This window comes from bacterium (genome assembly GCA_036504735.1).
Lineage (GTDB): Bacteria > Electryoneota > RPQS01 > RPQS01 > RPQS01 > DASXUQ01.
The window spans coordinates 1-57671 of record DASXUQ010000019.1; the positions used below are offsets into that span (position 1 = coordinate 1).

Below are 57671 nucleotides of genomic sequence, written 5' to 3' on the forward strand. Positions count from 1 at the left end.
CTCCATGAAACGCACAGTTGCTGTCATCGCTGCCCTCGCCGTCATTGGCCTCTTGCTTGGCGGTTGTGCTTCTCCGGAACAACGCGCCCAGAAGCTGTTTGACCAAGGGAAGTACGAAGAAGTGCTGGCAAAGTATCCGACAACTCCCGTTGCCACGCAGGCAAAGGATAAGGTGGCGGAAAGGCTCTTCAATGAAGGCAAGTATGACGACGTCGTGAAGACCTATGGCCAGACATCCTTCGGACCCAAGGCTCAGACCGCAATGGACGATGCTGCGGCCAAGAAGATGCTCGATGCCAAGGATTTCAACGGTGTCCTCACCCGCTACCCGAATTCCCAGGCCGCCGCTCAGGCGCGCAACGCTCTGGCAGACCAGCTCTATGCAGACAAGAAGAACTGGGACGAACTGATCAACAAGTACCCGAATACCCCGGCAGCCATGAAGGCGAAAAACGAGTTGGCGAAGACCCAGTTTGATAAGATCATGAAGATGCACACGAAGAACACTGTCAAAGCTAAGGCGCTTAGCGATTTCGTAGGAAACCCGAAGTTCACTGGTACGCAGTCCGTTGTTGACGCGCAGGCTGAAATCGCGCGGATCAACGCTAAGGCACCCGCTAAGAAGAAGTAAGACAAACTCTTCAGATTGAGGCACGGCGGTCCTGCTGAGCCGCAACCGGGGGTATCTTCTCGCCATGACCGATTGCCCAACGCATTTGTGCCATGCGCACCGGCCTTCTTCCTGACCGTTATCCTCGGCGCGACAGATTCCGTCGCGCCGAGGGCTTTGCTCCCACCGCGATTGGTCTAGCCTTAACTCTGATCCATCTGATCGACATCCCGGTAACGAATGCCTCAGTAAATCCTGCACGCAGCACGGCAACCGCGTTGTTTGTAGGAGACTGGGCACTGAGTCAGTTATGGCTGTTCTGGCTGGCACCAATTGTCGGTGCGATTCTGGCCGGCGCTCTTTATCGTTGGTTTAGCGCAGAGAAATAGGCAAGTCTCAATGGGCAGTTCCACGTCAGCAGTCTCCCCAAAATAGGATCGGTTTTCAGTATGCACCGCAGATCACTCCGTATAGCCCTCATCATCGTGCTCTTAGTAGCGTCATATGCGGTTATCGGCTTCTTCGTGACGCCCGGAATTGTCAAGTCAAAGGCCATAGAGATGTTGTCGCAGTATACAGGGCAGCGGGTGGCGATTCACGAGGTGAAGATTAATCCGTTTGCCTTGTCGGTGACTATTCGAGGTTTCTCTGTTCCTGATTCCAGCGGTGCACGTTGCCTGGGATTCGAAGAAATGTACCTCAACTTCAAGGCATCTTCACTCGTGCGTCGGGCGTATACCTTTGGCGAGTTCCGAGTTACTAAGCCATTTGTCCGCTTTGCCATCCGCAAAGGTGGACAAGCGAATCTGAGTGAGCTGATGCCGCGGACCCAGCCACCCGATACGATCAAGTCAACACCGAAGCGGGAGTTGCCTCGACTGATTCTGGAGAATCTTGCCATTGAGAAGGGACAGGCCGTATTTGAAGACGACAATCGGGCGGTTCCGTTCGTGGCGCAATTTGATTCGCTCGGTTTCTCGCTACGGGATTTTACGACGCTGCCGCGTAAAGAAGGGCTCTATGAATTTGAAGCCAGTACGAATCACGGCGAGGTCATGCACTGGCGCGGCAACGTAGCCGTTTCGCCGCTGCGCTCCGCCGGTCATCTCGCATTGTCCGGGATTGAAGCGCATACCCTCTGGTCTTATGTGCAGGACCGACTTAAGTTTGATGTCCCGAGCGGCAAGATCGGTCTTTCCGCCGACTACGTTGTGGATTACTCTTCGGATTCGCTGGCATACCAGGTCCATAACGGCGAGTTCTCGTTATCGGATCTGACGATTGCCGACAAGGCCTCGCGATCCACGCCGTTTCAAATGGGCAGTTTCGACATAAAGAACGTGGACGTTGATCCACAACACCGGCTTGTGCAAATCGGGCTGATTCATTCCGAGAAATGCGCCGTGCAGACTACGGTAGATTCACTGGGCAATACCAGTCTGGCAGATTTGCTCACGCTCAAAGGAGCGGAGACCACACCGGCCGCTCCGACGGATTCTACCGCTCCGTGGGTCGTGGATATTCAGCGCATCGAAGTCAAGGATTACTCTGCTCACATCACCGACCTTTCCACAGATCCATCGGCAAACTGGGTGATCGAACCTATCGCCCTCACAGTGGACAGCGTGAGTATCGGCCGTCCGTCTCAGGTGGCGCTGTCTCTACAGGCCGGAATCAATCATTCGGGAAATGTCACCCTCGCGGGTACCTTGGGATTGAATCCAATCACAGCGGACTTGACATTGTCCGCGGAGACCATTCCGCTTGCCGATTGTCAGCCATATTTGAGTCGCTATGCGAAACTGGATCTGAAGAGTGGCACACTTTCTTCATCCGGTCAGATTCACTATTTGCGTCGTGATACCGTCAACGTGATAGACTTCACGGGCGATGTCTCATCGGCGTCATTGCGAACGATAGATCGTGTGGCACAGCAGGATTTCCTGAGGTGGTCGAAACTCGAACTGAAGCAAGTGGATTATCACAGCGAGCCGCCGTCGCTGCATATCCGTGAGATTGCGTTGCAAAGCCCCTATGTCCGCTATGCGATCGCGGCCGACCGCTCTACGAATCTTCAGAGTATTATGACAGCCCCCGCCGATAGCGACACAGTTCAGACGCAGCCCAGTACAAGCGTAACCGTAGGATCGGTACAAGTTTCGAACGGCTCGCTCAATTTTACCGATCTGACGCTTACGCCGGGATTTACCATCAGCATTGAGAGTTTGAACGGTGCCATCAAGGGACTCTCATCGGAACAATTGGCGCGGGCGGATGTTGCCTTGCAGGGCAAGGTGGACAAGTACGCACCCGTGGAAATCGAGGGACAAGTCAATCCGCTCAGCGGGGAGGCCTTTACCGACATCACGATGAAGTTCCACGGCATCGAGTTGACCACGTTCACACCCTACGCGGGCAAGTATGCCGGTTATCGCATCGACAAGGGAAAGCTGTCCCTTGACTTGCACTACAAGCTGTCCAAGAGTTCTTTGGATGCGACGAACCATGTGGTCATGGATCAACTCACGCTCGGCGAGCGGGTGGACGGACCCGATGTTACCAAGTTGCCGGTCAGGCTGGCTATCGCCCTGCTCAAAGATCGTCATGGCGTGATTGATCTCGACATACCGGTGTCGGGCGATCTGAACGATCCGAAATTCAAGGTTATGCCGCTGATTGTGAAAATCCTTCTCAACCTGGCGACGAAAGCGGTGACGGCGCCGTTTGCATTGATCGGCAGCCTGTTCGGCGGAGGCGAGGACCTCAGTTCGGTCAACTTCTTACCGGGTGTGGACTCCCTCGATGCGACCCAATTGCCGAAGCTTGCGAGTGTTGCCAAAGCGCTGACGGAGCGGCCGCAACTGCTTCTGGATATTCGCGGGACGGCTTCCGATTCCGCCGACCGCCGCGCCATCGCCGTCAGCTCCATTTTGAAACAGGTGCGTGGCGAAGAAACATCTGTGGAAGAGAAACCGCTCTCCGTTTTGGAGCAGTCGAAAGTGAAAGCGCTTTATGTGGATCGTTTCAAGATGTCGCCCGACAGTCTCATTGCGCCCTTGGATTCATCCGGAAAGAAACGCGACAAACAGGAATACAAGTTGGCGGTAACGATTGCGGCTTTGCAGAGAATCATTGCCGAATACGACGTTCCCGAAGATAATCTTCGCGATCTGGCGCGCCGTCGCGCTTCGGCCATCAAGGGGTATTTGATCCACCAGGGGAGCATCGAGGATGCGCGCCTGATGCTTCAGGATGTAGAAATCAAGGCGCAAGCACAGGACGGACGAATTTCTCTGCCGCTGGTGCTGAATGCGCGGTGAGTTGCTGACCGCGAGTCATGCTCTTGACATTGTCAGGTGATTTGTGTAGTTTGAAAACGCACAGTGCGCAGGGTTTCCCTTCGATCTGCATCATAGAAAAGCGAGTCTTGGCCCCGTGATTAGTGCCCTGATTCGCTTTCTCGTTTTGGAGGTCCATTTGCATCGCTGCGCGTTCAAAGTTAATGCAATCAATTAGTTCCAAAGTCCGGCCGGTTCGAATCCCGCATCGGGTGAACCGGGGTCATGGTAAGTTGGTTCACGGGCGCGGGCGAAAAATCCATAGAGGAGCAAACGCATGAAAGCAAGTTTACGTGTTCTGTTCGGTCTGGCGCTGGTGCTGGCCACGGTATTGCCTGCTACTGCTCAGTACAAGGACATGGGATTCATGGGAGGAGTAGAGGGCGGCATAGTGTACGATAACAACAGCGACGCGGACGCAAGACCCGGATTACACGAGCGCGCCAGTATAGCCTGTCCGCTTTCGAATCCGTTTCAACTTGAACTCGGTTGGGGACTCGGAGCGCTGCTCGGCAAGGACATGCGCACGGAGTTGATTCCGATCGACCTGCGGCTGCGCTTCTGTCCGGTTCATTCCGCGCGGATGATCCCTTTCCTCTATGGCGGCTTTGGCGCGCTACACTTTGATAACTCTAAGTCTCCGGCTGTGACGCGCGCCGGGACCAAATATCGCGGTTGGACCGGCGTGGCGCCGGCGGGCTTAGGTTTGGAATACCTGATTGACAAAGACTGGTCTCTCGAAGTGCGTGGGGGCTTCAATCAATCCCTGAGCAAGGATCTTAATACCAATACAAAGACGACGACGCAGGACAGCTACTTCAGCGGTGTACTGGGGCTGCGCATACGATTGGGCGCGCCAAATCCTGATCCTGACGGTGATGGGTTGAACAACAAACTGGAAAAGCAACTGGGAACGAATCCGAAGAACCCCGACACGGACGGCGACGGACTTACGGATGGTGATGAGTACCTGAAATATCACACCGACCCGCTGATCAAGGACACGGACACTGACGGCTTGACAGACGGCGATGAAGTGCTGAAGTACCACACCGATCCCTTGAAGAAGGACACGGACGGAGACGGGCTGACGGATGGCGATGAAGTCCTGCAGTACAAGACAGATCCTCTGAAGGCTGACACCGACGGTGACGGGCTGACCGACGGCGATGAAGTGCTGAAGTATCACACGGACCCGCTGAACAAGGATAGTGACGGCGACAAGTTGACCGACGGGGATGAGGTCTTAAAGTACCATACGGATCCGTTGAAGAAGGACACTGATGGTGGCACTGTAGACGACGGCACCGAAGTGGCGCGTGGGACCGATCCGCTGAATCCCGCCGATGACGTTCCGAAGATCGCGATCACCGAAGTCGGCAAGCCCATCGTGCTGGAAGGCATTGTCTTCAGAACCAACAGTGCGGAGATCCTCCCCGCCTCAGAGAAGATCCTGAACGACGCCTATGAGACGCTGCGTGACAATCCCAAGATCGAAGTGGCGATCAACGGGTATACCGATGCCACGGGCAGCCGGGACAGGAATCTGAAGCTATCCGAGGCTCGCGCCAATTCCGTAAAGCAGTGGCTGGTTAAGAAAGGCATTGACGAAAAACGGATGACCACCAGGGGCTTCGGACCGGAGAATCCCATAGGTGATAACAAGACTACCGAAGGCAAACAGAAGAATCGCCGCATCGAATTCGTGCGCACAAAATGATTCGGGCACATTACAGGTAGCGGTTTCTTGCCATTGTGTCAAGGATAAGCTATAGGGCATTTCGTTAGCAAGCAGGCTCTTCAGTAATGGGGAGCCTGCTACTTAGATAGTCCATCGTTCGGGGCGAGAGTTTGGTTGGATGATCGGTTCACTTCTGCTCGGCCCTATTCAGCGCCGAGCCGCAAGGCCACAGGCATTCGCATTGCCCAGTAATCACGTTGGCTATAGCTTGATGGTGGCAGTACGGCACCTTCCGACGGCGCGAAGGCGTTTTGTCGAAATTGTCGCTAAACCGTCTCTCGCAGTCAGTAACATCTTGTTTTTCAATATGATACAAATTTCTCTTAATCAGCGGGTTGTAGGTTCGAGTCCTACTGGGGGCACCAACCGTAAACGCCTGCAAGTCACAGACTTACAGGCGTTTCTGTTTATGTGCATGGGAATGCACCAGTCGCTAATGAGAATAATCATTATCATGTCACCCAACTAAACACCTGCCTGTTTTAAACGATTTATTTTTATGGAACTTCCGAATTTCACACGGGTATCGTACGCGGATGCCGAACGCCTCCTTTCACTTTGAGCGCAAGCAGTTACGGGCTCCTTCTTGATGCAACTCACAGAAATTCTTCGCATATTGATGGTGAAAATCCCCTGCTTCTTTCTCTGGTTGCCTCTATGCGCATTTTGCTGATCGAAGATGACAAAAAGATTGCTGCCACCGTGTCCAAGAGTCTGCGGGCAGAGAGTTTTGCTGTGGATGTGGCGGAAGATGGACTGCATGGCGAAGAGTTGGCGGCCAGCAGCGACTATGATGTCCTTATTCTGGACGTGATGATGCCACGGCAGGATGGCTGGCAGACATGCCGCAACCTTAGACGGGCGGGTGTGTTGACGCCGATCCTGATGCTCACCGCACTCGATGACGTCAGTGATAAGATCAAGGGACTGGATACGGGCGCCGATGACTATTTGACCAAGCCATTTCACTTCGGAGAATTGGTGGCGAGGCTGCGGTCACTGGTGCGTCGCAACAGCGCCACGAAAACGTCCGTGATCGAACTGTATGGCTTGAGTCTCGATCAGCAAAGACATTGTGCCCGCCGGGAAGGCACTGAGATACGGCTCTCCGCCAAAGAATTTGCCTTGTTGGAGTACTTTATGCTCCATCCGGATACGGTGCTTTCCCGTGAGCAGATCTCCGAGCATATATGGGACATGAACTTTGAGCCGCGCAGCAACGTCATCGAAGCTGCGGTGAAATTCCTCCGGCAGAAGATAGACAAAGGGTTTGACAAGCCGCTGATCCACACCGTGCGCGGCAGCGGCTACATCTTTGCGGAGCGCGAGCCATGAACGTTCATCTGCCAGCCCTTACGATCAAGGCCAAGCTGGTCATCGCCTACACGCTAGTATTCGGCCTGCTGATTTCCATCTTTGCTTTTGCCGTCTACCGCAGCACACGTGACGCCCGTTTGGCAAAACTGGACGCGCTGCTTCAGGCTCATGCCGGTAAACTCCTGACAGAGATTGAAGAAGACGTCAACGATCAGGAAGATCCGAAAGGGGCGTGGCTCAGAAGCCTTACTACGGAAGGTCTTGCGGGCGCACGTTTGCAATTATTACTGCCTTCCGGTCAGTTAGTGATGGCAGATAGTCTGTTGCAGCAGTCGCCGGACGATGCAGGGCCAAGGGCCTTTCACGGAGCGGTACAACGTGCCACGCTGCTGGTAGGCGGGCGGTATTACCGCGCCTTATGGCAGCCGGTGGAGATCGACGAAAAGGTGCCGTATGTGCTGGAACTGGCGGCTCCCATGCATGACCTGCTTGAGGAACTGGAGCATCTGCGGCTGCTTTTTGAGATCGCAATCCCTGTGGTCCTCCTGCTGACCGGACTGGCCGCGTATGGGATAACCCATGCGGCGTTCCGACCCATTACCGAGATGACTGAGGCCGCTCGTCGGATCTCCGCCCAGAATCTGGATGCGAGGCTGGATCTGCCGCGAGCGCAGGATGAAGTTCGCCGGCTGGGCGAAACGCTGAATGACCTCATAGAGCGCCTTGAGTCCGCGTTTCACAGTCAGCGCCAATTTGTGGCGGATGCGTCTCATGAGATCCGCTCTCCACTGGCCGTGATCCGAACCGAACTCGAGCTTGCGCTGCGTGAAACGGAGAGCCCATCCATCCGCGAGAGCATTCGGATATCCTTAGGAGAGATTGACCGTCTGACCCGCATGTCGAGCCAGCTTCTCATGTTAGCGAGGCTGGACGCGAACCCTTCTGATCTACGAACAGAACCGGTGAGACTGGACGAACTGCTGGTGGAGTGCGTACAGCGCACTATCTTCCTTGCAGAGCCGAAAGGTACGAAGATTGAAGTGTATGTTGAAGACGCCATCGAGATACGCGCGGACGGGGAGAAACTGAAGAGCGTCTTTCTGAACCTGCTGGACAACGCCGTGAAATATTCTACCGATCACGGTATGGTGAAGGTCTCGCTCCGGCTGGCTGGAATCCCATCAGGAACCGTTGAGGTCAGTGTGGACGACAACGGTCCGGGGATCGCCCACGCGGATCAGCCACGAATCTTTCAGCGCTTCTACCGCTGTGAGGCCCATCGCGGTCAGGGGGGCGGGTGCGGTCTCGGCCTGGCAATCGCTGCGCAGATCGTTCAGATGCATCGCGGCACGTTGACGGTCAAGAGTGAAGAGGGACGGGGTGCAACTTTCACCGTGACGCTGCCTGTTGATCCGCTGACCTGACTTCTCTTTACCTGACTATGCACGACGCCCGGTACTCTCCAGAGATCCCGGGCGTTTTCACGTTCATTTCATCTTAGAAGGCTATATTGAATCTTCTGGTGTGTTCGGCGGCATGCTCTACGTGAACCCCTCGGAAGGAAGTCTATGAAACTGACTCGAACGCTTTTCATAGGCATGTTACTGTTGATCGTTGTGGAACAGGCGCTTGCAGTGATGCGCAAGGCTCCCTATGTCATTTACGGCGGCACGAATACTGAAATGGAAATTCTCTGGCAGTTGACAACAACCGCGCTGTGTACTTTCGACTGGGGTCGCGACACGACGTATTCACTGGGAACAGAGCAAACCGTGGAATACGGCAGCGATCATCAGCACCGTTACACCATCATCGGTCTGGTACCCGGCAACGAGTATGATTACCGGGGCACATCGGGCACACAGGTCTTCAGCGGATCCTTCCGGGCGGCGCTGGCCGATAGTATTACAAGGCTGAAATTTCTGGCCTACGGCGACACGCGGAGCAACCCGGCGACGCACGATGCGGTTGCCAATGGCATGTTTAGCACGGACGGGAGCGATTCGGACTATCACTCCTTGGTGATTTCTGTCGGCGACCTGGTGGCGGACGGCAATACGGAATCCTATTGGGACAGCGAGTTCTTCAGTTCCGCCTATCCCCATATCCGGTCTTTGCTGGCAAATCTGCCTTACCAATCCTGCATGGGGAATCATGAAGGGACAGGCATCCTGTTTGCCAAGTATTTCCCGTATCCCTATGTTGCTCATCATTACTGGTCCTTTGATTTCGGTCCCGCGCACTTTGCTGTGCTGGACCAGTATACAAGCTACGGTGCGGGTTCGGCGGAGTTGGCCTGGCTTGCCCATGATCTTGCGACGGCATCCAAGCCCTGGAAGTTTATTGTTCTGCATGAACCCGGATGGTCAGCCGGGGGTGACCACGAAAACAATGTGACGGTGCAAACATCTATTCAGCCGTTGTGTGAGCAGTATGGCGTATCTATCGTGTTCGGCGGGCATAATCACTACTATGCCCGGGCGGTGGTAAACGGCGTGCAGCACATCACGACCGGAGGCGGCGGCGCGCCTTTGTATGACCCAAACCCCGGCTATCCTCATATCGTTGTCACCAGCCGGTCTAACCATTTCTGCAAAGTAGAGATTGCCAGCAGCCGGCTGTATTTTGCCGCTATCACTTCAGCGGGAACTGTCATTGACACGTTTTCCGTGGTGCGTGCCGTGTCTGCGAGTCCCGGGCAACCCGCGCCGCGACCTGCCGGATTCGAGTTATGGCCGGTGTATCCCAATCCGTTCAATGCCAGTGCCGTGATTCGCTTCTCTCTGCCGGCGGCCGAACACGCACGGCTGACGGTTTATGATGTCAACGGAAGATTGGTGGAAGTGTTGACGGATGCCATGCTGAGTGCAGGCGACCATCGCGTGACGCTTGATGGTTCAACCTTCTCATCAGGCCTTTACTTCGCGCGGCTGGAAGCCGGGGAAACCATCCAAACCGAGAAAATGCTGCTTCTCAAATAACCTCATTGCCTTGTGAAATCACATCTCCTTGTGCTCATCAGAGTTGCGGCGGCGCTGGCGGCAGTTTTGCCCGCGTATGCCCAGTTTCCGCTGTTCACGCAAGAGGACTTGCGCACGCTGCCGTATGAGGAATTGGGAGACGTCCTGCGCAAATACCCCGGCATGTACCCGCTGGATTACGGCACACCCGGCGCGCCCATGCTGTTTCGGCCGTGGAGTCTGCTGCCGTGGGAATGCCGTGCCGAAATGGACGGCATTCCGCAGAACCGTCTGGGCGATGGGCTCTATGACAGCAATCAACAGCCGGTCTCAGAATTGGGGGCGATGGGGTTTGATTTTCTGAACGGGGGCGCAGCGGGAATGTTCGCGCTGAGCAGCCGGACGTTTCCGGTGGGCAGTCAGTATGCCGAGTTGCATGTGCGGCGTGGCTACTACAATTACACCGATGGTGATTTTACATACAGCCGGAAAATAGTCCGGCGTCTGACGCTGGAAATTGACGGGCGGATGGCGGTTTACAGTACGGTGAACCGTTACGCGCACCCCTGGAAACAGGAAAACGGGAGTTGGTCGCGGCGAATCCGGTCGCAACTCGGCTTTGATGCGGGCCGGACATGGCGGGGAACGTTTACCTATGCCGCTTCATCGTATCAGGCGCGGTCTTCAGTAAGTCCGTTTCATCCCTACTATGAGCGGCGGGACGGGATTCTGAAGCTGGCACAGCAAGACGCTCAGCGCGGCAGCTTTGCGCCGTCGCTCAGTTTCTATCTGCGCCAGGACCGCGAAGAATGGGGGAATCCCTTGGCGCTGCGGGAGATGGATCGCGGTTGGATACTCGAGGGCCATGCGCGGCTGCCGCATCAGCGATTTACATTCGAGCAGTCCGGCGTTGTCGCCACCATGGATTATCCCGGCATCAAGCAAACCTATGAACTGGCGGCCAGTCTTGCTGTGCGCGACTTGATCAGTCTACGATGGGTGAGCGGACGTGCCTTTGCCTCGCTGCGCAAGGAATCCTATTGGCGGCAAGACAGCCCATACGAAGCAAGCCTGCTGCCGGATATTGGTTTCGCGGGCCACTCTCGCTCCTACCACAATCTCTACCTGTTGGGCGGTACGGAGTATGTGGAAGAGATGGTGCCACTGGCCTGGCGGTATGGCTCCTTCCGCATTGGCGGCCGTCCGTTGCTCATCGCGCCGGAGTTTGCCGATCTTCAGGATCGTTATGCCGGAGTGTTGCCCGGCCATCTTCCCGGATTGGACCGGTATCTGAAGTCTGAACTGGGTTTGGGCTGGCAGCGCCAGGCGGCGTCTATCAATGTGGAACTGCTGCGAATAGACCGGCCGGGGCGCTTTGCCAACCACTTCCTGGTGGACAGCGATCGAGTCTATCTCTGGAACAGGCCGCAGCCGGGGGGCGACGTAAAGTGGGGGATAAGTGGTGCCGCTTCGGTGCCGCTAGGCTATGGATTCCGACTGGATTCCTGGTGGTTCGCACAGGCGAAAGGGGTCCGCCAACGGCGTGCGGAGGACAGCCGCGGATATTCGCGGCTCTACTACGAAGAGAGTTTCTTCAAATGTCCGCTCGTGCTTCGCAGCCATGTCAGCTATGAACGGCTGGGGACACGCAACGCCTTTTCGGAACACGAGGCCGTCCATCTGCACGCGGCCAATCTTGTGGGATTGCGGCTCTCGGCGACCGTGCGCGGTTTTTCCTTGATTTGGGGTGTGGACAACATTTTCAAGCAACGCTACTCGATTCTGCCCGGATACCCGATTGTAGCACGGGAAGAGTTTCTTGGGCTGCTGTGGTCGGCGTGGTTATGAAGGCGGCCTGCCCGCCGGCTCATCGTTCTGTTCTGGTCCGTCTTTCCAACTATTCAATTCTTCTTCAGAAAGGAATTTGTCATGATGAACGTACGTCACACGGCGCGCTATGCGCTTGCTGCCATTCTTGCTCTTGGAATCTTCGGTTTCGCAATGGCTGCTGAAGGCAAGAAGGAGGAAGGCCCGGAAAAGAAGATTGCTAAAAAGGACCTCCCCGCCGCGGTCTTTTCGTCATTCCAGAAGGCGTATCCCGCAGCCAAGATTGTGGGGACCAGTCAGGAGACCGAGGACAGCACGACCTATTTTGAAATTGAGAGCCGCGATGGCAAAGTCAAGCGCGATATTCTGTACAAGGCGGATGGCACGGTTAAGGAGATCGAGGAAGGCGTGGCCAAGGCATCGCTGCCTGTGGCGGTGAAGGATGCGATTGCCAAAGAGTATCCCAAGGGGATCATCCAGAAGGGCGAAAAGACCACACGCGACAACGTCGTCAGCTACGAGGTCATCCTCAAGAACGGCAAGGACCGAATGGAAGTGGTGGTGGATGAGACTGGGAAGGTTCTCAAGACCGAGAAGATGACCAGGCAAGAGGAAAAGGAAGAAAAAGCTGAAGGGAAGAAGTAGACATTAAATGCACCTAACAACTCCTACAATGATCCATCGAGCGGGGCTTGCTGTCCTTCTGTGCGCCGCAATGTTCGCGGTCGCCTTCGGCCAGACAACTCTTCCTTCTCTGGTTACTACGCTGCCCATCGGCGGCGAAGCGCGCTGGGACTTGCTGACCGTGGACAGCATTGCGCAGCGGCTGTATGTCTCCCATGGGACACGCACGGAAGTGATCGACCTCAAGACCGACAAAGTGCTCTCGCCGATCCTGAACACGCCGCGCGTGCATGGCATTGCGCTGGTGCCGGAGTTTCAGCGCGGGTTCATCAGTTGCGGCGGGGATTCCTCGGTTGTGGTGTTTGATCTGAAGACCGACAGCGTAATCACCAGAGTGGACGTGCAGGGCAAAAACCCGGACGTCATCATTTATGAGCCGCTAACGAAGAACATCTTTTGCTTCAATGGCCGGAGCAACGATGCTTCGGTGATTGATCCGCAGACCCTGAAGGTCGTCGGCCATGTGCCGCTCAGCGGTAAACCGGAGTTTGCGATTTCCGACGGTGCGGGCCGGGTGTACGTAAACCTTGAGGACAAGAGCAAGGTCATGGTGTTCGATCCGAAGACGTACAAAGCCATTGCCGAGTGGCCGCTTGCGCCCGGAGAAGAGCCGACCGGAATTGCGCTGGACGGAAAGAATCACCGTCTGTTTTCGGCTTGCGGGAATCAACTTATGGCCGTGAGCAACACGGAAAGTGGCAAGGTAATCGCTACGCTGCCTATCGGCAAAGGATCGGACGGAGCCGCCTTCGATCCGGTGACGCACCGCGCCTTTTCGTCGAACCGGGAAGGGACGTTGACCGTGATTCGGGAGGAAAGCCCCAACAAGTTCTCGGTGGAAGGGAATGTCACCACGATGCCGAGTGCGCGGACCGTTGCGCTTGACGAGAGCACGCATCGGCTGTTCCTCCCCACCAAAGCTGCGGGAGACAGTGTGACGGTGGCGAAGGAAGGGCTGAAGCTGCTGATTTGCAAGCAGTGATAAAGATACCGGAATGCGTACGGTGGCATTCTGCGAGCAACCGGGCGGTTCTTCTTTCGGAGCCGCCCTTACTCACATGGGCTTGTCTATGAGGCGGAATGTGATACCTACTCTTGTATGCGGTGTTCTCCTCCTGGGGGCTGGACGGGCTATCGCGCAGGCCACACCGGCGTTGACTCTGGAGCAAGCCGTTGTTTTGGCCAAACAGAACAGCCTGAAGCTGCATGTGTCGGAGAATGAACTGCGCCGCAGCACATTGGCACACTCGGAACTCGGGGCGACTGCGCTGCCACAGGTGAGCGTGAAGGCGGGAGCATCCTACGCGCCGGATTCACGCTCCTTTGGGTATGATCCAGCCATTACCGATGGCGGACAACTGAATGGGCAGCTTGCCGTTGAGCAGAATCTCTATGATGGCGGTGTGCGCCGTTTGAAAAGTGCACAACTGGGCATTGATCTGGAGCGGCTGCAGGCAGAACACCGGCTGACCGAGCGGGATTTGGTTGCGGAGGTCAAGCAACAGTTCATTGCTCTCTTGCAAGCGGATCGCGAGCTGGTGTTGCAGCGCCAAAGCGCCGGGCAATTGCAGGGCTATTTCGATCTGGTGCGCAGTATGAACGCAGGCGGCGTGGTCCCATATACGGATGTGCTGAAGACTCAGGTGGATCTTGCAGGAGCGGAAGTCGCACAGCAAAAAGCACATGCGGCGCGCCTGGGTACGATGCTGACTCTCGAATCGCTCATGGGAGTGCCTGCCGACACGAATCTTACGGTCCGTGGCTCGCTGGATTCGCTGGTCATCAGCTATGGCGATTCCCTGCTGCGTGTCCTGCCGGGCTATCCCGCTTCTACGCTTGAGCTTCACAATGCCACACTCGATGTTCGGCGCAGTGAATTAGATGTGCAGATTGCACGCCGGGAACGCCGCCCCTTGATTGATCTGACGGTGGATGCGGGCTATTTGTCCTCGCAGGACAATCTGGCACTTCCAGCAGGCGAGCGCTACACGGGACTGGGATTTTCTGCGGGCATCACCGCCGCTCTGCCGCTTTACAACGGGGGCGCAACGAGGATACGGATTCAGCAGGCGGAAATCGCCGCCGAGAATCTGCGGCTTCAGCGACAAATCGTGGAGCGCAGCTTGAACAGTCAGGCGCAGACGCTGCGACTACAGATTCAAAGCGGGCTTCAAACGCTTGGCACCCTGCGACAGACTATCCGGACCGCCGAGCAAAATTATCTTCTGGTTCGTTCCACCTATGCCGGTGGGGGCACCACCGCCACCGAAGTGCTGTCAGCACAGCAAATGCTGCGGGATGCGAATCTGGCGGACCTGGAAGCCATCTCTGCCATCGTGCAGCTCCGGATCCAACTGGAACAGACTTTGACTCCCATCGGAGGAACCCAACCATGAAACTGAGGATTGTCGCATTCCTGCTGATGTTGTTAATTGTCAACGCGGGATGCAAGAAGGCTCGCACCGAAGAGCGAGGGGAATCGACCCCGAAGGCTGTGGTCGCGGTGAAAACAGTTCCCGTAATCACCGGCGTGGCAAATATGGAGGTGCATGCGGCCGGGCGAACCGATGCGCTGCGTAAACAGGATCTGCTCGCTGCCGTCGGAGGACGGTTGGCGTCGTTGAAGGTTCAGGATGGAGAAGCAGTGAAGGCCGGGCAGACACTGGCATGGATTGAGCCGCGCGAGTCTCGGGCGGCGGTGGAAGGGGCGCGGGCGCTGTTGTCGCGAGCGCGAACGGAGGCCGAGCGAGCCGAGGCGGAGCGGATGGTGGCCTTGGCAGAATCCACGCAAACACGGGTGGCAGTGAAGGCTCCCTTCAGCGGCGCGGTTGCGGCACGCACGGCGACGGAAGGACAGACCTTGTCCGAAGGCAATGCGCTATTGACGCTGGTGGACTTGAGTACATTGGTCTTTGTAGCAGATATTCCGGCGCGGGAGTTAGCGCGAGTTCGTATCGGACAGAAGGCGCGCGTCCACATTGAGGCTTTGCCGGAAGTGGGATACGATGCCACAGTAGACGCCATAAACCCACAAAGCGACAGCGCCAGCCAATCTATCCGCGTGCGATTGCATTTGACGTCTCAAGGCAGTCCGCTCTTGAAAGCCGGCATGGCCGGCACCGCGGACATTGTGATTGGCATGCATCCTGACGCACTTCTGGTTCCCAAATCGGCGGTGCTGAGAAACGATGAGACCAATCAGCATTCCATTGTAATCGTCGGGCCGGACTCGCTGTCGCACACCCTTCCCATAGATCTGGGCGCGACCTCAGATTCGCTCGATGAAGTGATGAGTGACAGGCTGAAGCCGGGGATGCCTGTTGTGGTCGAGGGGCAATATGCCTTGGCGGATTCCACAAAAGTATCTGCCACGCCGCGAGAGGCCCGATGAGTCCTTTCGAGTATGCGCTGCGGCATCGCAAAGCCGTCCTGTTCCTGCTCATTGCGCTGGTAAGTTGCGGCGCGGCAGTGACGTTGAAAATGCCGGTTTCGCTGTTTCCGGACATTACGTTTCCGCGGATTGTGATTTTGGCAGATAACGGCGAGCAACCCGCCGAGCGGATGATGACCGAAGTCACCAAGCCGCTCGAAGAGGTCGCCAGTTCTCTGCCGGGCGTGAATGTGGTGCGCTCGATCACCAGCCGGGGCTCAAGCGAGATTTCCATCCTGCTCACGTGGAAGGCCAATGTGCAGCAGACGCTGCAACTGCTGCAAGGCCGTATTTCCAATATCCGCAATCAGCTTCCCGCCACGGCGGCGATCCAGGCCGAGCAAATGAGCGTTGCAGTGTTTCCAATTCAGGGCTACAGCTTGACCTCGGACACGCTAAGCCTTGTGGAATTGCGGGATCTGGCGCTCTATCAGATCCGTCCCGCGCTGATGCGCGTTTCTGGCGCGGCAAGAATCGAAGTCACGGGCGGGGACACGCGAGAGTTCACGGTGGTGCTTGCGCCGGATCGCATGGCCGCTTACCATATTAGCGCGCCGCAGGTTACGGATGCCATCAACAAGGCGAATTCGGTTGTCTCTGCTGGCCTGGTGGATAACAACCATCAGCTTTACCTGTCGCTGGTATCCGGGCTTCTGAAGACGACCGATGATGTCGCCAGCGTGGTGGTATCGGCGCAGAACGGTGTGCCGATTCTGGTGCGGGATGTGGCAGACGTACAAATTGCTGTGGCGGACAATTATATCCGCACCACGGCGCATGGCCACAACGCGGTGCTGATCAACATTATCAAGCAGCCTACCGGCAGCACGGTGCAGATCGGCAAAGACGTCACCAACCGGCTGAAGACACTCAATCTGCCCGCCGGGGTGCACTTCGAGAACTTCTATGATCAGAGTGACTTTATCAGCGGTTCCATCACGAGCACACGGGATGCCATCCTGATCGGTATCCTGCTGGCGATGGCGGTGATGTTCCTCTTCCTGCGCAGCAGCCGAATTATGCTGGTGATTGTGCTGTTTGTGCCGTCGGTGATCTCGGTGAGTCTGGTGGTGCTGTATCTTCTGGGTGAGACGATCAACATCATGACGCTGGGCGGAATCGCCGCAGCGGTGGGGCTGATTATTGACGATGCGATTGTTGTCATCGAGCATGCCTTCGCCCGCTATCCGCGAGAAGGCAACGTCAAAGAGGCCCGGCGGACTTTTCGGGAGACATCCGCTTCCGCAACTCGCGAATTGATGCCGGCGATTATCGGCTCGACTCTGTGCACGATTGTGATCTTCATTCCGCTGGGCTTTCTTTCCGGCATCACCGGTGCGTTCTTCAAATCGCTCTCGATCACCATGGTGATTGCGCTGGCGGTTTCTTTCCTCTTCTCTATTTCACTGGCTCCATTGTTCGCGTCGCTGTTTGTGCGGGAGAAAGACATTCGGCATGAGGTGGCCAAAGGCAGCCATGCGAGCCGGATCTCGGGGTGGTATGAGCGCAGTCTCAATCGTCTGCTACGCTTCCGCTGGACGGTATTGGCTGGAGCCGTACTCATCGCCGCGGCAACCTACTTTCTATACAAGGGCATCGGCAGCGATTTCATGCCAGAGATGGATGAAGGCTCCTTTGTGCTGGATTACTCCTCGCCGCCCGGAACATCACTCGATGAAACCAACCGGATGCTGACAAGTGTGGAACATATCTTGATGGCGATTCCGGAGGTCGCGGCGTATTCCCGCCGCACGGGCACGCAACTCGGCTTCTTCATCACGGAGCCTAACACGGGTGACTTTCTGGTTAAGTTGAAGAAGAAGCGCAACCGTGATATCAATACAATTATTGATGAAGCTCGCGAGAAGATCGAGTCGTCGCAGCCGGCGCTGCGGATAGACATCTTTCAGCTTATGGCGGATGTGATCGGCGACCTGACCAACAGCCCCTCGCCCATCGAGATCAAACTCTTCGGGGGCAGTCCGCAGATTATGCAGCAGATGGCCGAGCAAATCACGCAACAGATCGAAACCGTGCCGGGTGTGGTGGATGCGTTCAATGGCATTGTCATCTCCGGACCTTCTATGATCGTGAGAGTAGATCCAATCAAGGCGGCGCGCTACGGTTTCAATGCGACCGATATCGGGGACCAGATCGAAACTATCATGCAAGGCACCACCGAAAGCACGATTCAGAGCGGTGAGAAACTCATCGGCATTCATGTCCGCTATCCGTCTGCCTATCGCACAGACATGGAGAGCATCGAATCGCTTTCTCTGATCAATCCCAACGGTATTGCCGTTCCTTTAAAGAATATCGCCAGTGTGGAACGCACGGCAGGGCAGGCGGAACTGGATCGCGAAGGACTGCGGCAGGTAGTGGCCGTAACCGCACGGGTTTCCGGTCGCGATTTGGGAGGCACGATTCGTGACATTCAGGCGAAACTGCAAAGCAATCTGGTGCTACCGAAAGGCGTGACGCTGGAGTACGGCGGCGTTTACCAGACCCAGCAGGAATCGTTCCGCGGCTTGCTTATCGTGGCCGCTGCGGCGATTCTTCTTGTGTTCATGGTACTGCTGTTTGAATTCGGCGAATTTGCTGTGCCACTTTCCATTTTGCCGATCACCCTGCTGGCTCTATTCGGCTCGTTCGCAGCGCTGCGGCTCACCGGCGTAACCTTCAACATCTCCAGTTTCGTGGGCGTGATCATGATTGTCGGCATCGTCGCGGAAAACGCTGTTTTCGTGATGCACACGATCAAACAACGGCAGGCGCAAGGCGACGATTTGGACACTGCGATTGTTCGGGCCAGCCTTGTCCGTACCCGGCCAATCCTGATGACCACGCTGGCTGCAATTCTGGCATTGCTCCCGCTGGCTCTTGGCCTTGGCAGCGGCTCGCAGATGCAGCAACCCTTGGCCATTGCCGTCATCGGAGGGTTCTCGGTTTCCAGTTTGCTGCTCTTTTTCGGTTTACCCATGCTCTACCGACTGTCCAAGAGGTCGTAGATTCACGCCGCAAAATGCTGAACATAACCGGCGGCCGAGTCGTCGGTCATGGTCACGACGACCAACGAACTCATCCTGCTCCAAGTCGGCACCCCGTCGTGTCGCGCGGCGAGAATTAACTTGCAGCCATCCGTTCCGTGGCTTGTCCCATCAATGCAGCCTGCTGAATAATTGTTAGACTGGAGATCCGCTATTGAATTTCCGGCGGCAAATCAAGAGAGTCCTGGTCACGACGATTGTCCTAATCGGCGTTCTCGGCGTAGGAGGCGGTGGATTCTACGAGTACTTGCACTTATCGGGGAACATTGGAGTCGTCGAAACGGGAGTCTGTTACCGCTCGGGACAATTAACTGCTCGGCAACTCAATGGGGTGGTGATGACTGACGGAATCCGCTCCATTCTGAATTTGCGGGGAGCAAGCCCCGGAACGGAATGGTATGACGATGAGGTCGCCACGGCGGATTCAAGACACGTGGTTCATTATGACTACGGCATTTCGGCCACTCGGTTTGTGACTCCGGCTCAGTCGGCGGAGATTCTTCAAATCCTCCACGATGCCCCCAAACCGATTTTGATTCACTGTCAAGCTGGAGCAGATCGAACGGGACTTGTTTCGGCCCTCTACCTTCTCGCCCATGGTATGCCCACAGAGGACGCGAAGCGAGAATTGTCCCTATCTGTCGTAACGTTGGTGAAAAAGGCAGGGAATACGGCACTCTGTGTACGCAAAATACATGAAAGGCGAGCCTGTCCCTAAACCGTCTTTTACGTTTTGTAAAATATTGTAAAACATTAATTTTCTGCTGACTCGTAATCAGCGGGTTGTAGGGTCGAGTCCTACGGGGTGCACCAGAGAAAAGCCTGTAAGTATTATGCTTACGGGCTTTTGTTGGCTATCGGGGGTATGATATGATTTTAGTGAATCTGCCTGATGTACACGCACCAGCAGCCAGGATATTCCGGCATATTCCTGCAGCATTTCATTAGACGTGCCACACCGGAGAAATCCCGCCAGCAAAAAGAATCCCTGCCAATGGTTATGGCAGGGACCGGGTTGTTCTCGTTGCCGGCGTCAAGCGATCTTGTCGGAATTGCTCTTCGCCACGACAGGCACGACGCATCACGTCTTCGCTAATTCGCTACGGCCCGAACCTGATAGAAGCCGCGGTCGCCCCCGACGTAGGGATCCGTGTAGTGGATAGAATCGGCTGGAAGCGCCACACCGATGGAATCCCACTGGCCGTCCGGCGCGACGCTGCGAAAGATCGTATAACGGTATGGCCAAATCGGCGCACCATCCGTATCCTGCGTGACGGCAGGCCAAGTCAGGCGCACCTGATTTTCCAACGGCTCGATGACCAATTGCTCGGGCGCGCGCGGCACCGGGCACGGGGCATACGTAGAAATGTTGTAGAGGCGAAAGGTCGTGTTGTCGGCCACGTAGGCTGTGCAGCCTGCCGTTACGATGCCGTAGCACGTACCGGGAGTATCACTGTACTCAATGTATGTGGGAGACGCCGGATTGCTGATGTCAAAGATCGAGAATCCGGCATCCTGGTAGGCTACAAAGAGATAGTTGCCACTGACATACACATCATAATCTCCTGAAGCAACAGGATTGATCCAGCGGGAAGCGAGGGTGGGTGCGTCGGGATTATCGAAGTTGTAGATCTCGAAGCCGTAGTTAACGGCTGCGTAGACATAATTGTCGCGAGCCACCATCCCGACCACGCCGGAGTAGGTGTACAACCATCCGCGAAACACGGGGTGGACAGGATCGGTGACGTCAATGCAACAGATCCGAGGGCCGAGTGGGACGTAGCAAAAATGGCCCACCACAGCCACGTCAAAGGCGCCGACATACGGAGTTGCCGAAACGGAGCTGACCTCGAACGGTGCGGCGGGGTCGGTGACATCTATGATACGCAGACTACCTGAGTAGCCGTCCGCGACATATGCATAATTGCCACTAACGGCAACGTTGAGCGCCAAGCTTGGGGTATCGTAGAATCCGACTTCCGTGGGAGCGGCAGGATTGCTGACATTGACAATCCGCAGCCCACTGGTACCGTCCGCCACGTATGCGAGACCATTTTGGACGGCCACACCGGTCGCCGACCCGGGCGAGTCAAAAACGCCAACTTGCACGGGAGCGGCGGAATTGCCAATATCGAAGATCCGTAACCCAGCGTCGGTCGAGGCTACATAGGCGTAATGACCCTGCACACAGAGGTCGTGGGCTCCGGCTGCCGCGACAAACGAACGCAACGGTGCCAGCGCGAACACCGGCCCAACATAGCTTGCCAGCACGGCGACTGCTAAAACCTTTAATAGCGTCATCGTTGGATCTCCAATGTAGATTCCCGAAGAATTCGCATTTGCAATTACTCGAGCAATAATCAATATAGTTCAATGAATCCCGAAAAACAAGGCGAACCGAGCACCTTTTGATAACATCGCCTTGAATGGGATCCGTGAGTGCATTGGAGCCGGCAACTTCCACAGGCATTCTCCCGATCAATTTTTTGACGAGGATTTAAACGAATGGCTAAGATAGAAGAACGCTGGCGACAACAATGGACGAGGATATCGAAATTATGATTACATCTCCTCTCTTGACCAGCAGAATGGGAAAATTTTTCATTGGATTAGGCTTACGAATTGATCCCTAATGAGATAAAGATTATTCAGAGTGTCTGGAAATTATCGGTTCTCGGTTGACCAGAGCGCAGCGGTTCTTTACCTTGTAGTGTTCAGTACTTTGCAAGAGATTTCACCGGAAAGACGCCTTCTGCCGAGCGAGTCCTCCGCGTGGCGCGGCTGGGTTCGCTCCATTTGTATTTGTGCAAGGGATTGCCACCACATCGCGGAACCGGCATCCCCGTAATTCTTTATATCTCACTTCGGCACATGCCGGGAGAGTCGGTATGAACATGCGAACATTTTTAGTGATCGCCACGCTCTGCTGTGTGGCTGCGGCACCTGTCGTCGCGCAGGACAGTATGCGCGTGTCGCGGATCGGACAAGTCATGGAGTGGAACACGGCGATGGATGTAGCCGTGCAGGGTAATTACGCGTATATTTCGGCACGAGTACCCAGCGCTATGTACCCGTCTGCCACTGGCTTACTGATCTACTCGCTCAGCAACCCATCGGCCATGGTGCAAACCGGGGCTTTCGTGACCCAGTTCGTCAATAGCGAAGCCGCCGGGGTCGAGGTTCGCGGGAACTACGCGTATCAGGCCGACGGGGCGTACGGTCTGCGAATTATTGACGTCAGCAATCCGGTTGGGCCGTTTCAGGCCGGGCTTTACGATACTCCGGGCACGGCGTACGGCGTAGCCGTCCGTGGGAATTATGCATACGTGGCGGACGGCAGCAGTGGTCTGCGCATTATCACTATCAGCAATCCCAATGCGCCTGTACAGGCGGGGTTCTATGATACTCCGGGCACCGCGTATGGTGTGGCGGTCAGCGGAAACTACGCGTATGTCGCCGATGACGCGAGCGGGCTGCGAGTGGTGGATATCAGCAATCCGGCAGCGCCGGTATCCGTCGGTGTGTACGATACGCCCGGTAATGCACGGGGCGTGGCCGTACAAGGGAACTACGCGTATGTTGCGGACGGCGGCAGCGGCTTGCGCGTGGTGGACATCAGCAATCCGGCGTCACCAGTCTCGGCCGGGGTGTATGATACGCCGGGCACAGCCACGGAGATCGCGCTGGACTGGCCACGTGCTTATGTGGCAGATGGCAGCGGTGGGGTGCAGATTATTGACGTCAATTATCCTCCCGTGCCCGTGTTGCTGGGAAGCCGTACGGTTACCGGCAACGCACGCAGTGTGGCGGTTGGCGGCGACAAGGTCTGCGTTGCGGCGGAGACCGGCGGCCTGCAAATCGTGAACGCGCATCTTGCTATGACTACCGGCGCGACCTATTCCAACTGGGCGAAGGGGGCGGTCGTGCGCGGCAACTATCTCTACTGTGCGGCCAGCTTCTACACAATGATGGTGCTGAGCCTCACCAATCCCATGGCGCCGACGATGGTCGGGTGGTACACGGCGGGTGGATCTACCAACGGGATTGCGCTAAGCGGCAACTACGCGTACCTGGCCGGAAACACTTCGAGCCTGCGGATCATGAACATCACCAACCCGGCTTCGCCGATCCCTGTCGGCTTTCTGGATACTCCCGGCACGTCATCGTATGGCGTGGTCGTGGTGGGCAATTACGCCTATCTGTGCGCAGACGACGCGGGTCTGATGATCATCAACATCAGCAATCCGGCTGCCCCCACACTGACGGGCACGTTCAATACTCCCGGCAATGCCCATAACGTGGTGGTGAGCGGCACCTATGCCTTTGTCGCGGACTACGGACGCGGACTGCGGGTTATTGACATCAGCAATCCGGCGTCGCCAACGGAAGTCGGCTTTGTGGATACCGGTGGCTGGTCCACAGGCATTACCATGAGGGGCAACTATGTGTACCTCGCAGATGGTTACCTGACGGGATTGCTGGTGTTTGACGTCAGCAATCCGGCAACGCCGGTACAGGTGGGAATCTACGACCCAAACACAGGATCGCCATGCGAGGTGATGCTCAGCGGCACCTATGCATGTGTCGCCAACGACCACAGCGTGCGAATCGTGGACATCAGCACTCCCACAGCGCCGGTAGAAGTTGCGTCCGCCAGTGGCGGGACGATAAGTTGGATTGCAGCCGGCGGCGGTTATATTTACGCCGGAGATATCTACGGCGAGACAAACGTCGTTGCGTATTCCATGGCGGATTGGGCCGCGCTGCCTATGGCTGGGGCTGCACGGCCTATGGGAGTCACAAGACATGTGGCGGCAAATGACAGTCTCGCCTTTGTGAGTCATGATAACAGCGCGATCGAGATTTTCCGCATTACGAATCCGGCAGTGCCGGTTCCGGTTAGCGTCTTCCCTACGCCGGGTTCTGTAGCGGCAGTCACCTTAAGCGGTCATTACGCCTACATCGCCAACGGCTATTCGGGACTGCGAGTGTTTGATTTCGCCAATCCGGCCGCGCCGGCAGAGACGGGATTCTGCGGCGAAGGAGCCTATGCAAGCGGCGTAGCCGTGCGGGAGAATTTCGCCTATGTGGCGAGCGCTGAGACCGGAGTGCAGGTGGTGGATATCAGCAATCCCGCGGCCCCGTCCGTAACCGGGGTTTGGGACACTCCGGACTTTGCCGTCAACGTCGCCGTAAGCGGTAACTATGCATACGTGGCAGACAACTTAGCCGGACTGCGGATACTTGACGTCAGCAATCCGGCGGCACCCACTGAAGTCGGTTTCCTCCAGTCGCCCGGCGGCATCGCTTTCGATGTGGCCGTCAGCGGCAACTATGTTTGCCTGACGGACAATGTCGTGGGTCTGCGGATTATTGACGTCACCAATCCTACTGCGCCGGTGCAACGGAGCGTGTTCGATGTGCCCGGCGGAGGAATGGGTCTCGACGTGCGGGGCCGCTATGCGTACCTCGCGATTTTCGGCGGCGGGATTGTGGTTGCGGATTTTCACGATCCGGCAGCGCCCGTGCAGGCCGGTTACTACCAGACCCTTAGCTTCACATGGGACGTGGCGCTCACGGGCAATATCTTGTGCGCGGCGGCGTTCGATCACTTCGTCCTGTACGATATTTCGGCGCTTGGGCGAGGCGTGCCGCGCGCACCGCAGCAGCTTGTGGTTCAGCCGGCGGGCAACCGCATGCAGCTCAACTGGCTGCCGGTAACGCAGGATACCAGCGGGGCAGCGGTTACCGTAAGCCGTTATACTATCCGGCGCGGCGCAGGCTGGCTGGCGCTGCCGGACTCCATCGGGTCCGTGTCGAGCGGCGATTCGCTGATGTTTTTCGATTCCACTATTTCCGACAGAGCCTACTACGACGTAAAGGCCGTGGTGGAATAGATTGCACCACGCGCTGTGATGCCCTGGCTGAGATTCGGGGATCACCGTCCCCGATCTTGCGCGGTGCACCATACAAAAAGCCTGCGAGTTAATGACTTGCAGGCTTCTTGTATGGCGAAAATTTGAACGACTATTTCATACGATTGTGACCACCGAATTCTCAGGTTCTGCGCCCGATATCGGTCATGATACTCGAGCATGCGTGGGCATCACACGGATTTCGAGCGCCTGTTCAAACGTTTTTTTGAAGGCGTCGAGATGGTGGCGAACACCCCACACTTCCAGTTCGCAATCCTGCGGAGCTTCCATGGTGAGAAGGATCCCGTCCTGAGGAACGCGCTCGAACGAAACGCGGGTTATCTTGCCGGCATGGCTTCTGTCCAGGCTCTCGGCCATGCGCAGGAGCATCGAAAGGGCCGGTACGGCACGCTTGGAGCGGGAATCGAGCGGTTCGAACAGCGGATGTTTCCGGCGGGCGAGGGTGCGGCGATGAAAATAGGCGGTAGCGGCCATGCAGGCCAATTCCTGCTGATCGAATCCGAGCAGATCGGCATTGCGAATCAAGTAATGGCTGTGCGCATGGTGATTTTCATAGGACACGAAGGTGCCGATGTCGTGCAGCAGAGCGGCGTATTCCAGCAACTCGCGCTCCGCCGCACCCAGCCAGTGCAGCCCAAGCTCCTTCGCGCTATCGAAGAGCATGAGAGCCAAATCCGCGACCTGCCGCGCGTGCTTCTCCTCGAAATGGCAGGCGCGTCCCAGTTGCATGACGCTGCGCATCCGCACCGGCATCTGGGTAAGCGCCCGGGTGGGATCGATGCGGGCGAGATAATCCATCAACAGGCCATCCCGCAAACCGCGTTCGCTGATGTGGATTGCGGAGAGGCGGGTTTCCTGGAGAATAGTCTCGATAATCGCCGCGCCCGCGAGGATGATGTCGGCGCGCTCGGGATTGATCCCCGGCACCTCTTTGCGCTTATCCTGAGTCAAGGGGCGGAGGAGCGCGACCACTCCCTGAAGCTGTTCCAGAGTGAGGACGTCGTCACGCTCGCGACGCCGTTTGAGGTAAATTCGAGCGGCGATATCGGCGAGGTTGGCGATGCTGCCGCTGCTGCCGACCGCCATAACGGCGGCGGACAGCCGGACGCGCTGAAACGTGCGCACGGCCACGCTGCGGATGTGTTCACGCATGGCGTCGTAGCGTTCACGGGATAACGGCTTTTCCGGATGCGGAATATACAGCGAGGTCAGGCGGATGGCGCCGAGCTTCAGCGACTCGAGCCATTGGAACTGCTGCTGGTCGCCGACGGATATTTCGGTGCTGCCGCCGCCGATGTCCACAAAGAGGGCGGTTCGTTTGTCAAGGTGAATTCCGCTGGCCACACCGAGATAGATGAGCCGGGCTTCCTCAATGCCGGAAATGACGTGGACGGTCAGCCCGGCCTCCGCTTCGAGTCGCCGGACGAACTCCTGCTGATTGCGCGCCTCCCGTGTCGCGGAGGTGGCGACCGCGACAATTTCCTTGGCGGCATGCGAACGTGCCAGATCGGCGAACTTGCGGCACACGAGAAGGGCGCGCTCCATCGCGTCGGCCTGCAGCATTTGGTTACGGAATTCCCCTTCGCCGAGGCGCACCGCTTCGCGCTGCTGCATGAGCACTTTATAGCTGTGGGCAGGAGTGACGCGCACCAGCAGCAGGCGCACGGCATTGGTGCCGATATCGATAAAGGCTACGACGTGACTGGCGTCTTCGGTCATGGCGCCATGACTTCGATCTTCAACTTGCGATTCAGCGCCTGTTCCAGCAGTTTGCCCTTTTCGAGAGCATACTCGCGCTCAGGCTGGGCATCCCCTTCCGTGCTGAGGCGGAGGTGGACATACTTCCTGGTGGCGCGGCAAATGACGGACAAGACCCTCTTCTGATGCGTTCGATCCAGACCGTCGGCGAGACGCAGAAAGCCGGCGAGCAGCAACACGGCGTCCCGATCCTTGCGCTTAAGGTCGGCGAAATGCTCGTGACTTTTGCTGGGCAGTGCGCGGCGGTGATAGCGCGCAATCGAACCGACGATCAAGCGTTCGCGATCATCCAGCGGCAGCGTTTGATCTTCGAGAATCATCTTGAGCGCGGTTTTGTGGTGCGCCTGACGCCCCTGCACCCACCCGATATCGTGGAGCAGGGCGGCGCACTCCAGCCAGAACCGCTCTTTGCGACCGAGTTCGGTGGCATCTTCCATCTGATCGAACAGGGACAGGGCAAGTTCGGTCACATGGTCCACGTGCTCCTGCTCGTGATTGAAGACACTGGCCGCGGTGGCTACATCCTTGACGCGGGCGGCATACTTTGCCGTCTTGGCCGCATCGTCTTCGGCTTCCTTGCGGCGATGCTTCAGCACCCATTTCAGACTGCGCCCTTCGAGCAGAACTTCCGCGAGGGCCTCCGGCAGGCCTCGCTCGCGCACGGCGTCAGCGGCCTCCTGCACCGGGTACTCCACGCGGTGATGTTTCAGCTTGAACGGCGCCTGCTCGGACGTGCGAATATCGAACACGGCGTAACAGGCGCGGGGATCGCCGTCATCGGGCCGGCCCACACTGCCGGTGTTGATGAACTTGACACCGGCGACATCCTTTACAAACGGCTGATGGGAATGACCGAAGATTACGATCTCGGCATCCGCCATTTGGGCGAGTTCCTCAAACCGCTTGTCCGGAGTGTCCGCATACAAGTGCTCATCCTGAGACGCAGGGCTGCCATGGCAGAGCAGGACCTTCCGGCCGTCGACTTCGAGGCGGCGGGTCGCGGGCAGCGCTGCGAGATATTCGCGGCTCGCGGGCGAGAGATGCTCGTAGGCAAATTTGAAGGCTGCAAGCTCCTCGGGCTCTTGGGCAGCCGCCCATTCTTCCGTCTTCCGGGGAAAATTGAGCGCTTCCACATCAACGTTTCCGGCGATGCTGACCGCCTTTTTGTCAATCAATAGCTGAACGACTTCATCCGGGAACGCACCGATGCCGACGAAGTCTCCCGTGTTCCAAATCATGTCGGCGTGGCGCGCGGCGGCATCCGCCAGGACGCTTTCCAGCGCGTGCACGTTGGCATGCACATCCCCGATCAAAGCAATTCTCATGTTCTTCTTCCTTTCGGTTGACCGTGCGCTTCCATAGCATCCCGAAGCACTTGCCATACCCATTCAGCCTCAAGGTTCTTCCAGTACGCCTCGAAGCGGGTGTGCTGAACTGTACGTGTCCCGGCGCGGTCCTGACGTACTGCTTCCAGTCCGGGAATCAGTTCCGAGAAGGTATCGAGATGACCAAAGTATTCCATCGTCCGAAGCCGCTCGGCAGCCTCGAACTCCCGTATACAATCCACCCAAACGTCGCAATCGTGGATATCCCCAAGTTGCTCCTGCACGTCTTTGGCCGCTGTGAGCGCAGAACGCAGCGCATCCCCGAAGACCGGTTCAAAGACTTCCATCGTATAGCGGAACCGCTTGGCGGCAATGCGCATGGCGTGATGCTCCGCCACAGCGCTCGCATCCACCACGTACGGTTCGTATCGCAAGAGATGATCGAGACACGCGCTGATGCGCGCCGCCGCAAGGCGGCGGATACTCCCTTCCGGCTCAATCGCCGCCGGCACTTTTCCATCCGGCGCCAGATCGGAAAGCGCGTCCTTCATAGCCGCGGCGACATCGCTTTCCTCGAAGCGGTCTATAGCGCGGATGACCTTCGCCTGCAGCATCGAGCGATTTTGCGTCAGGCGAAGCCGCAGCCGTTCGACTCCGGGGCGAAGGAGCGGATCGCGCAGGCCGCTCGCGAACCCGGCAAGAAACGCAAGCTGAACATCGCAGTCCCGGGCTGCGCCAAGCGCCCTGGTCAGTTGGCGAACCGATTTGCGCCATGCGGCGAATTGCTTTTTCGGAAAACAGTCTTCGAAGAGATCGAGGGCCGCGCGCACCCGGCGGGCCGCGACCCGCATGCGATGAATGTGTTCACTGCCCTCCGCCGCTCTGACGCCTTCGCGTTCCTTGAGCAGGGCGCGCAGTTTCCTGCGGAGCACATCCGCCGCGAAACGGCACACGGACGGATCCGAAACGCGTCCGCTCATGAGGATGGGCCCAGCGCGCGGAAATGTTCCAGCATCCATGCCTGCGAGTCCAGCGGAGTATCCTCCGCCGCGGGAGTTACGCGCCGGTAAGATCCGTCGGGCAGGAGGCGGCGCGCCTTCACATTATCGCCAAGATGCGTGCGCAGGATCGTGTTAAGCACAAGACTCTTAAGGGCCGGGTCCTGCACCGGGAAAAGGACTTCAATGCGGCGTTCGAGGTTGCGTGGCATGAGATCGGCGCTGCCGGTCAGGATTTCGTCGCTGCCGCCGTTAGCGAAATAGTAGATGCGGACATGCTCCAGAAAGCGTCCGACGATGGATGTGACGGTGATGGTTTCGCTAACCCCGGGAATGCCGGGCCGGAGGCAGCAGATGCCCCGCACTTGAAGGTCAATGCGGACACCGGCCTGCGATGCGCGATAGAGAGCCTGAATGCAGCGGCGGTCCACCAGCGCATTCATCTTGAAGGCAAGGTATCCTCCGCCCTGCGCCTGATGCACGGCGATTTCGCGTTCGATGCGGGCGATAAGTTCCTTGCGCATTTTCCCGGGGGCCACCAGTAATTTGCCGTAGGTCTCTTTGCGGGAATAGCCGGTGAGGGCGTTGAAGAGGTCCGTCATTTCCTCGCCGAATTCTTCATCGGCGGTGAGAAGCCCCAAGTCGGTATACACGCGGCTGGTCGAGGTGTTGTAATTGCCGGTGCTCATGTGAACATAGCGGCGGATGCCATCGTCCTCGCGCCTGACCACGAGGCACATTTTGGCGTGCGTTTTAAGTCCGATTACGCCATAGACCACATGTACGCCCGCCTGTTCCAGCGCCCGCGCCCAGGCGATATTATTCTCTTCGTCGAAGCGCGCCTTCAGTTCCACCAGCACGGCGACCTGCTTGCCGTTTTCCCGGGCTTCCATCAGGGCGTCCACGATGGGCGATTTAGGTCCGACGCGGTAAAGGGTTAACTTGATGGCAAGAACCTGGGGGTCGCGCGCGGCTTCGCGAACAAAATCCACGACCGGAGTGAAGCTGTTGTACGGATGATAGAACAAAACATCCTGGCTTCGCACCGCATCGAAAATATTTCCGTCATCACTCAGGGGCAGGGGCAGAGACGGCACAAACGGCGTATCCTTCAACTCAGGGCGTTCGAGCTTCATGAGCTGCATGAGGTCGGACATGCCGATCAGGCCTTTCACGGTGTAGACCTGCATCTCTTCGATCTCGAGGTTTTCGACGAGGATTTTGCGGATGCGGTCGGGCGTGGCGATATCCAGTTCGAGCCGCACTTCAGGACCGAAGGTCCGTTGATCCACGCTTTCTTCGATGGTGGTAAGCAGATCCTCCGCGTCATCTTCCACGATTTCGAAATCGGCGTCGCGCGTGATGCGAAAAGAGAACGTGTCGACAACATCCAGGCCCGGGAAGAGACCGTCGAGATTGGCGGCAATCAGGTCCTCGAGCCAAATGAAATCGGCGGTTGCCGTAACATCGGATTCATCATCCTTCGGAATCGGCACGAGACGGGGAAATGTGTCCGGGACCTTCAGGCGGGCGAAGCGCTCTCCCCGTTCGGGATCATTGACCACCACGGCAAGATTCAGACTCAAATTGGAGATGTGCGGAAACGGATGTCCGGGATCGAATGCCAGAGGAGTCAGAACCGGATAGATTTCTTCCTGAAAGTAGTGTTTCAGCCGATGGCGTTGAGCCGGTGAAAGCTCATGGTCATGCAGGACGCGAATTCCTCTGCCGTTCAACTTCGGCAGCAAGTCGTCGTACCAGCAGTTGGCCTGCCGTTCATACATCACTTCAACCGTCTGGCGAATCGCCGCCAGTTGTTCGGCGGGCGTCATACCGTCGGAGGAGAGTTCAACGATCCGCGCGGCAAGTTGCCGTCGTAAGCCCGACACCCTCACCATGAAGAACTCATCGAGATTGTTGGCGAAGATCGCCAGAAACTTCACACGCTCGAGCAGCGGGTGAGACATGTCCATCGCTTCTTCGAACACGCGCCAATTGAACTGGAGCCAGCTCAACTCGCGGTTGATGAATAGCTTGGGATCGTCAAGATTGCGGGCCGGAGACGAAACCGCAGTCGACGCATGCGAAGGGTCAGAGCCATTGCCGGCGGCCTGGGCAGACTTCGACGCAGGGGTATCGGTTCGGGCGACATCCGAAGGAAGGTCGTAGATCGAGGGGTCCAATTGTTACGATTGTGTTAAGACAAATGCATATTCAGACATCGCATAAGGTAATATCTGCAAGGGGAAAAATCAAGATCATTGGAGCAATAGCCAATCATCCGATCCGAAATCGTCCCGAAACATGGTCTCCGAATAGATCTAAATGTACGTTAAGGTGACGGCTGTAATAAGCATGCCTCTGATGCAGATTCGGCTGGGAGGCTACAGCAGGCGATCATGGCGAGCGGTGTGCCTCTGGGAAGCACGCTAACGGACGTCTCTATCCGAATGCGACCACGACGTGGGTCACACCAGAATTGTCCCGAAGAAGCAGGGGCCGGCCCCACGTTCCGGAGCCGGCCCCTTGTGCTACTGCTCAACAGGTCAAGTTATCGCAGAAGAACGACGCGCTTGATCTGGTTCATCTTTCCGTCCACCTTCGCGGAAATGAAGTACATACCGCTGGACAACATGTGGGCATCAAACCCAACGTTGTGATAACCGGCGGCCATGCGGCCATTGACGAGGGTCATGACCTGCTCACCGAGGGTATTGAACACGACCACTTTCAGCGTCGAGGCTTCGGGCAGTCCGATGCGAATCGTCGTTGTCGGGTTGAACGGATTCGGATACGAACTGACGATTGAGTACTCGGACGGAAGTGCCGGGTCCTGGCCATGCGTACCCAGCGCGCCGAATACGGCGGAGATATGGACGACCGTGGGGGCGTCCACCGCGTAGTCGAACGTAATGGTGTGGTTCTGGACCAGGTCGAACGTCTCGCCGTTCACAGACGCCGTGGCGCGGAATCCCGCGGGTACGGAGTATTGCGCCAACGCCTCCACGTCGAACGTCATGGTAACGGTGCCGCTTTCAGAGGCATTCACGACGAAGTCCCACGAGTCGGACATCCGGTCAGGAGTATACGGCGCACGGATATCCGTGACGAAGTAGCGGCCGAAGGGCGAACCCCAATTCTGTCCATCCACCACCGCACGAACGAAGTTTCCGGACGGCGGCAGCGGAGGCTCGGTGACGTCGATGCCGTTGTCCCAGAGGGACGTCGCACCGTTCCGGCAACCGAAGCCGGAGAGGGTGTTGTGCATTGAACCCAGCGACATCGTGATCGGAACCATCCAGTCGCCATTGAAGTCGTCGAGATGGGTAACGGGGCGGCCATCGGCATTGGGCAAACGATGAGGACGGAAGCCGTCTACCGCGGTCGAGTCACGGCGGGTCCGCATCTTCAGAGTTCCGGTATAGGCGCTTCCGGTCACGAGGACGTAGCCCTTACCCGGTTCGAGGTTATCGGTCGGCGAAATCGTCGTGGTGAAATCACCGGATGCATTGTCGAATCCTACGAAGGACGTCGGATCGATCCAGATGCTGGCGTCGCCGCCCTTATCCGCGGTCGTGGTGACATCCGCCCACGTGTACGTGGTGGTGAAATTGTCCACGGAGAACATCCAGTCATCGGCCTGCAGATGATTGCCGCCGAGGTCTTCGTTACGCACGGAGGAACCGATCAGGTTCGGCGCACCGGCATCGAAGGTGAGGTCCACATCGGCTGTGGCATCGGCGATTGTGCCCTTGACTTTGCCGAGACCGGAGTTGCCGGCGGCAGCGGTATTATCTTCGTACAGTACGAGGAAGTAACCCTTGGCAATCGTCATCGAGGACGGCTGGGTGTAGCCGTTGCCCAAGGAGTAACCGAATACGGTGAAGCCACCGGCGATACCGCTGTCGTTACCCGTATGGGTGGTGAAGACTTCCGCGGGAAGGCTGGCGACAGGACTCAGGGGAAGCGAAATCAGGTTCCAACCCGCCGGATAGTCGCCGGTGAAGTTGAAGACGTCGGGAACCAGCTTGAAGTTGACATACATCGTATCGATGTTGCCCGCCCAGTCTTCCGTAATATAGCGTAACTGCGCGTTGTTCAGAATCGCATTCGGGCTGCCGGAGAACAGGGCCCAATCGTCCGTGTAGGGCACCCAGTCGTGGGTCAGGTTCGCGTTGGCGATTCCATTGGTCGGATTGTCCGGCGTCGCAGGCATGACCGGCATGTTGTTCAGCGTCGTAAAATTCTCACGCGGATTGTTCGCCACAGGGCCGGTTGAATCCGGCAGGGGTGAGAAGGCGATGATGGTGCGGCGAACGGGACAGGTATTGTCCACAGAGACCGTCAGCGTCGTCTTGCTGTTGCGTGAGATTTCGGAGGTGCTATCCGCGGCCGGCATCAGGGGGGTTACGACGGGCGGAGTCTTGTCGCCGATCAGCAGGGCAAAGGTCCGGGTCTGGGGAGCGCCCGTCGTACCCGTGGAGAGGTATTTGAACTCCTTGTTGGCCGTGGAAGCGCCCAGCACGTTCTGGTAATCCGTTCCATTCCAGAAGATGACCGGCCAGACATCGGGGTTGTGCGTCGAGTCATCGAATGAGAACGTCACAGAGTCGGATTGATCGGTTTTCGTCTGAATGGTGAACACGTATGAAGCCGAGTCGAGGCTCTTGCCTTCGTAGTTACGGAAATCCGCGGACAGTTTCTTACGGAAACCGGAGAGGCCGCTCTCGTAGAAATAGGTCTGGATGTAGTTGTTACCCAGCACCGGCGGTTCGGGGACGTCGAACGCATCGAAGGTATCGCAGGCGGCCGCATTGAAGCCGGCGACGTTGCCATTGTCATAGTACGGAGTTGTCGAGGCCACGTTGCTGTTCAACATGATGTAGAACGCATCCGGGGGCATCGGCGGGCTGAGAAATCTCCAGCCACCGGGGGCTTGATTGCAGGATCTCTCGTAGGTCGTGTCGACCTGCGCCTTCACCTTCCAGTAGTACATCGTCCCGAGGGGCAGAGCGGTGCCGAAGGTGTAGGCGTTGGTTGCGATATTGGACACCACGGTGGGCGTTGTGAAGCTTGCGTCCGTGGCATAGGTCAATTCATAATGAACAGTCCCGCCGAATACGGCATCCGTCGAGGCTTGCCAATGCAAGGTCGGGGTCGTGGTGTTGACGGTGCTGCTGTCCGCGGGCGATGTTAAGTCAAAGGCGGTCGGCGGAGCAGGCGGCGTAATGAATCTCCATCCATTGGGGGACTGGGTACAGGCCTGTTCATACCCTGTGCCGTCCTGAGCCTTCACCTTCCAATAGTACATCGTGGCAAACGGCAAATCCGCGCCGAAGGTGTAGGAGTTGGTCGCGATATTGGACACCACGGTGGGCGTTGTGAAGCTTGCGTCCGTAGCATAGGTCAATTCGTAATGAACCGTATAGCCCAGCAGCGTATCCGTGGACGCTTCCCAGTTCAGGGTCGGCGTCACACTGGTAAGCAGTGCGCTGTCCGCCGGCGCGGTCAGATTGAAGGCCGTAGGATTGGGGTTGGTCTGCAATTGCGGAACGTTGAAGAGCCAGAAGACGGCGTCGATGGATGCACTGGCATCGTTGCCAACGCCCGCGACGAGAATCGTCGAGTCGGCCTGGACTCTCACGAAGTTGCCGATGTCGCCGGTGCGACCGGAATCGTATGTATTTACCCAATCCATAACAAAGGCATGACCGTTATCCTGAATTTCCGTCAGATAAAGATCGTTTCCTTTACGGCCAGTCACCACTATGTTGCCGTTCGCCATAATATCAGCATCAAAGAATTCGACGTCGGTGTCGGCGGTGGTGAATTCATAGCCGTCGACCAACGTGCCTGTCGTAGCCGAGATCTTTGCGATATAGCCTCTGCGTCCGGTACCGGTGCCACACGCACCGATCAGGATGAGTTTTCCGCTCGCATCCTTGCGGATAACGCGGATAACATCGTCGTTACCCGTTCCGGCGGCACCGGAGAGAGTAAAACCGGCGACCGAGGATCCGTCGACAATTTTGATCAGTCTGACGTAGATGTCGTTGTTCGCGCCGGACTTGGTGCGACCGCCGATGGCGACGATGGAGTCGTTGACCTGGCAAATCGCGTAGCCTTCGTCCTCATTCGCGGACCCGATCATGACCATTCGATCCGCAGCGATCACGGAGCTGCCGATGGTCGCGCGTACATAGTACATATCGCCGGCGCCGGCGTTCCCCGCTTGAGCGCTGAAGCCGACCATAGCCAGTTTGCCGTTGTACGCGGAGCCGGTGAGTTCGATCACATTATTCAGTCGCGTAAGCGTGCTGGTCGAGCCCAGAGTCTGCAAGTTGGCCACGGCAGTGCCGATGGCCGTACGCACAAAAATCGAACCGCGCGTTTCTATTCCACTGATCGTCTTTTGACCGACCAGCACGGAGTTGCCGTTGGTAAGGAAGCGGCCGCCGTTCATGTCAAAGTGCGCCGTGGTGCCATCGGAGAACGTTGTGGCACTGGTGGCGCCCGATGAGGGGACAAGGGCAAAGAATGCTCCGGCCCGCTGAGACGCGATGACGCTTTGACCAAGGAAATTGTAGCTGTTGGCATTGATCCTGGTCCCGAAGACAGCCGTCTGTTTGGTGCCTGCGGCACCGTGCAATCGCGGCCAGTTTGTTGCCACCGTCGGGGCAACGCGATTATCCGCCTTTGCAATTCCGACCACAAAAAATAGAGAACTCATGAGCACAAGTGCCAATGACTTCACCGATTGTCTTAACATCTTGACCTCTTTCCATTGGTTCGATTAGGTTGCCCCACGGATTGACAATTTCCCTTGGGCAATTTGTTCAGGTGATCATTTCAAGCTGAAAATGGTTGTCGGATACGAAAAACACCTGTCACCCGGGGGGGGGAAGCCCGCATTGGTCTTCCCATGCGTTGGAGCAGAAGAAATGACCGTGGAATGGGATGTTCTTTTCGCCATGCTCAGAGTCTGAGCATGGCAAGTGTATCACGTCGCTTATAGCGTGGCGATGTTCGGTCTTATAGGTGAGCTATAGTTTCCGAACAACGGGGTGCGCGTTTGTCTGATACCCTTTCCTGTCCGCACCTTGTTATAGATTTGGACAATGCAGGTCGACGTGCGCGCGGGCAGACACAAAAAAAGACACAGCAATGAATCCAGAGGACTCAGCACTGTGCCTTGAACTCGCAGTTCTGTCTCACACTGCGCGGAAAGGCCCCCCGCCTCAAATCCGGGAACTCTTGGTTAGTTATCGGCTCACCATGTTGATACTTTAGTTGTCGCTGGGGATGGCGTGGATACAGGCACAGTGCCGGTTCGGCAATTCAAGTTCTATTCCTCGCCGCCACACCGCGTGGGTTTCGGCCCACCAACTCGCACAAAGTAAAAGCCTGCAAGTCATTAACTTACAGGCTTCTTTCTTGCTTGAACGACTGCCTTAGGTTGAGATACACATCCAAGGCTCAGGTCATTTCATGAGGATCATCTTGGCGCTTTGGGTGAAGTTACCGCTTGTAAGGCGGTAGAAGTAGACACCCGAGGGCAAAGCCGAGGCATCGAAGGAGATGTCGTAGAAGCCGGCGGACTGTTTGGCATTGACCAGATCGGCGACCTTCTCCCCCAGCACGTTGAACACCGACAGGCGCGTCAGACCATCGGTCTTCAGCTCATAGCGGATGTTGGTGGTGGGGTTGAAAGGATTCGGATAGTTCTGGTGCAGGGCATAGCGAGCCGGCAACGCTTCCGGAGACGGATCTGCTGAGACGGCATGGCGCACCTCCACCGTGATGGGCAGCGCCACCGTGGAGTCATAGATTGCACTGGTCACACGCAGGTTCACATGGTAGGTGGCGTTGCGGAGGTGCGTGCCATAGAGTGTGAGGGCAATACTCCGGGATCTCCCCGCAGCAACATAGCCCGTCACGGGAGCGATATGTATCCAGGACGTGTCGAACGCCATTTCATGAATGGCTAAACGCGCACTGTGAGCGTTCCGCACCACTCCGCCGAATACCAGCATCAGGTTGTTCCAGTCCGCTGTAACGGTGCAGCCTGCGGCAAGTTCGCCCGCAGAGTCGGGAAGGTCGCGGACGGTACGGAATGAGCCGGACAGCGGATTGTACTTGGAAACCCGCCGTTGGCCGGCGCCATCCCGGCCAAAGATATACAACTGGCCCGTATCCGGGTCGGCGGAATACCATCCCAGACCGGTGATGATCAATCCGGGATTGGGAACGTGTGCAACCTGAGTGCCCTGTCTGCCAAGGGCGTAAATGTCGGATGTGTAATCTGCCACCCAAAAATTCCGACCAACGGAATCATAGGCAAGGGCGCGGGATGGATTGAGAGGACTTGGAAGGCTGTCACGCACTGTGCCGCCGGCGTCAATCCCGTAGATCATTTGGTTGTCCGCGCCGTACAGCAGAGTGCCATCGGTTGCCAAATCAAACCAGCCGAGAGCGGTTGTAGAGGGCTGCGGAACGGATCCGAGGAGTTGACCATCCAAATCGAAACGGTAAAGCACGGGCGTTCCATTGGGGCCGTTCGAATCCGTCACCCACCATTCATTATTGAAGAGTTCACAGCCCCACGCCTCACTGTTGCCGACCTGGCCCGAGAGATCCACCGTTCCCACGGAATCCCAGGGGGCTGGGTGGTCATTTCCGGCCGGGGACACCTGAATGGAGTAATCCAGCAGGCCATTGCCGGGATTGGAGATGGTGAAGGCGTCCGCCACCGGCATGTCACTCAGGGTATCCTGAAGCGATTCCGGAGTCAAGGTCATCTCCGGGTGGCGCAGCGCAAAGTTGACAATCGTTGTGCTGTCAAGGGCGACCCGCACGCTGTTCACCGAGTCGTTGTCGAAGCGATAGTACGCTGTGTGCATGTTGTAGGCGCCGATAAGCACATCGGGAATCGCATAATGACCGGCGGCGTCCGTGATGGCATGGTATGTCTGACCATTCATGAGAACGTTGACACCGGCCATCGGCTGATTGTCGGCCATATTGACCACCGTTCCTTCGATCTGGCCGAACAACATGCGCGCATCTGTGGTAAACAGGATCGCCCGCCCGTCGGACACGGTGGCCGCACCGGCAGCATAGATGTCCTGATAGGCATAGCTCAAGCCTACCGTATTGCCGGGCATCTGGATACCGATGGTGGAGCCGGGAGCGTCGTCGTCGTACTGCGAATTCATGTTCATGACGACGTGGTTGTACTGGACCACGACGTTGCCGTTGCCGCTGACTGTCGGCTGAAAGGTGGTGTCATACAGCACAACTTCAAAGTCGAGGTTGAATGTCCCGTGATTGAAAGTGGCCTTCCACTGAATGATGTAGCGGTGGTTGGTGGAGTCGTTCTTCACCCACACGCCGTGTCCGGTGCCTGTGGTCTGCAGATCATCCCAGTAAGGGGCGATCATGGCATCCGGGGCGCGCATCGCCGGGATCTGGAAGTTGCGGAAACCGTCATACCAGCTTTGATCCCCGAAAGCGCACCAGCCGTTGGAACAGACGGTGATCGAGTCATACACTTGCCCATAGAATTTGAAACCGAAGGGCAACCGACGCACCGCTGACCAGATGGGATTTATAGTTGTCTTTTCGCCGGTGTCATTGAGATTCAGATTTTGACCCGAGCTGCTGATATCCACATAGGAAAACACAGGGTGCATCGCACTGGTTGTGTCAGTGTTATCCAGGGCAACGTAACCAAACGCATCCGGTCCGGTGGGATCGGTGCTTTGGGCCGTGCCCAGACTGATAGTAAACTCCGTGGTGTCGACAAAACCTGATGACGTGGTTAGAATCAGGCGCATTGGCGCTTGCAGGCCGCGATAGGCCAATGGACTGGCGGTGATGGAAAATGGCACCGCTGAATTGGAATCCAGCGCACCCATGGCTATGTCACCGAACGATGCTGTGGCCGTATTTGTCTGAACGAGCGGCGTGAGCGGTTCCAGTTCTCCGGTGACGCCGGTCATCGGAACGCTGCCCACATTTCTCACAACGACGGTCAGGTTAACCGTTGCCCCCGGATCGAACACGCCGCTGAGCTGGTGCCGTTGGTACTGCGCGTTGCCCGCATGAGAAAGCATGGGGATCGCGCCGACCGTCTGGCCGGCAGATGAGGTGATGGTCAGCGGGAGCATGACCTGTACGTTGTCCTGTAAGGATGGGCTGATATGAATTCGAAACGGCGTGGCCGCCAATGCCGAATCACCGGGGGCGATGCCAGCAAAAGCGGAAGCGCCGGACACAACGGTGATCAACGGATTGCCGCTGGTGAGGGTGGCGGAAACGTTTGTCACGGTCGTTTCGTTGCCAAAGTTACGGACGTAGACCGGCAGGTCAATCGTTTCGCCGGGGTTCATTAGATGATCGCCGTTGCCTGAACTGCCGCCGGTGTTGTCATCATCGAGGACTACGGAACTGAACAACGGCGCTGCAGCCGCCTGAATACAGGGAATGGTGTAAAGATACGGCTTGATATTGTGCTTGGTGATGGTTAGAGCCATGCTGCCGGCGGCATTTACGCTGACGGGCAGTGTAATGTGTCCAACGGCGTCGGTGAGACCTGTCACCCATGTGGAATCGGGGCTGCGTTTCCAGAGACAGACGAGAGCGTTTTCCACCGCCACGCTATCGGCAGAGCGACGCACGGTGATCTCCACCGAACTTGCGCCGATGTCCAAAGAGTCCGGATGAGTGACGATGAGGCGCTGCGGCACATCGGTCCACATCGAAAGGCTGGGATCGCCGAGAAGGTTGAATAGCCGGACATGTCTGGCGACAAGCCCACGCGGGTCGCCATAGGGATCCGGCCAGTCCGGCGGAAAGGAATAGTAGAGTTGGGCTTTGGCACCGGCCATAGCCGTGCCGAGGTGCTCAACCTGCAGATCGGTGATGGTGTAGAGCAAGCCGCTGGTGAGGTAGACATTGGTGTTGTATGAAACTCCGGAGGTAGAGGTTCCAATGCCGCAGACGCCGCCGCGCGGGTTGCTGGGCGTTCCTGTACACAGGAAGTTCTCAGCCGGACCGTCCGGAGCCGCAGAATACACATAATCACCGGCGGATTCCGCCATGGTGACGCAGATCGGTAACCGCCAAACGGTGTTGCAGTTGTCGGGAGTAGAGGTGGGCATGCCGCCGATCCATGTTCCCTGCCAGAAGAAGAAGCCAACGCCTGCGTTCAAGCGTGTTAGGACATCGGTTGGGACAATCGCATCAGACGGGTGGGTTAGCACGGTCACACTGTCTACGGCGGTATTGGCGATAAACTGCTGCCGGCCCCAGCGCATCATCAGGTAATTGTCAGGGCTGCTCCTGCCCACACCGGCGTAGAGGAAGGCTTTGTGGAACCACATGGTATCTGCCACGCCGGGGGAGCTTTCCACACGCGGATTGCGCTCGTAGCCCATGATCTTGGCGTTGATGGTGGCCAGCGCGGTGGCGGTGCCACCCGACAGGCGGCCAACACCAATGTCTTCGAGATCATCGCCGGTATTGCCTAAGGCATAACTATGATCATAGTTTCCAGTGTTGGATCCGTCCACGGGAATGCCCCAAGCAGCTCCCGGGTCACCCATCAGGACCACGAACTCCAAGGGCGCATCTATGGGCGCGTTGGCATAAGCTGCGCGGATAACCGTCAGTGCTTGAGTGGACGTCCAGGATGCGCGGGCATCAACGGTCACCCTGTATCCCATGCGTGTTTTCCACTGGGCAAGACTGTCGGCCCAGGGACGGGGAGTGGCATTGCTGGACGTCAGAATCAGCAGGCTGCCCGGCGTCGTGGTCATGTCATCCAAGGCATTGGCATCGAGGTTGGCAATCGTTCCCCGGTAGATGGACGCCCATTCGCGGGAGGGCCGATGGGGATTCAGCAGTTCGTTGACGCCGGGATGATTATTGGCGACCACATCGACGCTGAGATTACGGTAGATGCGGGCCTGATGGGTGACCGGATTGACCTGCACGGGGTAGAGCGTGACCGTGACCACGCGGAAGTCGCGCATGATCATGGGATCGCTCATCACCGCCACATTCTCCGGATACCAGCCATCCTTGCTGTACACCGCCTCATTGCGCACGAGGGCATTGAATCCCGTATCTCTGAGTTGGAGCGGCAGCGGATTGACATCGTTTACCACGTCGTATTCGGCGCCGGTGATGATCATGTCGGCGCTGCCGGTATGGGGAATTTGATAGAAGCGGGTGACCTGCGGGACAGCCGGACTGCCTTCGGCCAACACGGACTGCTCTCCGGCAATTCCGAATTGCTGATAGGTTTGGTAGTCCACGGTCACATCCTGTGTGACGATCACCGGTGAAACGAGCGCGATGGTTGTCTGCTCCGGAGACGTACGGGTCACGTTTAGATGCGCTGCGGAATGGGCAAAGTCGCGCACGCCAAGAGGTGCCATCGCGCTTTCCATGCCCGATGCGGTGAAAGAGGCCCACAACACGCCCGTACAAAATAGCAGCTTAGCAAGATGTCGCATGGAACTCTCCTTGGTCCGTGAATGATGTGTCGAGTCAGAAAACCCACTATTCATTCTCAATTCTAAATTTTGGATTGTGTGCGCCATCATCAAAAGACTATGAGACCCAGTTTCATGACCTTGTCCTCCATGAAGTCGGCTTGTTGAGCAGCAGACAAGAATCCGTCGTGTGGAACGGTCTTTTCCAGACATGTCAGGAATATAGTCACGCAATTGGTTAACTGCAATAATGGAGACCAAGAAATTGCAATTCCCATGACAGGTTAAACGGTCCGATTCTGAACAGTGCACAGAAGCATCGGCTTGCGGAGGGTGCCCGCAGGATTCTACTATCGCATCTACTTGTATTTGTGGTGTTTTCACCGACCCAATATAAATTCGCCTATCATTTCATAATATGCATGTGTTTATACGCGATAAATATTTGCGATTATGATAATTCTCTTGACTCTCAGAGAGTCCTTACGTAGATTAACCACTTGCTACCCACATCCGGCATAGTGTGATAACTTGCCACGTGAGGCCGGCACCGATGAGCTGTTAACCCTTGCTGGTTCACGGATAATCGGATCGATCTTACCCTGCGAGCACATTGATACTGTGCGCATACCCACCATCGTCCTTTCGCCTTCGCACCGCCCAGATCCCGCAAGCCCGTCGTCACGTTCAGATATTCCCTCTCGCGATCCGTCTGTGCTACGGCCATCGATTTGGCCTACGTCCCGCCTCTGTGACAACGCTGCTGCCGCGCCCGAGATGCGTTTGGCCGCTGAAATCGTGTTGCTTCTACATGTTGTGATCACGCAGGAGACTTCGCTATGGGTGACAAGAAGCTGTTGCCGTCGGTGACCTACGGAAATCGACATGGCATTCGAAATCTATCCCGCTGGACCGGCCTGTGCTCGCATCTCAGCAAGATGCCCGGATACTCCGCTCACTGGATAGCGTCGCATATGGTGGGCCGGGAAATCTCCCGTAACATCTGCATGCCCAATTTGCTGTTTGAACATTTAGAGATTTGGTCCAAGATATGGGCGGGCTCGGTGAATTCTCATATGCGGCCGGTCATGAGCCCTGCGCATAGCCGCGCTCCATCCGCGCAATCGGGAAATCATACCGCACAAAAGAGAATTCTTGATGTCTACACCGTGGAGTTGGAGCGCTATTACACGGAAGCATTTCAGCGACCGGGCCAAAGGCCGCCGGGGGGAGTGGTGGATCAACGGGGCATCGAGTGGTTCTGCCATGTCTGTACCGCTTACGATTTCATGAAGTACGTCTGCCAGCAGAGCACGGATGCAAGGCACTGGCTCGGCTTAGACTCCACGCTCGATCCCAATGAGGCACAGCTTACGATCCTTACGGAGCAATTGGAAGAGGATCCGCAGACGCTTTCCGACCTCCTCAGCCAGAAGCCCGTCAGTCTCTATCACCACGATGGAGTGCACCATACGGGTCCCTTAGGTTTCTGGGTCTTTCCGCAGGACGTCTTTGCCGAGGACCTGATTCAACGAAGCGCCCAGCGTAAGCACGTCGCTGATGACCATATCGCAGATGACGTCGTCGACAAGTTGGGGCTATTTTCAGTCAATCCGTTGCCGAACCCCGCCAGCAACTTCTTTCTGTTAATCCGGATTCCCACCAAGGCTTTGGCGGGCGCAGATATCCGCTGCCCGACCATTTTTCACGGAAAGGGCAAGCTGTACTGGTGTGCGTCACTGGAAGCCGCGGGTCCGGACGCGGGGTGGAACCGAACGCGCGGGCTGTCGACCCTGACGGCCCAAATTCGAGAGGCTTATAGTTCGAATATCCCATGGAATACTCGCATGGAAATTATCCCCTTGGGTGCGATTTCCGGACCTCCGGACAAGCTCCTGACGGACACGACTGATGGCTATGACCTGTATCGGCAATTACTGTAGTCTTTGTGGAGATTGACTCATGAACATTACGGATTCCTATGAGGATCGCCTACTTTGGCTTGCCGGTCTTCACGAGACCGAGTTGCAGGCGTGGATGAAAGGCATCCTGCAATTCGGCTATTCCTACCCCTTTCCGGACAAGATCAGCACGGGAGCCCCTCACGCATCGCTCAATCTCCTGCGCGAAGATCTGGAACGCAACCTGGGAGAGCGTGGATACGGGCTTCGAGCGTCGGTGAACACGGCCTTAAGCGGCGCCGTCCGCACTCTGCTCGGCCAGTTTGACCAGGGTAATCGGGATGACACGCCATTGTATCTGGACAGGCTGCTGAATCTAGCCATCCTCTGGCACGTTCGCGATGTGATCTCCATAATGGTCGGCGGCATGCTGGCCGAGCAGTTCGAGCGGGTTCAGGCTTCCGATGCGATGATGACCCCGAAGCTGCTTTTAGCCTTGAGGACCATCTACCGCACGCTGCAACCCGCAGAGAAACACCCGTACAGCGCCGATATGGAACGTCTGTACATGAGCCTGATGAGCCATCCGCGGTTTTGCGTCCAAGGATGGAGGGGATTAGTCGAACTCCATCGCGAGCGCGGATTGTCTTATATCTTGAATATATTGGGACGCGCGACCTATCATGGTTTGCATCGCGAGTTCATCCAGACGGTTCTGGATCCGAAATTGGATTTGGCGCCGCCATTCGCCGATCATGCCGCAGCGGTCGCGCTATTTCATGGATGGAGATATGAGAGGCAATCCTCAAACATCGATTTCGAAGAGTACGCCACACGGACGCTGCCAGACGACTATCAGTTCGAGGTAGGGGTGTCACTGCAGAAGCACGGGGCTTCCCTCTTCCGGGCGGACGAATCGGCGGAGTGGGAACGGGCCCATATTCAGCAGGAAAACGAGATGGGCGATGAGTCTGAGGCGGTCTTCTCTATTCAGTCGTTCGATCCGGGCAGCGGTGTGCGGCTGCTCAGCCTCTTGAGGTTTGACACTGAAAGCCAGAAATGGAAGATCGTACTGCTCAGTTGGAGCGGTGAAACGAGCCAGCAAATCCTCAAAATGACCGGAAAGCCGCTTGCACAGGAGATGGAGCTATGAACCCGATTGACAATATTCCCCCGGACATCGTCCAAGCCTGCCAGTCTATTGCTCAGTGCCATCGTGAGGTGACGGCGTGGGGCAACGAGATCGAAAAAGTGTTGCGGCGCATGGAGCAGGACCAGCGGTTAATTCTGGGCGGGGATTATGTGGATCATGGCTCACCGCAACCCGCCGCCCGGCTGCACATCGCGGTGGATTTCGCCGAGTTGATCCGGTTGGCGTTTCCGACACTGGACAAAGAGCGCGGCGCCGGCGCAGGAGTGGACAAAGTCAGCGAGCGCCACGGTCAGATGGTGCTGTTCTTCGGGCTCTCCGCAGAGTTTTATCCCTTGGTCATGCTGCCACCCCACGCCGAAGAATACCGCCATTTTGTGAAGGATTTGCCGAATTTCGTCCAGCGGCGGGTCAACGTTGAGTTCGAGCTGTTGCGTCATCAGTTGAATGACCTTTTCCGATCAGCGGCGCTGCCGGAGGATGCCGGACCGCAGGGTGGCCAGATCAACGATCAAGACTTCCAGGCGATCGTCCGCAAATTGGAGCAAGAGTATCCGAACCTGGCGATGTTGATGTCAGGCACATTCTCCGCCGGGGTGCATCTTCTCCAGTCCTTGTTCGGCACGAGCTTTCTGACCCCGCGCGTTACGACGCGATTGGAAGACCGTCTGCCTTCGGAGGTAATCCGCACCGTAACGTGTCATTTCCCCCCTCCTAAGACTACCGCGGACGAAGAGGTCAGCAGACAAGCACCGTCCATTCCGAAAAAATCCCGCCTCTTGCCGTCGGGTCGTCCTGCCCCAGTCGATTTGCCGGGGCCGGCGGATGTCGGCAGTGACCCTTTCTGGTACACACGCTGCGTGGACGAGCGGAGGCGCGAGTTTCGCGACCGATCCGACGCCAACGACGCCGTTGCGTTGACGTGGGTAGAGCGTCTGAACCATGATCTCTATCGACGCACCCAGAGTGAGCAGCCGGAAGCGCCGCGTGACATCCTCCTATTCCTTTCCAATTCGCCCGCTCTTGTCAGGGCGCTAACCCGGGCTGAATCCATCTCCGCGGATACCAGCCACGTCTGCGTTCCCGGGCTGCAAGTCAACGTCGCATCCATTGACGCGTTGAAAGCCCTCGTGGTGGACCTGCGTCACCCGCAGGACAGTACGAATCCCATGGTGTACTTCTTCCGGCAATTGGATACCTTTCGTTTGTTCACGACGATCCGCAACCAGAACATTCTTTCCCTGACGGCAAGAGCACTGGATCCGCAGAAACGCGGCGATGTTTTGGCCAAGGTCATTCAGTTGCGCCAGGATTACGCCGTGTTTTCGGAGAACAGCAAATTGATGGCAGAGATAGCGCGAGACTTCGGTGCGGGCGGATCCCTGGACGAGAACGCATCGTATTATTCGATGTCCGCCAGCGAGGAAGGCCGGAATGCCATTCATGCTCTGAGCCGCGCGGTAGAACGGCTTGACCACCGGCGGAAGCAGATGAAAGCCGGTTTCGACTTCGCAGGCTCACTTGCACCCAGCGATATGGCGCCGCTCTTTCCCGATCTATCATTCGGGAAGGAGCGTAAAGAAGAGCGACGGTTTGCCGAGCTGATCGCATTTCTCCGCGACCGCAAGCGGGGTTTCGATCAGTTCCAGCGGTTTGTGCAGGGTGAACTCGCCGATTTTCGCTTTCGGTGGACAGCCCTGCGGCTCCAGTCGGAAGCTATCGAAACGATAGAATCGGGAAAGCCGGATTACGTGCTGCGTTTCGGCTCCCTGCCATATTATGTGACCTTGCGGGATTGCAGTCTCGGTTTGGCTAAGGATCTGGTCCAGGTCATCGATCTCTGTAATCGGGATGTTCTCCCGGGACAGGTATCATCCATAGGCCGACTACTCCTCGACTTTTCCAAGCGGCTGCATGATGACTGCTCCGAATTCTACTGGCTTGACCAAGCGGCTCCTGCGGCGGCGCAACTCGAACGCAAGTTGATCTTCCTGCAGTTGATGTTCGTGGACGAGAATTACCGGGACATTGTAAGGATCGTTGACGCCATGGACATCAGTTATCTGGGCAATGAAGTGACGGAGGCGTCGCGCGATGACATCGATCTTCTGCTGCGCGAGTTGTGCCTCCTCCGGATTGAAGCCGCGGTGCTCGATTACAGCAAAACCATGGATGCGCCGGATGTTCATCCGAAAGTCCGTGCCAAGGCCGCGAGGAACATGCGAAAGACCGTGGACGAGGCCGTTGACTTCTACGATCTTCATGCGCGGATCGCTCCTGATTTCCGTCCCTATCGGTTTCTGCACGCTGCCGTGGTCGGGACTCTTCAGTTGCTTGACCTGGCTCCCGGCGAATACTTTCATGGTGAACTCGAACGGTCCATCCTGACCAACAGATGCCGGATCGTGGCCGAAGGCGCGACAGCGGACCTTCGCCTCAGCGATACTCAGGATCTGCCGGCGACCCGATTGATCGGACAGCGTCCTCTGTGGGAGGCCGCGACCAATAATCTCATCTATTGGCTGGCGAAGAGTGGAACTCGAGACAACGTGTTTGAGGCACACCGTATTATGCAGGAGCACATTGAGCGCAACGGCAACGAGTATCCGCGCCGGGAATCTTTTAAGCACACGTGCGGTCTTGTGCATTATGAGATGTGGATGATGCTGCGTCATGATGCGTCACAGACCGACGTGGCGGCGCTTCACCGGCAAGCCGCCACGGACCTGCTCGACAAGGTGGTGCAGATCACCAAGCCGGGCAGTTTTGTCCACGTGGATTGCATAACGCGACTCGCAAAGCTGAGGCCAGGCACCCCTGCCCCAGTGAAGGGGAGCGCCGCGTGATTCACGCTTCTGCGCCCTATCCCCCAGCTTCGTGGGCGCGTAGACCTTGATGGAGAAGCGCGTCTGTATCCGCGTGGGCTTCCGGCCCATGGGTATGCAGGCGCTTTCGAATACGAACAGACGTACCCCTCATTATTTACCGCCCTATGGACAACAAACAGCCCCCGTTTCGCAAGCTCCGAGGCTATGCGTTCGACCCCTCGCTGTCGCTTCAGGCCTCGACCGTCGACATCAACGAAGTCATCTACAAGGTGGATTGGGAGTCCAAACTGGATCCGGGCCCGATCGGAGAATACGTTGAGGTCGTCGACTACGATCCGACGATCGACGAGATTTACCGTCCCGTGGATCTGAACGCCATATACCTGCTGGCGACCGAGGGACTGGAGCCGAGCGACAGCAATCCGCAGTTTCACCAGCAGATGGTGTATGCCGTGGCGATGACGACGATTCGCAATTTCGAACTGGCATTGGGCCGGAAAGCCATCTGGAATCCGAGGTGGGTGAGAACGGGCCGCACGCTGATGCGGGAATACGTCGGCAAGTTGCGCATCTACCCGCACGCCATGCGGGAAGCCAACGCGTATTACAGTCCACAGAAGAAAGCCCTGCTGTTCGGCTATTTTCTCGCCGCGCCCGATGATATCAGCCTGCATATGCCGGGCGGACTGGTGTTTACCTGTTTGAGTCATGACATCATCGCTCACGAGACGACCCATGCTCTGCTGGACGGGATGCACAGCGGATATTCCACACCCACCAACCCGGACGTTTTGGCCTTTCATGAAGCGTTCGCCGATATCGTAGCGTTGTTTCAGCATTTTACCTTTCCGGAAGTATTAAAGCATCAGATCGCCCGGACTCGAGGAGATCTGGAACAACAGAACCTTCTGGGAGAATTGGCGCAGGAGTTTGGGCAGGCTACCGGTCTGTACGGCTCGCTGCGGGAGGCCATCGGCGAACGTAACCCGGTCACCGGCAAATGGCAGAGGAAGAAGCCTAAGCCGACAGACTATGAGCAGGCGACGGAACCGCATGTGCGCGGCAGCATTCTGGTAGCGGCGGTGTTCGACGCATTCTTAAGCATCTATAAGCGGCGTGTGGCGGATCTATTGCGCATCGCCACCGGCGGCACGGGAGTCCTGCCCGAAGGGGAGCTGCATCCCGACCTGGTGAACCGTCTGGCACAGGAAGCCTCCAAGGCTGCCGGTCACGTTCTGCGCATGTGCGTCCGCGCCCTGGATTACTGTCCGACCTCGGACATTACCTTTGGCGACTATCTGCGGGCGATTATCACAGCCGATTTTGACCTGGTTGAAGATGACGCGCGCGATTACCGTCTGGCCTTCATCGAAGGCTTTCGCCAGCGGGGCATCTATCCGGACGGAATGAGGACGCTGTCCGTAGAGAGCCTTTTGTATACGCCCAACGGCGTCGGCTCGGACCTCGAAGAGAAGTTCAAGTTCCTTTCCCAGTATTTGCGCGCTTTCCGGAACCGGATCTATTATGTCACCCGGCGCAGGGAGATCTACAACATCACCAGCGCCTATATGTCCGGCAGCCGCGCATCGGGGACCGAAGACGGCGCCAAAGTGACCAGCCATAAGGTTCGCAGCCTCCAAGACCGGATCGGCCGGAAGTTTGCGCACTCGGAAGAATTCGAGGTTCTGACCGGTCTTGTGCTTTCCGAAGGATGGAAGAAGCTGGGGTTGGGGCAACTCGGCAGTAAGGAACGCGGCGCCCTCGACTTTCAGGTCCACTCCCTGCGGCTCGCCAACCGGGTCTCGCCACAAGGGAAAATTCAAAACCACATCCAGCTGACGCTGGTGCAGCGGGTGGGGATGCGCTACGATCCGGAGGCCGATGCCGCCTCGCGCAACCCCTTCACTCCGTTTGTCCCGAAGGATGATACCCCGTTGAAAAAGGACGAGTTCATCTATGAAGGATGCTGTACTCTGATCTTTGACCTGGATGACCTGACGTTGAAATATGTGATCCGGAAACCCCTTCTGGATATCGAGCGTCTGCACGCAGAGCACACGTATCAATTCAACCTCGAGCGCATGCGCCGGCAACATGGCTATCTGTTCGGCGAGTACTGCCGCAACGAATTCGTGGCGTATTTCGGCGGTGCGGAGGACAATGCCGTGAATGAGCCGTTCTCTTTTCTGCACAGAACATACTAAGGGCGTCCCATGAGTAAGAATCGCGTTGCGAAGGTGACCATCCGAATGTACAGGATCGGAACGGGGGACTGTTTCGTGCTGCAGTTCCACCGGGCCGATCAGACGGTGTGCTCGATGCTCATCGACTTCGGAAGCTGCATGGGCACTAAGGCAGACTTTGACCGCTTTGCGACAGAAATACGTGACCATGTCAACGGGCGAATCGATGTGCTGGTCGTCACGCACGAACATTTGGACCATATCATCGGGTTTGAGCGTGGCAGCGACGTGTTCCAGACAATCGAGATCGGCCAGGTGTGGGTGGCGTGGACAGAAGACCCGACGGATAAGCTGGCCAAACGGTTGAAAAGCTCATATGGTAAAGACCGGCAGGCGCTGGCCGCCGCGGTGGCGAAGATGGAGATGATGGTCAACGACCCGAATTACCGGGCAATGGTTGCCGCCGAATGGGACGCCTCCGCCCGCTTGAAACGGCAGGAAGCATTTGTCGCCGGGCTTCAGGACTTGCTGTTTCACTATACGGGTACAGCCAATGCCGCTGCGGCAATGACCAGCCAGACCCAACGGGCCATGGAGTATGTGCTGCACAAGATCAGCAAGCAGACGAAGGAGCCGCCCTTCTACTGTGTGCCGGGGCGGCAGGAGCCCAAGGTGAAGGGGCTGGACGGCGTCCGGTTCTATGTCCTGGGGCCGCCGCGGGATGAGAGCTATTTGAAGCAGGAAGAAAGCAGCGACGAGGTGTACACCCGCAAGCGCGGTTTCGCCGACGATCCGGCATTTTCGGACGCCTTGCACGACGACGCAGCGAAGCTCGAGAAGATCCGACCCTTCGAAAAGTCATTTTCCTTTGAGGAGAAGGAAGCGGTGAAAATCCGCAGCGAGCAGCTCGCCGGGCGGAACGCCTGGCGCAACATTTCGCTGGACTGGCTCACGAGCGCGGGGCACTTAGCCCTTCGGCTTGACCGGTACATGAACAACATGAGTCTGGCACTGGCCATCGAACTCGAAGACTCCGGCAAAGTGCTGTTGTTTCCCGGAGACGCGCAATCGGGCAATTGGCGCAGTTGGCATGACGATGATTTGCGGTGGACCGTTGGGAGCGGGAAAGACAGCCAGACGATTTGCGCCCGGGATCTTCTCGAGCGAACGGTCTTCTACAAGGTCGGGCATCATCTGAGCCATAACGGGACCGCATCGAGGAGCGGATTGGAACTGATGAATAGTGATGACCTTGTGGCCTTCGCCCCGCTGGACGAGAACAAGATTAGCGCGGGATGGGGACGCACGATGCCCTCGCCGGGGGTTCTGGAGGAGTTGATTCGACGCACGAAGGGCCGGATCTTCCGCATAGACACAAAACTTGAGAGCGATCCACGCGCCAAGGCTGAACGTCGCAAGTTCAGCCGGAGTGACGATGAGCTGTTCAAAGGCGCGTATGAGATTACCGACTCCTATATCGAGTACACGATCACCTTGTAGAGCGAGACCGAGCGAATCGAATCGATGGGCAACGGGCGGCGACACAGGACTACCCTTGCGTCGCGTCGCCTCCTCCGGTTTGTATCTCTGCCGGATGAAGGCGGGCAACTTCACCGCTACTCAGAAGATGTTGCTGATGAAGTAGCGTACCTTTGCTTCGATGCCACAGGGGCCGACTCAGAATGACTGGGTCGGCCCCTGTTTTGTTATTCGGAAAAGCAAAACAGGCTCCCCGATTGCGCGAGGAGCCTGTATCTGATTGACAGGTGTTGCTGAATTACTTCAGGAGCAACATCTTTTGAGAACTGACAAAGTTGCCAGCTCTGATTTGACAGATATACATACCCGCAGCCACGCTGCTGGCATTCCACGTCACATTGTACGTTCCTGCGTCCCGTGCCTCATCCACGAGGTTGGCCACTTCCTGACCCAAGGCATTGTACACTTTCAGACGTACATGCTCGGCTTTGGGCAGATCGAAGCGGATTTCGGTAACCGGGTTAAACGGGTTGGGATAGTTCTGGTGCAGGGCATACTCGGTAATGACGGGTTTCGCCGGCTTGGCGTCCATCGGGGCCATCGGAGTCACCATGACGACCGGGAGATTAATGGCACCGATCAGGGAATGTGAGCCCTTGGCGGACATCTCGAGTACCGTGATCACTCCCGTGTTCATCTTCATGGAATAGGACTCGGAATTTGCCGTTGGTCCGGGCAACGCGAGGCTCGGTTTTTCCGCAGCGCGCTCGTGAGACTTCGCGGCGTTACCCGATGTGGTTGCTATCGGCTCGTGGTTGCCGGCAAGCAGCAGCGACGGCAGTAGGAGCAAGACGGCGAACGTTAGTTTCTTGCTCATGTTAGCGGCCCTCCGAGCCTCTTACCGGGGTGTTCGAGGTGAATTTTGCCTTCTGAACCGATTCTTCGCGGGCGGCAAGCGTCTCAACCGTCTTGGTCAAACGCGAAACTTCCGCCGCCATGTTTTGGTTCTGGCTTTCCAGTTCGCGGACGCGCTTGCTGAGTTCCTGAATGGCGGCAAGAGCGATGCCGGAAGGATCAATGGTGGAGATCGTCGTGTCATTGTCACCCAGACCGAACAGAGCGTAGAAATCCTGCGCCATGGGGCCGACGTGCTTGACGGAGGCGTTCTGCGCCTTGTAATTCCACTGCTGCACCGGGAGCTTGTCAACCTTGTCCAGAATCTCCCTGGTGTTCAGCGTGCGGAAATTCTCTTTCTTGGTGCGGTCCGAGAGATTGGACCACGCACCGGCACCCGGCAGCAGAGCGACGCCTGCCGTGAGGCCGGTATTCGAGAAGAACCGGACGCCGCCGGAGGCCCGGAACGTCATCTGGTCATTGGCACTTGATGTGACATCGCCGTCATAAGAATCGCCCCAGACGAAGGAACCTTGGTTGTTGGCCTTGGCACGGCGCCCCGCCGCAAACGCATAACTGCCAGCGGTCTCATTGCGGAGCCCACCGGGAATGACTGACCAGTTACCGCGGGCGCTGTTGGAGTCTGCCGCGCCCGATCCACCGCCACCACCAATAACAGAACTGTATCCGCGGGCAAAATTGTGATGGCCACCCGCCACTACGGAATTGTCGCCGAGCGCACTATTGGTATCCGCAGCTTCCCATGTTCCACCGCCGCCTACAACCGAGTACTGCCCACGTGCGTAGTTACCCGTACCTCCGCCAATCGTACCCGCAAACCCTGTTACGATGTTATACTTGCCGCCTCCGATTGATCCGTAATTCACGAGGGCGTGATTGAACGCTCCACCCGAAATTACAGCACCGTAACCGTTGGTTTCGTTGTACCAGCCGTTCGCGATAGTTGAATAGTCGCCGAATGCGACATTGTCAGACCCGCCGCCGATCACGGGATAGTAATAGCCACTGGCCGTGTTGCCGCTGCCGCCGGCAATCACGCTGCCATAACCGGTGGCATGATTCCAACGCCCGCCCGAGACGGTGCTATAGGTGTTGGATGCATAGTTACTGACACCGCCACCGACGACGCTCTGAGTACCCACGGTGCTGTTGGAATCCGACTCCGCAGGTCCGCCACCGCCAGCGATAACGGAGTAGGCACCGCGCGCATAATTATGCAGTCCACCACCCACGACCGCATGGTCTCCATTCGCGCTGTTGGAGTCCGCCACATCGGCATTGCCACCGCCGCCGCCGATGAAGGAAAACGCTCCACGCGCGTAGTTACGGCTTCCCCCACCGATGACAGCGTGATCTCCTGAGGCGCTGTTCGAATCAGCCGCCGTGCTGCCGCCACCGCCGCCGATGAACGCGAATTGGCTACGGACCTTGTTGTACGATCCTCCGCCTACCGTGCCGTAGATTCCGGAGACGCTGTTCCAGGCGCCGCCGCCAATCGTTCCAACGGCTCCATCGCCCCCCGTGGCCCCGGGACCATCCACCTTGTTTTGAGTACCACCCCCGACAAAGGAGTAGTCCTTCATCGCGTTGTTTCCGGCGCCGGCACAGACGACGGAGCGGAAACCTGACGAGGTGTTCTGATAGCCACCGCCTACATAAGCGTAGGGGTAGTTGGCAATGTTCAACCATCCGCCGCCGATACCAGTATAGATGGCCGAGGCTGTATTGTTCAGACCACCGCCGATGACGCTCTGTACACCGGACGCGGTATTGCCTGAGCCTCCGGCGACGGAACTATTCGTTCCCGACGCCTGGCAGTTGTTACCCACCGCAAGGGAATAGGCACCGCTGGCCCGCGAACCGGTCAGGAAGCCACCAGTGATCGAGCTGTCGACGACGAGTTCACCAGTGACACGGAGAAAGTCCAAGCTTCCGTCATGACCACGCCGTCCCGTGGATCCGATTGCGCTGGCGCATTCATCGGCGTTTGTTGTCGAGATCTTTGCTCGCGGGCTCAGAACTTCCGCGTTGTCCGTGTTCGGGTTGACTGTGACATTCAGCCACAATTCACCCGTCTCGAACATTCGACGTTCGAGAGCGGTACTCGCGCCCAAGGTGGTCGTCAAGCGGCCGTCCGTAATCGAGACACTGTTTTGAATTTCCGTCCACAGCAAGGTACCGCCTTCGGCCGCATCGTAGAGTTCAAACTTCAACTCTCGCATACCGGTGACCGGTGTGCCGTCCTTTTCCGTCAGATAACCCCAGAACGGCACCTGCAAGCCCGTGACGTTTGCAGGTTGTACCGCCACTGGCTTTGACGTCGTACCCTTTGTTCCCGCCGCCTGAGCCATTGCCGCCAGCGCGAAACATAGCAGTAATAAACCCAACAATCTCGCGTGTCTCATCTGTCTCTCCTTAACAGTTGTTTTCCGACAACCTTTTAATATGTCCTGATGTGGACGGCCCCTGAGTCGGTATTGGGGGTGTATGTGGAAATTTTGAGGAAGGGGGAAGGGTGGGTGCGCATCAAAGCAAGCCGCATGCAGCGCGTCCCGAGCAGAGCACATGTAACGGTCCCTGATGCAGCGCGAAACACAATCTCACAGGCTGCATTCCACCAAGCAACAGTGGCGATATACCTCCCTATTAATATGACTTAATCAATCTCTCTTGTCAAGCAAATTCGAATTTTACCATTTTGAATCATGACATAACAGTATTGTATGAATTGGCTTGGCAATTTATACAAATATTCTTGCAAATATTAGTCTTGCCTAAACATAGATACTTGATATTCCGTGAAGACTCGGCTTCTTCGGAATACGATATGGGAAACCTCTGTAGCTCGGAGACGGGAGATTAGAGGACACACGGATGTAGACCTCCTTGCTCATATTACAAAGAGGATGCTACAGCATATGCTATCCAGATTGACTGGGCGGCTGTTATGCTGATTCGGCCCGTCAATGTACGGCCTGTGTCCGGTTCCTCCTTGACTCCGGCATGGCGGGAAAGCCAGGCTGTCCTCAGCGCTTTGCCGCGAGCAGGAATGACGCGGATGTGGCTGTGTACGACATCTCCGATTTCAACCCCTGCGTGATGGCGCGCGTGTGCCGCAGCAAACCAGTAAAGACGGTCGCACCGTGATAGATGCAACGAAGCGGGCTCTTCAAGAATGAAGAGCCCGCTTCGTTTGCACTCACCTATTGCAGCATCAGAGCAGGTGCGACCGTCGGCTGCATCCGCGACATTTGCGTACGCGTATCGGGCAATGGTTGCCTCTTTTTTTCCATCGTTCAATGCGGCATTTTTCACGATCTTCAAACCGCGGTGCCTTTTGTCCCGCGCTCCAATTGGCGACGGTAACCGTGTCCTTTGATAGTGGCGTGCTGCGGCGCGACGCTTCATCACGCAGCACTTGCGCCGCAATTGGGCAACCTCATCGAAGACCCTACAAGGCATGTTTCTTGCGCTAACGCCGCGAAACTCGTCGCAGGAATTTTCGCGCAGGTAGATGGACTCGGTGCGTTGCCAAGGTCAAGAAAGGGACATTATGCACGATTGCTGCGAAAAGCGTCAGATACTGCAGGAAGCCATGACCTTCCTCGGCGCCGTGTCCGGTGGAATGGAAGAAGCACTGGGTGATCCGGCGAACAGTCTGGCGTATCTGGCAGGAGAAAAATTAGGGCGCACGTTCTCAGAACAGGTTCACAAGACGGACAATATTATCGAGGCGCTGGACGAACTGCACCGCGTCCTCGAAGAGAACCGCTGCCTGTGGTGCTTCGAATCCTTTAAGCCCAAGGCGCAGGACACGCTGGTGCAGCGGACGGAAGGCGGTGAAGAGATCATGCTGGTGTTCCGCGATTGCATGATCCGGCAGACGCTGTTCAGGTTCGGCCACCCCCAGAAAGGCTCACTCTGCAATCTGATGAACGGTTTTTTCGCCTCCTCCCTGCAGACGATCATGGAGCGGAAGTCCCGGTTGGAAATTGTCCACGCGGGACAGAACGCCTGTTACAAGAAACTGATCATCGAGCAGAAGTAACGGCATCCCGGCACGTGTTGTTGCGGTGAATCTAATCATAAGGTTGTCGCCTCCATGGGCAATCCCAAAATCACGCTGAATCTTGAATGGCTCAGCGCCTGCGCAGGCTGCGAAGTCGGAATCGTTGACTTGCATGAGAAAATCCTGGATGTGCTGGGGCTGGCGGAGATCCAACGCTGCCCGGTGCTGACCGACATTAAGGACTATCCCCCTGCCGATATCGGGATTATCAGCGGCGCGATCCGCACCGAGCATGATCGCCACGCCGCCGAAGAGATGCGCAAGAGCTGCGGCAAGATTATTGCGTTCGGCACCTGCGCGGTGTATGGCGGAATCCCCGGCGCGGGCATGGTCCACTCCCGCGAGGATATCCTCGATCACGTCTTCATTCACAACAAGACCACCGAAACGCATACCGTACCGCTCGCCCGGATCGCACCGTTGGAACATCAGATCACTCCCCTGGACGAGGTGATCGACGTGGACCTGTATCTTCCCGGCTGCCCGCCGCACGCGGCGTTTATTCTGGACGCCCTGCTGGCGCTGGTGGAAGGCCGCGCGCCCAAGGCCAATCAGGAGGCCATCTGCGGGCGCTGCAAGCGTGAGATGAAACAGACGGACGTGAGCACCATCAAGGGGCACCACGAAGGGCTGCCGGAAGATGGCGTCTGTTTTCTCAGCCAGGGTTACGTCTGTCTGGGCTCGGTGACGCTTGACCGCTGCCTTGCCCCCTGCCCCACCAACGGCGTGGAGTGCACGGGCTGTGCGGGGCCCACGATGCAGATCCTTACCGAACCCAATATGGATATCCGTACACATGTGGCGGACCGTATGTCCCACGTGACGGCGATTCCCCGCGCGGACATCATCCGCCGCATCGAACGTGAGTCTAAGAATTTCTACTCCTACGCCATGGCGTCCAAAATGATCGGGCTGAAACCGACGTTCCTGATCCGAAAGTGGATCGCCGAAGTCGAGGAGGAACATGAGTGAAACGCACCATTGCAATTGATCCGGTGACCCGGATTGAAGGCCATGCAAAAGTCTTTCTGGACATCGCCGACGACGGATCGCTGGAGTCGGCGGGGTTGGTGGTCAATGAACTGCGCGGCTTCGAGAGGATTCTGGTGGGGATGTCCGCCGACCAGATGCCGCTGCTCACGGCGCGGATTTGCGGCGTTTGTCCATCGGCCCACCATCTGGCCGCCTGCAAAGCGCTCGACCATGCGGCCGGAGTCACTCCGCCGCCTGCCGCCGTGCTGCTGCGCGAACTGCTCTACATGGGCCACATTATCCATTCGCATACCCTCTCGCTGTTTGTTCTGCAGGGTCCGGATCTGGTCCTTGGCCTCGATGCGGATCCGGCGGTGCGCAATATTGTAGGGGTCGTGCAGGCGGCACCCGAAGCTGCAAAGAAAGCGCTGCGGCTGCGCAGCCTGGGGCAGAAGATCAATGAAATGGTGGGCGGGCGAGGTGTGCATCCGGTTACGGGGGTTGCCGGCGGAATCACCTTCGTCCTGGACAAAGAGAAGCACAAGGTCCTTGAAGAGTGGACCGGCGAGAGCCTCGGGCTTGTCACTGAATTGGCCGGCCTCGCCAAGGGCCTGTTCATGCGACTCCTCGAGAAGACTCCTCAGTTGCTCACCCAATGGGATTTGCCCACGTGGTACATGGGCACGGTGAAGGACGGTGCCCA

General features: G+C 57.2%; 30 protein-coding genes and 1 pseudogene (1 of these 31 running past the window's edge). 22 read left to right on the forward strand and 9 right to left on the reverse strand.

Translation table 11 applies throughout. The annotated features are described in order from the left end of the window. From VGL38_14670 to VGL38_14730, 13 genes and pseudogenes are all read left to right on the forward strand, one after another. Positions 1-631, forward strand: a 631-nt coding sequence (locus VGL38_14670) for a hypothetical protein (GenBank protein HEY3296672.1), incomplete at its 5' end; no start/stop codon positions are given. 105 nt (positions 632-736) lie between these two features. Then, positions 737-999 (forward strand): annotated as a pseudogene (locus tag VGL38_14675) (aquaporin). Positions 1000-1059: 60 nt separating this feature from the next. Then, positions 1060-3930, forward strand: a complete 2871-nt coding sequence (locus VGL38_14680) for a DUF748 domain-containing protein (GenBank protein ID HEY3296673.1) — start codon at positions 1060-1062, stop codon at positions 3928-3930. Between the two features lie 295 nt (positions 3931-4225). Beyond that, the gene (locus tag VGL38_14685) at positions 4226-5668 is read left to right on the forward strand and encodes an OmpA family protein (GenBank protein ID HEY3296674.1); all 1443 of its coding nucleotides are present in this window, start codon (positions 4226-4228) and stop codon (positions 5666-5668) included. Between the two features lie 678 nt (positions 5669-6346). Continuing rightward, on the forward strand, positions 6347-7024 hold the full coding sequence (locus VGL38_14690; protein HEY3296675.1) for a response regulator transcription factor: 678 nt from the start codon (positions 6347-6349) through the stop codon (positions 7022-7024). Next, positions 7021-8430, forward strand: coding sequence for a HAMP domain-containing sensor histidine kinase (locus VGL38_14695; GenBank protein HEY3296676.1), 1410 nt, complete (start codon positions 7021-7023; stop codon positions 8428-8430). Before VGL38_14690 ends, VGL38_14695 begins: the two co-directional genes overlap by 4 nt. Positions 8431-8574: 144 nt before the next feature. Beyond that, on the forward strand, positions 8575-9987 hold the full coding sequence (locus VGL38_14700) for a metallophosphoesterase (protein HEY3296677.1): 1413 nt from the start codon (positions 8575-8577) through the stop codon (positions 9985-9987). 12 nt (positions 9988-9999) lie between these two features. Next, on the forward strand, positions 10000-11814 hold the full coding sequence (locus tag VGL38_14705) for a hypothetical protein (GenBank protein HEY3296678.1): 1815 nt from the start codon (positions 10000-10002) through the stop codon (positions 11812-11814). A gap of 81 nt (positions 11815-11895) precedes the next feature. Then, a complete protein-coding gene (locus VGL38_14710) occupies positions 11896-12438 on the forward strand; it encodes a PepSY domain-containing protein (protein HEY3296679.1) in 543 nt (180 codons plus the stop codon). 70 nt (positions 12439-12508) lie between these two features. Beyond that, positions 12509-13459, forward strand: a complete 951-nt coding sequence (locus tag VGL38_14715) for a YncE family protein (protein HEY3296680.1) — start codon at positions 12509-12511, stop codon at positions 13457-13459. Positions 13460-13559: 100 nt separating this feature from the next. Next, positions 13560-14873 carry a TolC family protein gene (locus VGL38_14720; protein ID HEY3296681.1) on the forward strand — a complete coding sequence of 438 codons (1314 nt, stop codon included), beginning with the start codon at positions 13560-13562 and terminating at the stop codon, positions 14871-14873. Continuing rightward, complete coding sequence (locus tag VGL38_14725; GenBank protein HEY3296682.1) at positions 14870-15868, forward strand: efflux RND transporter periplasmic adaptor subunit; 999 nt, start codon at positions 14870-14872, stop codon at positions 15866-15868. Before VGL38_14720 ends, VGL38_14725 begins: the two co-directional genes overlap by 4 nt. After that, complete coding sequence (locus VGL38_14730) at positions 15865-18915, forward strand: efflux RND transporter permease subunit (GenBank protein ID HEY3296683.1); 3051 nt, start codon at positions 15865-15867, stop codon at positions 18913-18915. The genes VGL38_14725 and VGL38_14730 overlap by 4 nt, the downstream gene beginning before the upstream one ends. 1131 nt (positions 18916-20046) lie before the next feature. Here the strand turns inward: VGL38_14730 and VGL38_14735 are convergent. Continuing rightward, positions 20047-21255 carry a hypothetical protein gene (locus VGL38_14735; protein ID HEY3296684.1) on the reverse strand — a complete coding sequence of 403 codons (1209 nt, stop codon included), beginning with the start codon at positions 21253-21255 and terminating at the stop codon, positions 20047-20049. A 587-nt stretch (positions 21256-21842) separates the two neighbouring features. Here VGL38_14735 and VGL38_14740 point away from each other — a divergent pair. Continuing rightward, the gene (locus VGL38_14740; GenBank protein HEY3296685.1) at positions 21843-24851 is read left to right on the forward strand and encodes a hypothetical protein; all 3009 of its coding nucleotides are present in this window, start codon (positions 21843-21845) and stop codon (positions 24849-24851) included. 183 nt (positions 24852-25034) lie between these two features. Here VGL38_14740 and VGL38_14745 read toward each other — a convergent pair whose 3' ends face one another. The 6 genes from VGL38_14745 to VGL38_14770 all read right to left on the reverse strand — a co-directional run bounded on the left by VGL38_14745 (position 25035) and on the right by VGL38_14770 (position 41492). Further along, the gene (locus tag VGL38_14745) at positions 25035-26609 is read right to left on the reverse strand and encodes a Ppx/GppA phosphatase family protein (GenBank protein HEY3296686.1); all 1575 of its coding nucleotides are present in this window, start codon (positions 26607-26609) and stop codon (positions 25035-25037) included. Next, on the reverse strand, positions 26606-27973 hold the full coding sequence (locus VGL38_14750) for a YfcE family phosphodiesterase (protein HEY3296687.1): 1368 nt from the start codon (positions 27971-27973) through the stop codon (positions 26606-26608). The genes VGL38_14745 and VGL38_14750 overlap by 4 nt, the downstream gene beginning before the upstream one ends. Then, entirely contained in the window at positions 27970-28953 is a 984-nt protein-coding gene (locus tag VGL38_14755; protein ID HEY3296688.1) for a CHAD domain-containing protein, read from the reverse strand. The genes VGL38_14750 and VGL38_14755 overlap by 4 nt, the downstream gene beginning before the upstream one ends. Further along, positions 28950-31154 (reverse strand): polyphosphate kinase 1, encoded by a 2205-nt coding sequence (gene ppk1 / locus VGL38_14760; protein ID HEY3296689.1) that lies wholly within the window; start codon positions 31152-31154, stop codon positions 28950-28952. Before ppk1 ends, VGL38_14755 begins: the two co-directional genes overlap by 4 nt. A 368-nt stretch (positions 31155-31522) precedes the next feature. Continuing rightward, the gene (locus VGL38_14765) at positions 31523-35701 is read right to left on the reverse strand and encodes a T9SS type A sorting domain-containing protein (GenBank protein HEY3296690.1); all 4179 of its coding nucleotides are present in this window, start codon (positions 35699-35701) and stop codon (positions 31523-31525) included. A gap of 751 nt (positions 35702-36452) precedes the next feature. Continuing rightward, a complete protein-coding gene (locus VGL38_14770; GenBank protein HEY3296691.1) occupies positions 36453-41492 on the reverse strand; it encodes a C25 family cysteine peptidase in 5040 nt (1679 codons plus the stop codon). A gap of 818 nt (positions 41493-42310) precedes the next feature. On the opposite strand from VGL38_14770, the gene VGL38_14775 reads away from it, so the two are divergent. From VGL38_14775 to VGL38_14795, 5 genes are all read left to right on the forward strand, one after another. Next, positions 42311-43414, forward strand: a complete 1104-nt coding sequence (locus VGL38_14775; protein HEY3296692.1) for a hypothetical protein — start codon at positions 42311-42313, stop codon at positions 43412-43414. A 19-nt stretch (positions 43415-43433) separates the two neighbouring features. Then, complete coding sequence (locus VGL38_14780; protein HEY3296693.1) at positions 43434-44525, forward strand: hypothetical protein; 1092 nt, start codon at positions 43434-43436, stop codon at positions 44523-44525. Beyond that, complete coding sequence (locus tag VGL38_14785; GenBank protein ID HEY3296694.1) at positions 44522-47368, forward strand: hypothetical protein; 2847 nt, start codon at positions 44522-44524, stop codon at positions 47366-47368. The genes VGL38_14780 and VGL38_14785 overlap by 4 nt, the downstream gene beginning before the upstream one ends. 146 nt (positions 47369-47514) lie before the next feature. Continuing rightward, positions 47515-49554, forward strand: a complete 2040-nt coding sequence (locus VGL38_14790; GenBank protein ID HEY3296695.1) for a hypothetical protein — start codon at positions 47515-47517, stop codon at positions 49552-49554. Positions 49555-49563: 9 nt separating this feature from the next. Next, positions 49564-51033, forward strand: coding sequence for a hypothetical protein (locus VGL38_14795; protein ID HEY3296696.1), 1470 nt, complete (start codon positions 49564-49566; stop codon positions 51031-51033). Positions 51034-51310: 277 nt separating this feature from the next. Here the strand turns inward: VGL38_14795 and VGL38_14800 are convergent, their stop codons facing one another. Both VGL38_14800 and VGL38_14805 read right to left on the reverse strand, forming a co-directional pair. Continuing rightward, complete coding sequence (locus VGL38_14800) at positions 51311-51889, reverse strand: T9SS type A sorting domain-containing protein (protein ID HEY3296697.1); 579 nt, start codon at positions 51887-51889, stop codon at positions 51311-51313. Between the two features lies 1 nt (position 51890). Next, positions 51891-54332 (reverse strand): tail fiber domain-containing protein, encoded by a 2442-nt coding sequence (locus VGL38_14805; protein HEY3296698.1) that lies wholly within the window; start codon positions 54330-54332, stop codon positions 51891-51893. A 1148-nt stretch (positions 54333-55480) separates the two neighbouring features. Here VGL38_14805 and VGL38_14810 point away from each other — a divergent pair. The 3 genes in view from VGL38_14810 to VGL38_14820 are tightly spaced (at most 54 nt apart) and all read left to right on the forward strand, a layout consistent with a single transcriptional unit that may run on beyond the window. Continuing rightward, positions 55481-55975: a hypothetical protein gene (locus tag VGL38_14810; protein ID HEY3296699.1), complete on the forward strand. Its 495-nt coding sequence runs from the start codon at positions 55481-55483 to the stop codon at positions 55973-55975. A 54-nt stretch (positions 55976-56029) separates the two neighbouring features. Further along, positions 56030-56968 carry a methyl viologen-reducing hydrogenase gene (locus tag VGL38_14815; GenBank protein ID HEY3296700.1) on the forward strand — a complete coding sequence of 313 codons (939 nt, stop codon included), beginning with the start codon at positions 56030-56032 and terminating at the stop codon, positions 56966-56968. Then, positions 56965-57671, forward strand: partial view of a Ni/Fe hydrogenase subunit alpha gene (locus VGL38_14820; protein ID HEY3296701.1) — the 5' portion only. 706 nt of this gene lie beyond the right edge of the window; only the first 707 of its 1413 coding nucleotides appear in the window; it begins with the start codon at positions 56965-56967; its stop codon lies off the right edge, out of view. Before VGL38_14815 ends, VGL38_14820 begins: the two co-directional genes overlap by 4 nt.

What these genes read in the sequence shown, in the direction of transcription:
- VGL38_14735 (HEY3296684.1), bottom strand. Translation starts at nt 21,255, where the DNA reads ATGACGCTATTAAAGGTTTTAGCAGTCGCCGTGCTGGCAAGCTATGTT.
- VGL38_14750 (HEY3296687.1), bottom strand. Translation starts at nt 27,973, where the DNA reads ATGAGAATTGCTTTGATCGGGGATGTGCATGCCAACGTGCACGCGCTG.
- VGL38_14685 (HEY3296674.1), top strand. Translation starts at nt 4,226, where the DNA reads ATGAAAGCAAGTTTACGTGTTCTGTTCGGTCTGGCGCTGGTGCTGGCC.
- VGL38_14775 (HEY3296692.1), top strand. Translation starts at nt 42,311, where the DNA reads ATGGGTGACAAGAAGCTGTTGCCGTCGGTGACCTACGGAAATCGACAT.
- VGL38_14745 (HEY3296686.1), bottom strand. Translation starts at nt 26,609, where the DNA reads ATGACCGAAGACGCCAGTCACGTCGTAGCCTTTATCGATATCGGCACC.
- VGL38_14740 (HEY3296685.1), top strand. Translation starts at nt 21,843, where the DNA reads ATGAACATGCGAACATTTTTAGTGATCGCCACGCTCTGCTGTGTGGCT.
- VGL38_14815 (HEY3296700.1), top strand. Translation starts at nt 56,030, where the DNA reads ATGGGCAATCCCAAAATCACGCTGAATCTTGAATGGCTCAGCGCCTGC.
- VGL38_14710 (HEY3296679.1), top strand. Translation starts at nt 11,896, where the DNA reads ATGATGAACGTACGTCACACGGCGCGCTATGCGCTTGCTGCCATTCTT.
- VGL38_14725 (HEY3296682.1), top strand. Translation starts at nt 14,870, where the DNA reads ATGAAACTGAGGATTGTCGCATTCCTGCTGATGTTGTTAATTGTCAAC.
- VGL38_14800 (HEY3296697.1), bottom strand. Translation starts at nt 51,889, where the DNA reads ATGAGCAAGAAACTAACGTTCGCCGTCTTGCTCCTACTGCCGTCGCTG.
- VGL38_14790 (HEY3296695.1), top strand. Translation starts at nt 47,515, where the DNA reads ATGGACAACAAACAGCCCCCGTTTCGCAAGCTCCGAGGCTATGCGTTC.
- VGL38_14780 (HEY3296693.1), top strand. Translation starts at nt 43,434, where the DNA reads ATGAACATTACGGATTCCTATGAGGATCGCCTACTTTGGCTTGCCGGT.
- VGL38_14765 (HEY3296690.1), bottom strand. Translation starts at nt 35,701, where the DNA reads ATGAGTTCTCTATTTTTTGTGGTCGGAATTGCAAAGGCGGATAATCGC.
- VGL38_14715 (HEY3296680.1), top strand. Translation starts at nt 12,509, where the DNA reads ATGTTCGCGGTCGCCTTCGGCCAGACAACTCTTCCTTCTCTGGTTACT.
- VGL38_14730 (HEY3296683.1), top strand. Translation starts at nt 15,865, where the DNA reads ATGAGTCCTTTCGAGTATGCGCTGCGGCATCGCAAAGCCGTCCTGTTC.
- VGL38_14785 (HEY3296694.1), top strand. Translation starts at nt 44,522, where the DNA reads ATGAACCCGATTGACAATATTCCCCCGGACATCGTCCAAGCCTGCCAG.
- VGL38_14695 (HEY3296676.1), top strand. Translation starts at nt 7,021, where the DNA reads ATGAACGTTCATCTGCCAGCCCTTACGATCAAGGCCAAGCTGGTCATC.
- VGL38_14810 (HEY3296699.1), top strand. Translation starts at nt 55,481, where the DNA reads ATGCACGATTGCTGCGAAAAGCGTCAGATACTGCAGGAAGCCATGACC.
- VGL38_14795 (HEY3296696.1), top strand. Translation starts at nt 49,564, where the DNA reads ATGAGTAAGAATCGCGTTGCGAAGGTGACCATCCGAATGTACAGGATC.
- VGL38_14770 (HEY3296691.1), bottom strand. Translation starts at nt 41,492, where the DNA reads ATGCGACATCTTGCTAAGCTGCTATTTTGTACGGGCGTGTTGTGGGCC.
- VGL38_14680 (HEY3296673.1), top strand. Translation starts at nt 1,060, where the DNA reads ATGCACCGCAGATCACTCCGTATAGCCCTCATCATCGTGCTCTTAGTA.
- VGL38_14700 (HEY3296677.1), top strand. Translation starts at nt 8,575, where the DNA reads ATGAAACTGACTCGAACGCTTTTCATAGGCATGTTACTGTTGATCGTT.
- VGL38_14755 (HEY3296688.1), bottom strand. Translation starts at nt 28,953, where the DNA reads ATGAGCGGACGCGTTTCGGATCCGTCCGTGTGCCGTTTCGCGGCGGAT.
- VGL38_14805 (HEY3296698.1), bottom strand. Translation starts at nt 54,332, where the DNA reads ATGAGACACGCGAGATTGTTGGGTTTATTACTGCTATGTTTCGCGCTG.
- VGL38_14690 (HEY3296675.1), top strand. Translation starts at nt 6,347, where the DNA reads ATGCGCATTTTGCTGATCGAAGATGACAAAAAGATTGCTGCCACCGTG.